Raw genomic sequence first — 57,671 nt, forward strand, 5'->3', positions numbered from 1 at the left:
TGAACTCCGCCGTGTACGCTTGTTTTGGTACCTTGAACATCGTTTCTTTCCTTCCTTTGGGTCGAGTTTACACACGACCTACCGGAAGGCGAAATTTCGGGGGAAGCTCACCCGCAGCATACCAGCCTCCGCTATTGCGACGGAACCAAATCATAGCGGCTAGAACGTCTGCCAATCCGGCTCGGTGGTCGGACTCGAGGCGCCAGTCGTGGAGAGTCGCGGTGCGTCGGAGGCGGGCAGGGCTTTGGGGAATTTCGGCAAGGCTGCCCTCGTCAATGTCGGGCGCGTTATCTCGCCCAATGACGGGTTTGTGAAGTGCCGGCCGTCGAGTTGGAATATCGCTACCGAGTCACGTAGTGCCCGGGCCTGTTCAGCCATCGATTGCGCTGCGGCCGCGGCTTCTTCGACCAGCGCGGCGTTCTGCTGGGTAACCTGGTCCATCTGGCTGACAGCCTGGTTGACCTGTTCGATGCCGGTGCTTTGCTCATGGGATGCTGCGGAGATGTCACTCATGATGGCGGTCACGCGCTTCACCGACAGCACGATCTCCCGGATCGTGTCGCCAGCTTGCTCGACGAGTTGCGAACCGACATTCACACGACCCACCGACTCGCCAATCAGATCCTTGATTTCCCGAGCGGCGGTCGCACTGCGTTGCGCGAGAGTGCGGACTTCGCTCGCCACCACCGCGAAGCCGCGGCCCTGCTCACCGGCCCGGGCCGCTTCAACCGCCGCATTGAGCGCGAGAATGTTGGTCTGAAACGCGATGCTTTCGATCACGCCGATGATCTCGGCAACCTTGGCGGAGCTATCGGAGATCTCCTGCATGGTCTCGACCACACGCCTAACCTCGTCTCCGCCACGCTGCGCGACCTCCGATGCGCTGCTCGCCAGCGTGCTGGCCTGCTGGGCGTTGTCCGCGTTCTGACGGACCGTCGCGGTCAGCTCTTCCATGCTCGAGGCCGTCTCCTCAAGCGACGCGGCCTGCTCCTCCGTGCGCTGCGACAGATCGGTATTGCCCGCCGCCACCTGTTCGGTGGCGGACGAAATCGCGAGGCTTGCCTGCTTGACGCCGCCGACGACGCCAGCCAGGTTGCCAATCGCCCGGTTCACCGACTCGGCCAGGTTGCCGATCTCGTCGTGGCTCTCGACGTGTACCTGGACGCGCAGGTCGCCCTGCGCCAGGGCATTGGCACCGTCGACCACACGCTGCAAAGGACGGACGATTGAACGCGTCACCACCGCGCAAAGTATCAGCGCCACCATCATTGCCAGCACCGCCGCTCCCCACAGGACTGCGCGCGCCATGTTATAGACGTCGTTGCTGTCCTTCACATCGGCGTCCATCATGCTCTGAACCAGACTCTTGAACTCGTCTTGCTGCTGGATAAGTGCGGTTCGCAGCAGCCCCGCCTTCAAGAGCGTTGCGCGTGCCGCATCGTTGTCATGCGCCTCCAATTGCGCGTACGCGGGCTTCAGGGCCTCCTCGTAAGGCACACGCGCTTGCAGCACCCGGTCGAAGAGCGCGCGGCCCCTCGCCGTGGTGATCAGACGAGGGATAGCCTGATAGTCCGACTCATTATTCGTGAAGGCCCGGGCGTGTTCGACTCTGTCCCGCTGTGCTTCGGGCGTTGGTTCCTCGAGCGCGGCATACGTCATCACTGCTTCCCGGAGCGTCGCCGCCTGGATCCTATTTACGAGCCTCAGTTCCTTGGCGCGAAGACCGACGATACTTTGCGTGGTCGCATTCATACGCGCCATCTGCAGATGGGCGGTCAAGCAGATCGCCAACAGGAAAGCCAGGACAACACCAAATGTACCCAGCAGTCGCGCACCAATTTTCAATTTCATTATTCACACCTGTTTTGAACTTGCGGGAGAGTCGGCTTACCTGTGGCGAGCCTCGGCTTAAGATTAGGCGTGCCCCGAGATGAGTGCTGTCCGGGGGGCGAATCTTTGTTGCACGACGCGACGCGCGACACCGTTTTATTGACGGTGTCAGGCAAAAGGTTCGTCACATAAACAGCTTGCTTGCATATCGCTTTTGTGAATCTTTAGTCTCATGTATTGTGTGTTGCTGACCCTGAGGCTGAGCCACCCAGACCGGTTGCCGATAGACCGACGACTTCTTTTTCCGTAAACTTGCTCATGGTGGATAATTTGTTGGTTGCTGGTTTCCGACTTCGACAATCAGATTCTTAGCTGAAACCTCCACCGCCTTCAATCTCGCACCTCAATCCCCGTACACCAGTTCCGACTTTATCTTTTCTGCGCTCCGTTTGGCACATGGTACCTTTCACGCAAGTCAGGACGACGCTGCTGCCTCGCGCAGCGCCATCCAGGTGAATTCCCCCGGCGGGTTGGTCACTACGTTGAAGTCTTTGGTGCCGCAACGAAAATCAGGAGTACGCCGATGACTGATATCACGGCCATTGCCACGAAGCCTCCAACGAATGTCCCGGCGACCGTCTTGGCATAACCAAGGATGATGGGACTGAAGAACCCTCCGAACATACCAATGGTACTGATATAGCCGATACCCGCAGCTTTCGCTGACGTCGACAGATACTGGGTCGGCATGGCCCAGAAAATCGCAAACGCCGTGAAAATGCCAATGGAGGCGAGCGACAGAAGGATGATTGTTCCGTAGATGTTGGCGTAGAACAGACCAATGAGCGCAAAGCCGATTGCCGTCAGAGCGAAAGGAAGCGCGAAGTGCCAGCGCCGTTCGCGCATCTTGTCGGAGTGGCCCGCGATAATAAGCATGCCAATTGCCCCGACGACGTACGGGATGGCTGACAGTATGCCGATATCGAAGACGTCGCGGATTCCCGTGTCCTTAATCAAGGTCGGAGCCCAGACAGCCAGCGTATTGTTGGCGGCGACAACGGCGAAGTAAGCCAGCCCGAACGCATAAATGCGGGGAAGCTTGATGACGTCACGCAGTCCGACAGCATTGTGGTTTGCGCTCGCGTGGTCCTCCTTCAGGTCTTGCGTCAGGATGTCCTTTTCCTCCCTGCTGAGCCACTTTGCGTCCTTGGGATAATCCTGGAGGTAGTAATAGGCGAACACACCGAGCAGGACTGTGGGTACCCCTTCAACCACGAAGAGCCATTGCCAGCTGCTCATCAGGCCCCATGCTTGCGAATACTTCAGAATCAGGCCGGAGATTGGGCCGCCGATGACACCGGAAGTTGTCGCGGCGAGGTAGAACAGCGACGTGATTCGGGCACGGCGGTTCGCGGGGAACCAGTAGGTCAGGTACAGGATGACCCCGGGCATGAATCCCGCCTCAGCCGCACCAAGAAGAAAGCGGACCAGATAAAACTGGGTCGGCGTATGTACGAAAGCAGTCAACCCAGACAGTAAGCCCCAGAGAACCATGATTCGAATGAAAGTCGCGCGCGCACCTACCTTTTGCAGATAGAGGCTGCTCGGGACCTCGAAGATGACGTATCCGATGAAGAACAGCCCTGCACCGAGTGCGAACGAGAAGTCACTTAGCGCCAGGTCTTTCATGAACTGGAGTTTTGCAAAACTGATGTTGAACCGGTTGAGCTGGTTGATCGCGTACGCCACAAAAATAAACGGCGCGAGCCTCAGAGTCAGTTTCCGGTACAGCTTGTTTCTTGCAACATCGGCGGCTTCCGCGGCTGCGGGCAGGTAAGCGCTAGTTTCCATGTCCCCTCGTTATCGGGTTGATTCATTCAGGTTCGGTGTGCCAGCGCAACTGCCTTTCCGGGGTGGCTACGCTGGCGCATAAAAGGCTTATTGCGCCGCTTAACGGACAGCGTCCACGGACGCTGCCGCCTCGCGAATGTGCTCTCGCAATTCGGTCAGGTTCGGTTCGATGCCGATTCCCGGAGCGTTTCCGAGACTCACCCGACCGTTGACGAGCGTGTCGAGCGGACCGTGCAGTAAGGTACGAAGCGGATTCGGATTAGAATCGATTTCGAGCATCCCGTCCCCGCCAGTCGCGGCGAGCAGATGTGCGGAAGCAAGGAGACCGACGCCACCGCCAAGGTAGTGCGGACAGTATGTAAGCGCGGCAACTTGCGTTGACCGGATGACTCGCAGACAGCCAGAAATGCCGCCCCACTTGGCGGCGTCCGGCTGGATGACAGCGAACGCACGCGACGCAATTGCAGCGTCGAATTCATCATGGCCGGCAATGTTTTCACCTCCAGCGAGCGGCACTGGAGAGCTATCTGCCAGCGTTTGCCATTCGCTCAACGGACGGTCGCAGCGCAGGGGTTCTTCCAGCCAGCCAAGATTGAAGGGCGCCAGCAGAGGTACGATTTCGAGTGCCTGGGGCAGAGCCCACGCCTGATTCGCATCGACCATGAGCCGACGATTCGGGCCGATTATTTCCCGAAGTATTTTCAGGTTGTTCACGTCCCGCTCGACGCCAAACCCGACTTTCAGTTTGAACGCCTCGTATCCTCGCTCGAGCTTCTCAGCAACAAGCTCCGCAGACCCGACAGGATTAAGGCCGCTGGCGTAAGCAGGGATGTTGTCGGAGGAACCACCGAGCAGCTTCCAGAGCGGAAGGCCGGCCCTACGGGCACGCAGGTCCCAGAGAGCGAGGTCAACCCCCGCAATTGCCTGCGCAAAAGGGCCGGGCTCGCCGGATTGCAACGCTAGCACCGCCGTGGCTTCGGTCAGGTCACGGAAAATCTCGGTGGGATGTGCGACGCGGCAGCCGGTGAGCATCGGCGCCAATACGGTCGACACGATGGCCGCGCGGTGCTCGGCGCCGCACGCCGGAAAATTCGACCAGATTTCGCCCCATCCGGTGCAGCCATCCGAATCCGTCACTGAAACAAGGACGGCCGGGCGGTCGTGCATCGTGCCGAACGACGTGCGCACTGGGGTTGCAATTGGACAGCGCAGAACGTGAACTTCGACTCGTCCGACCGTCAACGGCCCAACCTGAACTTCGATTTCATCAATTCGCTTCATGTGACGTAGGTCTCTTTATTGGAGGCAAATACAGTTCAGTTCAAAATTGACTTATGCTTAAAGTATCGTTTACCATACTATAAGATATTGAGCCGTTCAACTTCTGCGTCGTGGTCCCAGGGTTTACAACCAGCGTGGATGGAGCGGTCGGGCGGGGAGCCGGCGTCGCAGTTCCTACCTCGGCCCCTCTAACGGCACACTCCACAAGAAAGCCCTGTCGCTACGAAGTATCAAAGAACGAGGAACGCCGGAAATGAACGCATTGCGAAAAAAAGTCGTAGTCAGCGAGTTTATGGATTCACTCGCTGTTGATTCATTGCGAGAGCATTTCAATGTGCTGGAGGACCGCGCTCTCGTAGACGACCCCGAACGTCTTTTCGAGGCCGTGCATGACGCCGATGCAATCATCATCAGGAACCGGACGCAGATAAATCCGGCACTGCTGGAGCGCGCCCAGCGTCTGTCTGTCGTGGGCCGTCTCGGTGTCGGGTTGGACAATATCGACCTGAAAGCCTGCGAGCAGCGGCAGGTCAGCGTCATTCCAGCGACCGGTGCCAACGCCCAGGCAGTCGCTGAATACGTGATTTCGACGGCGATGATGCTTCTGCGCGGCGCCTATATGTCATCCGCCGACGTGGCATCTGGAACATGGCCGCGACCGCAGCTCTCAAATGGCCGCGAGTTCGCTGGTAGCACATTGGCAATAGTCGGTTTCGGTGGCATTGGCCAGCTCGTTGCGCGTCTGGCGACTGGGCTCGGTGTTCGGGTTATCGCATTTGACCCGCGTTTGGCCGAGGACGCTCAGGCATGGCAACTGACGGGCGCGCGACGTGTCACCTTTGAGGAGGCCGTCGCCGGGGCTGACGTATTGACGCTGCATGTGCCGCTTGGCGAAGAGACTCGAAACATGCTGGGGAAGATTCAGCTGGAGAGCATGAAGCGCCATGCCGTTGTGATTAACGCGGCACGCGGAGGAATTCTGGACGAGTCAGCGCTCGCAGTCGCATTGCGTGAAGGGCGTTTGGGCGGAGCCGCACTGGATGTGTTCGAGGAGGAGCCCATGCGCGACGGTTCCATCTTTGCGGGTTTGCCTAACGTGATACTGACGCCACACATTGCAGGGTTGACGCTTCAGTCCAACGAGCGGGTTAGCACGTTGATTGCCGAGGAAGTGACAAAGGCTCTGCGCCAGAACAACAACTGACTCCTTGCGCACGGAAGTACGGTTGACCGCAATCAGACTCGCGTGAGTTCGGGGGGCGATTCGCGCTTCCGGGACCCTTGTTCCGGAAAAAGTTGACCGTTACTGGAGCCGCACTCAGCGTTCGCGGCTTCCCGTTATTCGTTTGACAGACTGTAATCTGGTCTCCCGGAAATGTGATGCGTGGTGGCCGATAGCATGGACCAAGCGTCAATTCGTCGCGGGATGCTGGAGACGCTTTATAGTAGAAGTTCTAAATTCCATAAGTATCGATAATGTCGCGCGTCTCGTTGTCAAGCCCGGTTCCGCTGTATCTGCAGATTGCTGACTCGCTTCGCGACCGGATTGCTCGCGGGGTCTGGCAGCAGGGCGAGGTAATTCCGACTCTCGAGCAGATTGCGGCCGAGTTTGATGTCGCGCGGGTGACAGCCCGTCAAGCCGTGCAATTACTGATGAGCGAGGGGGCACTCACTCCTCAACGGGGAAGGGGAACCTTCGTCTCCGCGACACCGCCAATAATGAAGCCGGTGCAGGTTGTCACGACCCTGCAGGCGCTGGCCGAAATGTATCAGGCGACCAGTCAGCAACCTCTCACGGTGGAGGAGAGCAGAAGGAAACCACCCGTCACCGCAGCTGATGGGGAACTCGCGGAAGAGTACATCTACATGAAACGTGTGCATTCCTCGGATGGTCTGCCCTACTGCGTCATCTCGCTCTATCTGGACGACAAGATTTTCTCGATGTCGCCTGACAGGTTCCGCAACGAACTCGTCATCCCGATTCTGGTGTCCCTCTCTCCGCAGCGCATTGCGAAGGCCAGGCAGACGCTGACTATCGGCAGCGCCGACGCAGAGACTGCGCGTTTGCTTCGTGTACCGACTGATGCGCCCATAGCCCGGGTCCAGCGTGTTTTCAACGACCCTGATAACGTCGTTATCTACTACGCAGATGTCGTCTATAGGGGTGACGCAGTCAAGGTCGAAATGGATTTGGGAAGCGTGTCTTCCTAAGCTGGACGTATCGATACGAGGGCGAAGGAAACCTCCGACTGCTACACAAAAAAATGAACAGGAACCCCTTCGCACCCCGGACCTTCATCTGGAAAATACTGCGACAGCCCGACGGGCACGCGATGCTGCTCTGGGCGGTCGTCGTAGGCGTTGCGGGCGCGTATGCCACTGCTGCCTTCCGCGAAGGTATTGACCTGCTGCAGAAGTGCTTTGGCGGTGAGCCCGGCAATTTTGTCGAGATGGCCCGACACATGCCCTGGCCCGCCCGGGTTGCGTTGCCAACGGTCGGCGGACTGATTGCCGGCATCTGCCTCGTACTGGCGCGCCGCAGTTCTTCAAAGTCTGGTGCCGACTATATGGAGGCCGTCACGATTGGTGACGGCGTTGTGCCGGTCTGGCAAAGCATGTGGCGCAGCATCTCCTCACTTTTCACCATCGCGAGTGGCGGCTCGATTGGCCGTGAAGGCTCGATGGTTCAACTGGCCGCTCTATGCTCGTCCATGATCGGACGCTGGGTGCGCTTCGACCCGGCACGTTTGCGCACGCTCGTCGCATGCGGTGCGGCTGCGGGTATCACCTCGGCATATAACGCACCTATCGCCGGCGCCTTTTTCGTGACGGAAGTGGTGCTCGGTTCCATGGCGATGGAATGGTTTGGCCCGATTCTGGTCTCGTCAGTCGTGGCCAATATCACGATGCGCGAGTTCGCCGGTTACCGGCCGCCGTACCAGATGCCAGTTTTCCCAACCGTCACCGGCATTGAAGTGCTGCCCTTCATTGTGCTGGGGCTACTGTGCGGGGTACTGGCGCCGCGTTTTCTTCGGTTGCTTTCCGCGTCGAAGAAGGGCTTCGGCAAGGTACCGTTACCTCTGCCGCTGAAGCTTGGGCTCGGCGGTCTTATTGTCGGTGTCGTCTCCATCTGGGCGCCAGAGGTCTGGGGTAATGGCTACGAGGTGGTGAACTCGCTGTTGCATCAACCCTGGACGTGGACAGCGCTTCTTATCGTGCTCGCCCTCAAGGTGATCGCGACGCTGGCCACGGCCGGCACCGGAGCAGTGGGTGGCGTCTTCACGCCGACCCTGTTCGTTGGAGCCGTGGTGGGATGCCTCTTCGGGGTAAGCGTTCATGGAATCTGGCCGCACACGACTTCGGAGCCTTTCGCCTACGTAATCGTGGGGATGGGCGCATTTCTCGCTGGAGCCACCAACGCTCCGTTGATGGCCATCCTGATGATTTTCGAGATGACGCTATCCTACCAGGTCGTGCTGCCGCTCATGCTTTCATGCGTCATCGCTTACTTCGCCGCACGCAACGCGGAGCACACTTCGATGTACGAGACCACGGTACGACGCAACCGTGCGCAGAGGGACCGGCTGCGCCTGGCGGCTACACGGATGCGGGAACTCATGAAGCCTGCCGAGACAGTCGTTACGCTTGACGCGAGTGTTGAGGAGCTGACCCGCATGTTCCTCGCCCATCCGGTGAAGTACCTGTATGTGGTGGACGAACAGCAGCGTTTTTGCGGCGTGGTGGCCCTTGAGGACCTCGCATCCGACCACATCGCTTCGCCCCAGAGCCCGCGGCGGACGACCGCGGCCGACTATCTGCTTCCCGACTTCCATGTGCTGACTCCGGACATGACGCTCGGCCAAGGTCTGCAGCTTTTCCTCAATTTCCGTGGCGAACGCCTGCCCGTCATTGATCCGAAATCCAAATCCGCTCCGATTCTCGGAGTTGTTCACAAGACGTCGTTGCTCGACGCCTATGTGCGGATGAACCCCGCAACACTCTGAACCGTGTCTGCCGATATCGGAGAGATTTGAACTTTTGATATTGCCTCCTGTGCATGCCGCTGCGATGTATCAGTGGCGCGTGCCGACGCAGGATGTGTTGAGTGTTCCCACTGGTTTTCTTACTTCCGAGTCGTTGAGACTCAACAAGCTTCTTGCGTTTCTACAGAGGGCGTGCCACGCGAAATGGGCAACGTGCTCAACGCGCTGCCGAAGTCGCAGCGAGGCCGAGCCAAAGCAGATCTGCAGGCGATCTGGATGGCCGCCACGCGCGACGACGCGTATGCCGCGTTCGATCGTTTCGTGACGGTCTACGCGGCGAAATATCCGAAGGCGACAGAAACGTTGAAGAGGGACCGCGAAAGCCTGCTGGCGTTTTACGACTTCCCGGCGGAGCACTGGCAGCATTTGCGGACAACCAACGCGATCGAGTCGACGTTCGCGACCGTGCGTCACCGGACTACACGCACGCGCAACAGGTCATAGTCGGCGCCCGGATCACTGGTTATCGTTCAGCTTTCCTCCATTTTTCAACACCTTCTCGTTAGTGAGAACATTGTCCGCGTATTTCGTTTCAAAACCATTCCCGCCCACCCCGACGTAAGCTTTAAGTCCATTCACGAGAGCAGTATGGTTGGCCATTGGATTGTTAACATCGCCGCCAGCGTCTACGATATGACTTCTGAGTTCGAATGCTCCGCCAATAACGTTGTCTAATGGGTTTTTCATGGGCGCGATCAAATTTGAAGTGCAACACCTTGCTCGTGTGTGCCGATGCAAAAAAGAACTTACCGACAACTGCAGCCTGAAGAACGCATGACGATTGCAAGCATGAAGCAGCAGGGTTCGAGCGTTCAGGCCATCGCTCGAATACTCGGGCGCGCGGCGTCAACCGTGAGCCGCGAGCTGGCCAGAAACACGTGTTCTGCCGTGGGCTATGCGTCTGCACCAGCCCAGGCGCTCAGCACGAGCCGACGCGAGGCTGCGCGCCCGTGTCCCAAGCTGCACCCTCAAAGCGTGTCGTGGCGCGTGGTACTCACCCTGCTGGAATGGAAGTGGTCGCCCCAGCAGATCTCAGGTACCCTCAAGCGCATGTCGCCCAACGATCCGACCCAGCACGTCTCGCACGAGACCATCTACACCGCCATCTATGCACAGCCTCGCGGTGAGCTGCGCCGCCAGCTGATCGCCTGTCTGCGCCACGGCCACAGCACGCGTATGTCACGCAAGGGCGGCACTGACCGGCGCGGCCAGATCCCCGACATGGTGAGCATCCATGTGCGCCCGCCTGAGGTCGACGATCGGGTGATGCCAGGCCATTGGGAACGCGACTTCATCAAGGGCGCCGGCAACCAGTCTTCCGTCGGCGTGCTGGTTGAGCGCACCAGTCGCCTGGTGCTGCTGGCGAAGATGGAAGATGCCACCGCCGCCTCGTTTGCAACGAGACTCGATACAGAGCTACTTCGAAGCGAGTTCTCTCGCCAGGCGAGTGAACTTGATACCAGTTATCAAGCCTCTCAAGCGTATGGAATTTCGTATCGCTCAAAAGCAAATGTTCGGCTCCCGCGTATATAAAAGACGTAATCAATTATTCGATCGGACGCGGCGGAGTGCGCGAGGAGCCAGAGTTTGGGTGGCGAAACTGTGACGTAGCGTATGCATCGATACGCGCTTGTCGATGTGTGGCGCCTCGGCTGCGGCATGGATGGCGCGGTTCAGTTGCCGCGTGCTGAGCGGGTCCACTGGATCGAGGCCCGGAAACAGCCAACCACCCTCCAGCATCCGGCCCTGGGCATGGGCCACGCGCCACCACACGCGCAGGCGTTCGAGCAGCACGGGAGACAGCATGGCGTAGCGGTCCTTGCGGCCCTTGCCCTGCTCGATACGCAGGGTCATACGCTGGCTGTCGATGTCCGTGACCGATGACATCTTGGAAAGAGGCGGCGCCATCCCAACGGCGGCTTGGTGGACACGAGCGGCCATCCGTGCCTACATGCTGGCCGACAGGTGCTCGGCCGATCCCTTCGGTGGCAGGGGTTTCTACGTAGAGCGACCGTCACCGGAGTGACATACCCGCTGTCTACGCTCTGTGCAGCCCCCTGGCCGCCCGCCACATCCTCGATTTCCTCGACAAAGTGTTTGTCGGAAGCATTCCCCCTGTGATTGCGAATCGATCTAAAGGAGTCCGCAAATGAAAACGCTTGAGCCTCTGTGTGTCACGCCGGCCAGGATATTGGCGGCGGTGGTGAGCGCTGGACTGTTGATCTCAACGCCGGCCAGACCAGATGATGGATCTTCCACCAAGACTCCTATCAAACACATTGTGGTGATCTTTCAGGAAAACGTCTCCTTCGATCACTACTTCGGCACCTATCCGCACGCAGAGCCAAACAAGGACGGCTCGCGCCTGTTCAATACTGTGAGGAACGATACCCCCAGGCCCAACACGTTGTTGAGCGCTGGTTTGCTGACCAACAACCCCAACGGGACGAATCCGTTTCGTATTGATCGCAGCGTGCCGGTGACCTGCGATCAGGATCACGGTTATGGGAATGAACAGCTCGCGTTTCACGGCGGACTGATGGATCGTTTCCTCAAGCTCAGTTGCAACGACGCAAACCTCGGGCCGAATAGCACGCTGGGCTACTACGATGGCAACACCGTGACTGCGCTGTGGAACTATGCCCAGCACTATGCAATGAGTGACAACTCGTTCGGAACGAGTTTCGGTCCGTCAACGCCCGGCCTTCTCAACCTCGTCGCCGGCACAACTTTCATGGGGACAATCAAAAACGGCCTTTCGGCCAGCGGCAACATTGCCAATGGCGCCACCAGCGGAGCGGTCATCGGCGATCCGGATCCGTACGGCGACATGTGCTCCGCTCCCAAACGCACCCAGATCACGATGTCAGGTCAGAACATTGGCGACCTGTTGAATGCCCGTGGCATCACCTGGGGCGCATTCATGGGGGGCTTTGACAACTGCGCGGCGGCCCATAAAAACGTGGCCGGCAACAGCGTCGTCGACTACATACCGCACCACGCGTTCTTTCAGTATTGGACGAGCACGCAGAATCCGAAGCACCTGCCGCCAGGGTCCGATGCAGCGATCGGCAAGTCGGACCAGGCAAACCATCAATATGACTTAAACAGGTTTTACACGGCGCTCGCGAATCACAACCTGCCGGCGGTGAGCTTCCTGAAAGCGCCCGCGTTTCAGGATGGCCACGCCGGATATTCCGATCCATTGGACGAGCAGAAGTTTATCGTGGGCGTTATCAACGGCATCATGCGCTCACCGGAGTGGCGTGACACTGCGATCTTCATCGTCTACGACGATTCCGATGGATGGTATGACCATGTGATGGGACCCGTCGTCTACCAGTCAAACACGGCTGACGATCAACTCCTGGCCCCTGGAAGCTGCGGCCAGCCCCAGGCGAGCGACCCGGCAGGCGGCACACAGAACGGGCGCTGCGGCTATGGCCCCCGGCTGCCGTTGCTGGTGATATCGCCGTGGGCGAAACGCAACTACATTGACCATCAGGTGACCGACCAGTCCTCCATCCTTCGCTTTATCGAGGACAACTGGGCCATGTCGTCGCGCATCGGCAATGGCTCCGCCGATGCGGTTGCGGGGTCGCTGGATGGACTCTTCGATTTTGATGGGCATCCGCGCGCAGGCCGTCTGATTCTCGATGGGCGTACGGGCGTCATCGCATCGTCCGATGATTGACCGGGGGGCTTTGTCCGCTGGTCGTCCCGGCTCTGGCATCCGGCTTTCTTCAATCGGCCTCGCGAGCGCTGAGTTCGCGAGGCCATCGCACTGCGCGCCATAGACCACCTCACCGGCTCGCACCCGCAAATTTTTTCGAGGAACAACCATGAAGAATCATTCGCTCGAACGCGTGTTCAAGTTGTGCATCGTCGCATCGGCAGCGCTGCTGGCCCTCCAGGCGCGCGCCGATTCACACGACGAAATGGAATCCACAGAACACAACGGAAGGCTGACGCTGGCGACTGGCCAGCACATCACGCCGGCGTTCCTCAGTGGCGCGGTTCAGCAGCCGCTCAACCCGGGCCTGTCCGCGTACCCGAACTTCGTCGCCGGCGAAGCGGTGCGTTCGCAGCTCAGCCCGGACGGCACGACACTCGCGATCGTCTGCGCCGGCCAGAACTCGCTCTACAAGCCCGACGGCACAGTCGATACGGCCAACTCGACGCAGTACATTTTCCTTTACAACGTGGCGGGCGCCAACATGGCGAGGCCGGTGCTGACCCAGGTGATCCAGCAGACCAACGCCCACGTCGGCCTGGTCTTCTCGCCAGACGGTAGCACCCTCTACGCAGCGGGCGGCGTCGACGATGCCGTGTATGCGTACGGCAAGAACGGCGGGGCCTGGTCGCAGGTGGCAAAAATCGCCCTGGGCCATGCTGGCGTGGGCGTGGGCCTGGGCGTGAAACCCAATGCCGGTGGCCTGGGATTGTCCGCGGACGGCAAGACGCTGGTCGTGGCCAACAATTACAACGATTCGATCAGCGTGATTGACACCACCACCCGCACCGTCCGCTACGAGCATGACCTGCGCCCCTTTCAGGCGAACAATGAAGGCACCAGCGGTGCCGCCGGTGGAACCTTTCCGTTTGCGGTGGTCGTGAAGGGCAACGGCACGGCCTACGTGTCTTCCGATCGTGACCGGGAAGTCGTGGTGGTCGACATCTCCTCGCCCACCGCTGGCCGCCTGATCAAGCGCATAAAGCTCGACGGCAATGCCCTCGGGATGACACTCGATGCCACGCAATCCAGGCTGTACGTGGCACAGGACAACGCCGACCAGGTCGCGGTCATCGACACCGCGAGCAACCTGGTCAGCGCCAAGATCGACGCGCGCGCTCCGGCGGACCTGCTGCGCGGAGCGAAGTACACCGGCGCGGCGACGTTCGCGGTGACGCTCGCGAGGGATGGCAGGACGCTTTACGCCGTCAATTCCGGCGCGAACTCGGTGGCCGTGATCCCGCTGACCGGGCGCAATGCGAACACCGTCACGGGCCTGATCCCCACGGCCTACGAGCCGCACGACATCACGTTCAGCGCCGACGGAAACTGGCTGTATATCGTCAACGGCAAGAGCATCACAGGCGCCAACCCGGAACACCTGTATGGCAATACGGCGCTCGTGACCAGCGTCACCTTCCCAGGCGGCAACACGGCGGCCGCGGCTGCGGCGAGAGCGTCGAACCAGTATCAGTTCCAGCTCGAACGCGCGTCCCTGGTCAGCGCCCCAGTACCCAAAGCGTATGACCTGCCCAAGCTGACGGAGATGGTCGCGCGGAACAACTTCTACTCTGGCGAACCGGACGAGCACGACGATGGGACGATCGAATTCCTGCGCAACCGGATCAAGCACATCATTTACATCGTCAAGGAAAACCGCACCTTCGACCAGATCCTCGGTGACCTGAAAAACGGTGCGAACGCTGATCCGACCTTGGCAATGTTCGGCAGGAACATCACGCCGAACTTCCACAACCTGGCGAGCAACTTCGTCACGCTGGACAACTTCATGGACCCCGGCGACGGCAGCATGGACGGCTGGTCATGGGCGCTGCAGGGCCGTGTGACCAACACCGAGACAATCACCCAGCAGATCAACTATGCCGCAGTGAACCGTGGCCTGTCCTACGAATCGGAAGGTACGAACCGCAACGTGCCGGTCAATCTCGCGACGATCGCCGAACGCGACCACGCGACCAACGACGGATTCAGCAGTGGGTCTGCCGCGCTGCCCGGCGGCACGGCCAACCTTCTGCCGGGCGTTGGCAACCACGCGTCCTCCGACGCGCCGTTTGGAATCCAGAAAGGCTACATCTTCGATGCCGTGCTCGCAGCCGGCGGCACGGTGCGCAACTACGGCTTCCTGGTCAGCAACATCGGCAGCATCGGCACCCAGGGGTCGCCGGTGTCGGATCCGTTCGCCGCAGGTATCGTGCAGGTGGCCCCGCTCGAACCGGCGCTCGCCGCGCTTACCGACGTCTACTTCCGCGGTTACGACCAGAACTACCCCGACCTCTGGAGGTACAACGAGTGGAAGCGCGAATTCGACCAGTTCGTGGCGCAGGGCAATCTGCCCAGCCTGTCGACGGTTCGCTTCAGCCATGACCACACGGGCAGCTTCGCCACCGCGCTCGCCGGCGTCAACACACCGGAAACCCAGCAGGCTGATGACGACCTCGCGGTTGGCCGGCTCGTCGAGGCCGTGGCCCACAGCCCCTATGCGGCAAACACCCTGATCATGGTCACCGAAGACGACTGCCAGGACGGCCCGGACCACGTCGATTCGCATCGCGCCACGACGTATGTCGTCGGCCCGTACGTCAAGCAAGGCGCGGTGGTCAAGACGCGCTACAGCCAGGTCAATGTGCTACGGACGATCGAGGACATTCTCGGCACGCAGCACATCAATCTGAACACCGCATATCAGCGGCCGATGACCGATGTCTTCAACACCCGTTCATCAGGTGCCTGGACCTACAACGCCACCGCCTCGACTGTTCTGAAGACGACGACACTGGCGCTCGGCCGGACGGACGGCAGCGTGCAGTTCGCACTGGGCCCGGACGTCAAGCCAAGGCACGACGCCGCGTACTGGGATAGAGTCACTGCCGGCTTCAATTTCGACGAGGCCGATCAGGTGCCTCCCGCCAGATACAACAAGGTGCTGTGGTCCGGCATCAAGGGCAAGAAACCGTATCCGACGCCGGCTCGCAGTCAGGACGTTGCTCAGACGGACGACTGAGACACGTCCCGAATGCTCCCGGGAGAGGCAACGGCGCCTCGCCCGGGAGCGCCGGCCGCGCAAAGGGCCTGGCCGAGGCCTGCGAACTGTGCCCGACCATCGCCAAGTCGGCGGAAAGAAGGAGTCACCGGCAGAACTGACATCGAAATCGCGATCAACAATCAGCGCTCGCGCCTGATGACGGCTGTGGGTCTTGGGCGTGAGCGATGACGACGTGCAGCGTTACGTCTCGTCAGACGGCGTGACTGGCGCCGGGGCGTCTCAATAATGGGCTGGCGCAGGACATCAGGTCATGCGTCAAGTCCAGCGCGGGTAGCTGAAGGGCTTAGAGAAAATGCTCTTTATCGCACCGTCTGGGACGCGGCTCGCAAGGTCTCGCGTACTCGCTTCGCCGCCAGTAGCGGCACGTAGTCGAGAATTCGCGCGTCCTTTTTGTATGCCTCAAGCGTTTCCGCATACATCTTTGACACCGTCTCCTCCGCAGTGTTGGTCGATGCGGCAATTTCGTGCACAACTTCCACCGGATTTTGCGTCGTCATTTGCTGCTCCTTGTCGAAAACGAACGGCGCTTTAATTACAGGAAAGTCCTTAGCTTCTCGCCAATAGAAACCGGCAATCGGTTACGCCTGTCAGTTGACAGATTGATGTCAACCAGGCAAGTCCCAACGAGCGGTGCGTGTCGTTGCCGGCAGACGACGAAACGGAGATGCCTCGTTGCACGGCAACTGACGCAAGGCTAGATTTGAGTCGTCTCCTCCATATCTCCGCGATATGGCTTGGCCCGTGAACGCAGCGGGCTTTCTTTTTGCAGGAGACGGCTGGAGACAGGCGACGTCAGGATCGCTGCCCGGCTAGCGTGGTTTCCGCCGGAACTTCCGCGTAACGGCTCTCGAAAGTCTCATGCATCCGTTTCAACAGGGAGATATATGACTCTCCCTCCGTAGTGAATACGAGCCGCGCGGCGACCAGGTTCGTCTCATCCCAGAGCAGCTCGAACTTTTCGCGAGCAATCCAGACCGGCAGTCGCGACGCCACCAGGTCGGCAAAGTCCTTTTCGATTTCTTCCAATGGCCGATCGGGTCTCTCCGCAGTCTCAGGCATTTCCACGCTCCCGACATTTGTTTCATGGCAAGGACGCGACCGTTGTATCGCCCGCTTTTGACAGATTTTTTCTTGCCCCGGGGAATCATTTTCACATGAATCATCCCTTCGTTGATCGACGAGACGATGCTGAATGGAGCGCATGGACATTGATTGTCGTCTTGTCCGTCCCAAAGCTGTCGTCGCCAGCTTTGTCTGAACGGTTCGAGTTGGCCAAACCCGAAAATGCGTCAACCGACCGAGCGGGCCGCACCGCCCTTGGCCACGAACTTCGGCTGTCGACCGACGCGGCGCGGCGTGCCAAACCTCATTCCAAGGTCGAAGTTCCGTAATCGCCCCATGGACGGGAGCGAACAGGAATCGTAGGCGGTCTCCAGTCACGTCTGACCCAGCAGCGTGGGCAGAACGTCCGTTCTGGAGCGCGGTGGCACGAACGCCAGATAACCGATCCCGCCAGGGGCGCGATGCACTTGTGGGGCGTTTGACGCATCGATGAACTCGTTGTGACACATCGATGGTGCAAGAAATGCCGGTCGTCGGCACCCCCTGTACAACAGCGCTTACACGGTGGCCCGTTCAACGCGATGCGAGGCCGTTGCTTGAATACCACGTAAGCCCCCGCTCCCAAATTGGGGGTCAGCACTGCAGCGCTTTGCCACCCGCATTGAGCTGGAGTTATTGCAAATTTGTGAACAAGAACAAATCGACATTGTGTCGTCGTGGACAATGCATCGTCCAGGCTCTGCTTTTATACTCGCTGCAGTGTTTTTCCCCCAATCTGGACTACTACACACTGGAGTAGTTAATGAAGCCAATGAAGAAAATCCCCATTGCCGTTGCCGTATCCGCAGCACTTGCCGCATCGGCCGCCCACGCGCAAAGCTCTGTCACCCTGTATGGTCTCATCGACGCAGGCCTGATGTACACCAATAATGTCAGCAAGGGCGGCTCACACGGTGCGCTGATTCAAGCAACGAGCGGCAACATCAACGGCAGCCGGTTCGGCCTGCGCGGTGCCGAGGACCTCGGCGGCGGTCTCAAGGCCATCTTCGTGCTGGAAAACGGTTTTAACGTGCAGAATGGCAACCTCGGCCAGCACAGCCGCCTGTTCGGTCGCCAGGCATTTGTGGGCCTGAGCAGCACCGAGTTCGGCACGGTGACGCTGGGCCGCCAGTATGACTCGCTGGTCGACTTTGTGGCGCCGCTGTCCGCCACGGCCGGCACGTTCGGCGACACCGGCTTCGCGCACCCGTTCGACAACGACAACCTGAACCACTCGGTGCGGATGAGCAACGCGGTCAAGTACACGAGCAACAACTTCTCGGGCCTGAAGTTCGGCGGCATGTACGCGTTCTCGAACAGCACTGACTTCGCAATCAATCGTGCTTACAGCGCCGGCGCAAGCTTCAACTATGGCCCGTTTAACGTGGCCGCCGGCTACCTGCAGATCAACGGCTCGAACAGCGCCACGAACACCGGCGGCGCAGTTGACGTGCTGGAATCCACCGCGAACGGTACGGGCGGCTTCCTGGTCGGGGCGCACGTTCAGCGCGTGGTGGGTGCGGGTCTGAATTATGCCTTCGGCCCGGCGGTGGTGGGCTTCGTGTATACGAACAGCCATTTCCAGGGCACGAACTCGTTCAACCTCAACAACGGTTCGCAGCGCTTCGATAACTATGAACTGAACTTCAAGTACACGTTGACACCGGCCGTGACACTCGGCATCGCTGACACGTACACCGATGGCCGTCTGTCAGGCGCAACTCTTGCGGGCAAGCCAGCGTTCGGCACGGATCCCAAGTTCAACCAGGTCAACGTGCAGGCCGTCTACGCGTTTTCGAAGCGCACGGATGTCTACGCCGAAGGCATGTATCAGCGCGCGATCGGCCAGAACTATGTCGCGTTCATCAATACCGCGGGTGGCGCGTCGACGACGGGCAACCAGGTGGTCGGCACCGTAGGACTGCGCACCCGCTTCTAAGGAAACCTCTGATGCGTGACCGGTTGCGCCCTGCCTCCAGGGCGCAACAGCAATGTGCGTCGGTAAATGAACCTCCCGGCGCCGCCCCTTCTTTGTCGACATGTCCAACGCGTAACTCCGTGGGCGCTGACTGCGTTGCCGATCACGCGCCGGAAAGCAACGCTCCCGCGCCAGGGACGATCGGCTCAAGCTTAAGATGATCCAGCATGCGCCGGACGGTGCATACCGCAGTCGAGACGGTGCGGATTCCCAGCATGTCTTCGATGCGCTGAATCGCCGGCAATGAAGGCATTTGGACGCATGCGGACGCCACTACTACGTCCGCGCCTTCCGTGTTCAGGCGCCGAACGTCGTCGACCAGCTGCATCGGGTCGCGCAGACCGACTTCAAGGTTGTCGGGAATCTCAAAGCAGATGGAATCGATTACCTCAATTCCTTCGTTTTCGATATAAGCGACAACGAGGTCGGTCAAGGGCCGCATGTACGGCGCCATAAGCGAAATCCGACGAGCGCCCAGGATCTTCAGACCTTCTATCAAAGCTCCCGCGGAGGTCATGACTGGCGCGAGGCAATGATTGGCACGAGCAACCTCCAACAGTTCGCGTTCCGTTTCTCGATGATATCCGGGCCCCATCGCCATGATCGCGACCAGGCACGCCGTGCTCATGACATCAACACGAGCGTCGGCGAGTTCGGCCGCGCAGCGCAAGCCTTCCTTGTTCATCGCTACCAATTCCTCCTTCGTGACCTTGTGCATTCTCATCCGACTCGAATGGAAAGTGAACCGCTCGTCGGGGCGGATCGCTTCACGGGCACGTAACATGGCGGGAATTTCGGTTTCCATGGTCGTATTCGAGCTTGGAACGATCTGTCCAATACGAAAATTCTGAGGCATTTTCATCTCCAAAATACAGTTAGGTATCCAAAACGCTAAACAGGATTTTCATGCCATCCTGATCCGCGTGAAAGTTTGCCGGGCAAGACTCAACCCGGCATTGGGTGCGGCAATATCGTCTCGGTTGACTTTAGACTCAATTGCAAGGATCACAGCCTCGCGAAGACCTCCCGCTGCCCTCTTTTCCCCGGCGCTCGGCCCGTCACACCTGGTCTGCGCGTGGCGACGTCAGCCGTTGTGCGTTGCTTGCATACGCTTTCCAGAACTACAACTGGAAGATCGCTGACTCAGTCCGGCATGCCTGCGCCGCGCGTCTCAGGCAAGAACCACGGCAGCACGATACCGAGCAGATACACAGAGCCGAGTGCCAACGCCGCCTGCGACACACCACCGAACGATTTGATCATGCTGCCCGCGATAATTGGGAAGACCCAGGCGATCAGGCGCGCCGCATTGAACACGAAGCTGATAGCAGTGGAACGCAAGCTGCTAGCAAAGAGTTCGCATGGGTAGATCGCCATCCAGACATAGGCACAGCCCAGGGTGAAGAAGCCATTGATCGGCGCCACGACCATCATCGCTTCGACGCTTGTCGTCAGCTTGTAAGTGACGAACGTTGTTATCAGCGCACCAACAAAGGTGAGTGACAGGAAGCCCCGCCGGCCGATTGCATCCACCACGAAGCCCGCGATCATGTAGGCCGCGATCGCTCCAATGGTGTACGCGATCGATATCTTCGAGCCCCACGACAAGGCGTCGGGGATACCTTCGGCTTTAGCGAGCGACACGGTGTAGGTCGGCAGCCAGCTGGAAATGGCCCACCAGCCGACGGTCGTGACGATCGACAGCACTAGCAGAAGCACCGTGCGACGCAGCGCTTCGGGTTCACTGAACAGTTGCGTGAGCGTGAAGGGGCGCTTCCCGGATGCAGGCGCGTCACCCGCAACCGACTGGGTGCTCGTCGCGCTCCAGCGTTTCTCGCGCACCGCTCGTTGCCATTTCTCCGACTCGTTGACTCCGCGGCGGATGTACAGCACAAAGAACGCCGGGACTGCGCCAAGCACGAACATCAGCCGCCAGGTTTCGGCACCGAGTGGATGCGCCGATGAAAGGGCGTACCACACGACCGCCGCGATCAGCGTGCCCCAGCCGAAGCCCGATTGCAGGAAGCCCGCCCCTTTCGCACGAGCCCGCTCCGGCCAGGTTTCCGACAGCAGCGCGACGCCCGTGCTCCATTCGCTGCCCATTGCGAGGCCAGTCAGGAAACGCAGTCCGCACAACACCCAGAAGGTTTGCGAGAACGCAGTCAAACCCGAAAACGCCGCATAGAGGAATACGGACCAGAGCATCATCCGCTTGCGTCCTACATAGTCCGCAAGAATCCCGCCGATCAGACCGCCCGCCCCCCAGCCAAGCAAGGTGATGCCGATGACCAGACCCGCGTACGTCGTGGGAGATGCAGCTTGCGCCGGCGACAGCACCGAATGCAGCATTGGCCCAAGCACAACGACGAGTGCCAGTGCTTCGTAGCCGTCGAAAATCCAGCCGAGAAAGCTGGCTTTCAGTACGCGCCAGTGCATTGCCGTGAGCCCCTCGTACCAGTGAGTTCGCGAGTTCAAGGCAAGTTGTTTGTGTTCCATCTTTCGTCTCCTTCATATTTTCAACAGCGTTTTCAGGCGTTCCGGCCATGCACCGGCTTGTGCTTCTGACAATGCGAATGTTCCGGCGGCCAGGACAACCTCGTCTTCTCGACATAGAATCGCGATGCACGCTGCCCGGCCTCGCGCCTTGGCCGATGGCCCTGCGCGGATCGAACGCTATGGCACACAGGATGCCGGTTGCCGGGCGTATTGAAAACTTCTCAATGTTCAATAGAGGCATCGCCAAACGCGATGGCTGCTAACCGCCCGGATATCCAATCCGAAGGAGTGAGGATGCGTGTTTCAGCAGATCGGCCGTTGCGACTCGACATGGAGTCTCTGCGCATTTTCGTGGCGGTCATCGAGGAGGGCAGCATTGCTGCGGCGGCAGCCCGCACGCACATCGTGGCGTCGGCCGTCAGCAAGCGCGTATCGGATCTCGAAGACGACGCTGGCACGCCGCTGTTATATCGGCACAGCCGCGGTGTGCAGGCGACGCCCGCGGGCGAGGCGCTTTATCATCATGCGAAGCGGCTGAACGAGCACTTGCAGCAAATTTCGGACGAACTGTCTGAATATTCGGCGGGATTGAGAGGGCATACCCGCATTTATGTGAACTTTACCGCCATGGTCCAGTATCTGCCGGGTGTGCTGCGCTCCTTTCTGCGCGCCAATCCGAAAGTGCGGATCGATATGGTCGAGAAATCGAGCGATGAAGTGGTGCAGGCGATCGCAAGCGGCGTCGCCGATCTCGGCATCTGCGCGGCCACCGAGGATTCCCTCGGCGATCTGCAGTGGCGGCCGTACAGCGTCGATAAGCTGGTCGTGATCGTGCCGCCGGATCATCGGCTCGCCGAGCGCGCAAGCGCGAGCTTCGCGGAAGTTCTGGAGGACGACGTCGTCAGCATGCCGTACGGTACGTCCATTTCCAAATTGTGTCGCGCCGCTGCCGAGCATGCCGGCAGGCGGCTTCGCGTGCGCATCGAGGTGACAAGCTTCGAGGGCGTACGCAATATGGTCAGCGCGGGTCTCGGCATTGGTGTGCTTCCCAAGGGAAGCGTGACACCTTATATGCATTCGGTGCCGTTTCGCGTCGTTGAGCTCGATGAACCGTGGTCGCTGCGGCCGTTGTTAATAATCGCGCGCAATTTTGACACGCTGCCGCTTCCTGCGCGCATGCTGGTCGACCACCTCGACAAACAGCGAGGCAACTTGTCATGAAAACTGTTGCAGGTCAATGGCGAGCCGCACAGCGCCGCGAACCGCGGCTGGCCTCCTGGCGAGTTGGGCCATGGCGATTCACACTCCACGAGGCACAGTCAACTGCCGCCCAACTTTTCCTCCAACACTGCGCGCGGTCTGATAGCTCACCTGCCGTGCCATCGCGGTTCGCGATGGTTGGCATCGCTATTGATTGATTTACGTCGTGGGCCGGGTTTCATATATGGTAGTAACCTTTTCAATTCCTGGACCAACATGGACCCCAAATTCCCTATCAAGGTAGCAATCCTCGACGACTATCAGAACGTGGCGCTGAGCGTGGCAGACTGGTCGCCCCTTGAGAACCTGGCAGACGTTACGGTGTTCAACGACCACGTCGCTGATATCGGGAATCTGATTCAACGCCTGCAGCCATTCGACGTCGTATGCGTGATGCGAGAACGCACACCGCTGTCCCGCGTGGTCATCGAAAGCCTGCCGAACCTGAAGCTGATTGCCTCGACCGGCGCAGGGAATGCGTCGATCGATCAGGATGCGGCTGCGGAACGCGGTATCGAAATTCGTCATACGGGCTATTCGTCCACGCCGACGATTGAGCTTACGTGGGCGCTGATTCTCGCGATGGCCCGCAACATTCCCCTCGAGAATCAGTCGCTGCGTCAGGGAGGCTGGCAGCTTTCCCTTGGCGATGAACTCGCCGGCAAGACGCTCGGATTGCTTGGTCTTGGCCACGTCGGCTCGGCTGTCGGTATCATCGGGCGGGCATTCAGAATGAACGTCATCGCGTGGAGTCAGAACCTCACCGCGGAGCGTGCCGCGGAAAAGGGCGTGCAGCTAGTCAGCAAGGATGTACTGTTCTCCACGGCAGATTTCTTGTCAATCCACGTGCGGCTTAGCGGGCGAACCCAAGGTTTGGTCGGCGCGACGGAACTCGCGCAGATGAAACCCACAAGCCGGCTGATCAATACGTCCAGGGGGCCGATCGTCGACCATGTCGCACTGCTTGGGGCGCTCACGACCGGTCAGATTGCCGGCGCCGCACTGGACGTATACGACGTCGAACCGCTCAACAATCCGCACCCTCTGCGCGAATTGCCCAACGTGCTCGCGACGCCTCATATCGGCTATGTGTCCAAGGAGTTGTATCACACCTTCTATAGCGATACTGTGCACAACATCGTTCGGTGGCTTGATGAAACTGGACGTTCTGTGCAAGGCTAGCGGAGGTCGTCATGCAACCTTCGCGCGACCCTGACGATGTTGTGTTGATGCGTTTGTTGACTTCGGGAGCGTCGCGCATTATGAGGCCGCTGAAATCGGCCGTTCTCGACAATTCAGCGGCCGTTACCGGTGTTGGTACGGCCATCGGAAGTGGCATGGTGGATGGCGCTTTGTGGCCGGATCCAGACCTTCACAACCCCCGGGGAATCTCCGCAGGCTCTCGACTCTCGCCGGCGCCGCTCAAGCCACTTTCGGCCACGTCCGCGAAACGTCCATTGCGCGACCGACATTCAGCAATAAGCGTCCGCCGCCATCATACCCGGCGGTCACTTACTGCTTGCCCGAAGCGAGCTGCTGGTTGCGCTCAGCGAGAAACTGGATCAAACCGTCAACGCCGCTCTCCTGGATCTTGTCACTGAACTGCTGTCGATATGTCTGGATTAGCCAGACGCCGAGTACATTCAGGTCATACAGCCGCCAGCCCTGCGGCGTGCGGTACAGCCGGTAATCGATCTCTGCTGGTTCGCCGTTCCTGGTCGCAATCGTGCGCACCACCACGTCCGTATCGGTCGGAGCGATGTGTATCGGCGGGTAGTCGATCCGTTGGTCTGGACGGAGCTGACCGACAGCACCCGAATATGTGTGGATCAGGAGCATCTTGAACTGTTCGACCAGTTGCTGCTGCTGCGCGGGCGTAGTCGTCCGCCAATAACGGCCCATCGCCAGTGCCGTGGTGCGGCGAAAATCGGTGTAGGGAAGAATGTCCCGGTTTACGATATCCATGATGCGGGCAATATCGTCTGGCGCGATCGCTTGGGTGCGCACCTCGTCGAGTATCTGTTGCGTCGCGGTCTTGATCAGAAGCTGAGGCTCCGACTGGTCGACTTGCGCGTACGCCGCGCCGCCGAACGAGAACAACGCGGCGCAAAGAGTCAGTAGAGAAAGTGTCTTCATGGGCAGAATCCTGGCTGGATGCGTTGACTTGCTGCTACGTAAGTATCCTCTATCTACGCCCGAACGCGTCGCGGCAGCACTCATCGCTGTTTCAAGTCCGAATCTGGCCGAGCAAGGACCGAAGTTCGATCGGCGAGATCGTCCGAAGGTCGTTGGTCCGACTGCGGCACAAGTCAACCCGATCGGGCCATGCAATTGGTTTCTGGAACGTCACCACCACGTTCGCGAGATGAACCAACACGCGCCAACACGACCGCGGCCCACGGATGACCCTCTCCGGCAGAGGTCACCTGGCGACCCAACTGGGACGCTGGCGCCTCGCTAAGAAATGGCCTTTGGATGCGTGATCGCGCAGAAATTCGATCATGTCGAACAGATCGTCCTCCGAGTACTCATCCAGCTTTTCCCAAACAGGCCAGAGCCCTGCCGTCCACTAGCTGACCAAAGCCGCACGATAAACGATACGATGTATATTCGATCCGAAGCCGACGTGTCCTCATTCGAATTCGATCCGCCATTCAACTCATCTCATCGAGCACCTTGCCTTGACTATCCAGATCCGCCCCGCCACCGCAGCCGACGCAACCCTGATTCTTCGCTTCATCACCGAACTCGCGGTGTACGAGAAGGCCGAGCACGAAGTCGTCGCCACCGTCAAAGACATCGAAGCGAGCCTGTTCTCCGTCGGCTCCTCGGCCAAGTCGCTCATTTGCGAAATGAACAGCGAGCCGGTCGGCTTTTGCGTCTACTTCTTTTCGTACTCCACGTGGCTCGGCAAACAGGGGCTTTATCTGGAAGACCTGTATGTGTCGCCGGCATCGCGCGGTAGCGGCGCGGGCAAACAGATGCTGCGCCACCTCGCGCAGATTGCGTGCAACACCGGTTGCGGCCGCTTCGAATGGAGCGTGCTCGACTGGAACGAGCCGGCAATCGGTTTCTATGAATCGATCGGCGCGAGCGCGCAAAGCGAATGGGTGCGTTACCGTTTGGCGGGCGATGCGCTGAAGGCGTTTGCCGAGGGCAACGCGTAAGCCGCGTGGACGGCATCGCTAGCTACTCAGCCACTCACACCCACCGTGATACGCCGGCTTCGAGAGGCGAGGCGCCGCCTGTCGCTTATCAATCCGCCGACGTGTTCACCGGCGTCACTTCGAACGCATCGCCGGTAGCGAAGAACGTCCCACCGGCCACGTAATGGCAGGTGCGCAGATCGGGGTCGTCGCCGAAATGCCAGCGGTTGTTCGAATACACGCGGCTGTCCGCATACGCGGCGACCACTTCGCCGATGATCAGATCGTGCCGCCGGCTATCGTCCGGAATCACCTTGCATTCCATCCACGTGATGCAGCCGGCCAGCATCGGCACGTCGATGTTTTGCGCGGGGAACGTGTCGAGGTCGAACGCGGAAAACTTGTCGAGTTCGGCGCCCGCGTTGGTGCCCACCGCCAGCGCCTGCGCGGCGAAGCCGCGGCTCGGCAGTTGCAGTCCGAACACGCCGCTCGCTTCAATCAGTTGCCGCGTGAGCGTACGGCTGTCCACCACGACGACCACCTTCGGCGGGTTGAAGTCGAGCGGCATCGCCCACGACGCCGCCATCACGTTCGAGCGGCCGCCGTGCGCGCTGGTGATGATCGTGACCGGTCCATGATTGAGCAACTGCGTAGCCCGCGACAACGCCACGGGTTCTCGGGTGACTTTCATACGTCCTTGTTTGCGTCGGAAGGGATGAGGGGAATTGTAGCGGGGTCATCGCTTGCGGGTGCAGGTGTGGTCACGGACATGACCATGCGCAATCGCGCGCGGCACGCGCTGATCCAGCCGCAAACCAGGCGCGCCGCCGAAGCGCAAGAACAGAACCAGAGGTAAAGCCAAACCGCTTCAGGACGGCAGCCCGCAAGCCGCCGCCCCACGCCCGTCAATGCGGCGCTTTACCGTTGGGCACGGCGTCCAGCGGTTTGTGCTGTTCTTCGCCGAGTCCGGGGAAGAATGCGTTCCACGCCGCGCGTACGCCCTGGGCCGCCGTGGCCTCGGCGCCGATCGATTCGGCCTCGCCCTCGCCGGCTTTCGATGGGTCCGCGGACAAGCCGCGCCAGTGCGTGAAGACCAGCAACGGTTTCTCGGTCCAGATGCCGTCGCCAAATTTCGCAAACGCCGTGTCCCCGCTCGCCAACTGCACCTCGTACCAGCCTTCACGGACGGGCGTGTGGGCGGCAAGCTCAAACCACGGGGTCGGTTCGATTTCCTTCATGTCGTCTCCGGTCGGATAAATCGTCATAGATAACCACCACAAAGGCATTCTTCATGCCCGGACCTGACAGCGGCCCGCAATGTTGCAGTGCGGTGCGCCGGGCATGAACTGCGAGCGATCCGTCGACGTCGGACACATCGAAATCGCCGCGCATAAACGACACGATAGCGCGACATGGGGCGCGCGGACAAACGCAAAAACTTACACGCGTGGCGTAGCGCTCGACCCGGCCCTCAAGCCGGCTTTCGACCCAGCTTTCGACCCGCGTTTCGGCTTACCCGTCAACCCGCGAGCGAGCGCGGCCAGCGTGTCGATAGCGGACGCCAGCCGCTCGGCGGGCGTATTGCCGTAGCCGATCACCAGCCCGTTCGTCTCCGCGCGCGGCTGCAAAGCGAAACCGGACAACGCGCGCGGATTGAGCCCTTGGTGGAGCGCGTGTTCAGCGAGGATTCGATCGCAAAGCTGCGGCGGCAAATGCAGCGTCAGGTGCATGCCGCAATCGCCGCCCAGAATCTGCGCGGGCGCGAAATGCGCGGTAAGCGCGTCGCGCAGCGCCTGCTGACGCTCCCGGTACAGACGCCGCATGCGCCCCAGATGTCGCCCGAATTCGCCGCTTTCGATGAAATGCGCGAGCGCCAACTGCTCCAGCCGATGCCCGCCGCGCAGCATCGCCTGCAACGCGACGGCGGTATGCGCGGCGATCGCGCGTGGCAGCACGACGAAGCCGACGCGCAGCGCCGGAAACATCGTCTTGCTGAACGAGCCGACGTACAACACTGGCGCGTCGTCGACCAGACCCTGCATGCTGGCGATGGGCTCGCCGGTGTGGCGGAATTCGCCGTCGTAATCGTCCTCGATCAGCCATGCGCCGCAGCGCCGCGCCTGCGCGATCAACTCCAGGCGGCGCGCCACCGACAGCACCGAACCCGTCGGGTACTGATGCGCGGGCGACGTGTAGATCAGCTTCGGCGGCTGCGTGAGCCATGCGTCGGGTGGCGCGGCCATGCCATCGGCGTCGACGGGCATCGGCAGCGTGCTCAGATCGCCGAGACTGAACGCGGCCTTCGCGCCGCGATAACCGGGGCCCTCGACCCACGCGACGTCGCCGGGATTCGTGAAGAGCCGCACGCACAGGTTCAGCGCCTCCTGCGCGCCCTCGGTGGATCTTTTTAACATACCACGTTTGCCGTATCGTTCTCCATCATTGACGATCATCCACGCACGAGGAGAGCAGACATGGAACCCAGACGTAACGCGTTCGAGCAGCCGATCGGCGCGCCCGTGCCCGGCTGGAACGGCGCCCAGGCGCCCGGCCGCGAGCCGCTGGTGGGCCGCTATTGCAGAATCGAACCGGTCGACGTCGAGCGCCACACCGAAGATCTGTACGACGCGTACAGCTCGGCAGCCGACGGCCGCGACTGGACCTATTTCGCGGTCGGCCCGTTCGACAGTCTCGCGGCCTATCGCGAGCACCTGGCACGCGCCGCCGCGTCCACGGATCCGCTGCACTACGCGGTGATCGACCTCGCGACCGGCAAGGCGGTCGGCACGCTGGCGCTGATGCGCATCGATCGTGCGAACGGCGTGATCGAAGTCGGACACGTCACGTATTCGCCGCGCTTGAAGCGCACGCGCATCGCGACCGAAGCGATGTTCCTGCTGATGAGCGAAGTGTTCGACAAGCTGGGCTACCGGCGCTTCGAATGGAAATGCGATTCGTTGAACGAGCCGTCGCGCAGCGCTGCATTGCGCTATGGCTTCACGTTTGAAGGGATCTTCCGCCAGGCGATCGTGTATCGCGAACGCAATCGCGATACCGCGTGGTTTTCGATCATCGATGGCGAATGGCCCGCGCTGCGTTCGAGCTATACGCGTTGGCTCGACGCCGGCAACTTCGATGCGCAGGGTCAGCAGATTGAACGGCTGGCGGATCTGATCGCGCAGCAGAGGGCGGCGGCAGGTAAAGACGCTTGATAGCACGAGCGCGCCAACACGCTTTTGCACGCGGCGTGGCGTCCCGACGTTGCCGGCGACACGCGCTACGCCGCGCGCCTCGCGCCTCGCGCCGACTCAGACCGCCTTTGCCGCACGCCGCTGCACGATGGTCGGCTTGCCTTTGTAAGTGGTGCGAAGCTGCGCGCGATAGCCGCACTTGTGCGCGACGCGCAGCGACGGCAGGTTTTCCGGCGCGGCGATGCAGGCCGTGCGAAGAGACTTCGCCCTACACTGCCCGGATACGATTGCGCGACCACGTCGGCGCGCTAATCGCATCGGCGCTGCCGCTGATCGCATGGACGAGCTAGGACCTGTTGCGCTACCGCCATTTCGACGCGCTCAGTGCAACCCGCTCGCCAGCCCGTAAGCACCGCGCCGCCTTCACGCCAACTCCAGAAAGCGCGCGAGACACGGATTGCGATTCGCCGGCGACCACGCCAGCACCTGCTCGATCAGCGGCGCGTCGACCAGCGGCCGGAACACCACGCCCGCGAGTTGCGCCTTGCGCATCGACGACGGCACCAGCGCGACGCCCACGCCTTCATCGACGAGACTCAGCACGGTCTGCTGCAATTGCACTTCGAAGCGGATGTCCGGTTCGAAGCCGCCCGAGCGGCAATGTTCGAGGATCGTCGCGCGCAGAATCGGCGCGACTTCCTCGGACGCGAGCACGAACGGCTCGCCCGCCAATTGCTCGATCCTCAGACGCCGCGCGCGGGCCCGCGGATGACTGCGCGACAGCGCGACGCACAAAGGCTCGCGGAGAATCGTGCGGGTGGCCAGCCCCTTATCGGGCACGTTCGGGAACATGATGGCCGCGTCGATCTGACCAGCGAGCACCTGCGCGGCCAGATCGTTCGACACGACTTCGCGCAGATGCAGCGCGACCTCGGGATACGCCGCGCCGAAGGCCCGCGCATAGCCGGGCACGACGTTGTACGCGGCACACATCGTGAAGCCGATCGCGAGCTTGCCGGCGTCGCCGTGCGCGGCGGCTTGCGCATTGCTGACCGCCTGTTCCACCGATGCAAGAATCGCCTTCGCATCGGCGTAAAAGCGCTCGCCGGCCGCGGTCAACGTCACGCTGCGCGGACTCCGCTCGATCAACGTGACGCCGAGGCTCGCCTCCAGCGCCGCCAATTGCCGGCTCAACGGCGGCTGCGACAGATTCAGACGCGCCGCCGCGCGGCCGAAATGACGCGTCTCGGCAAGCGTCACGAAGTAGCGCAGCGGTTTGATATCGATCACGATGCACTCCCGTCGAATGACGATGCAAAAAAGGTATCGTCGAAGCCATAAAACAGTATTGGATTGTATCAACGCAAGCCACTACGCTGGCGGGTCGCCAGTCCGCTCACACTTTGCGCACCGATGTTAGCCACCCTCGGGATTCTGCTTCCCGTCTTCGGCCTGATTTTCGCGGGCTTTGCGTGCCGCCGGCGCGGCGTGCTCGGACCGAACTCCGCGTCGGAACTGAATCGATTCGTGGTCTGGCTCGCACTGCCCGCGTTGCTGTTCGACACGATGGCGCACGCCACCTGGCGGCAGTTGTATCAGCCGGCCTTCGTCGCGACGTTTTCGATCGCGTGCGTCAGCGTGTTCATGCTGATCCTCGCGACGCGTTTGCTCAGCGGCCGGCATCTCGCCGACGCCAGCGTCGATGCGATTGCGGCGTCGTATCCGAACACCGGCTACATCGGCTTTCCGCTCGGTATGATCGCGTTCGGCCAGGCCAGCCTGACGCCGACCACGATCGCGACGATCCTCGTCGCGTGCGTGCTGTTCGCGTTTGCGATCGTGCTGATCGAAGTCGGCTTGCAGACCGAGCGCACGCCGCACAAGCTCGGTTTGAAAGTGCTGCGCTCGCTCGCGCGCAATCCGCTGATCGTGTCGCCGCTTGCGGGCGTGCTGTTTGCAAGCCTGCACGTCGCGTTGCCGCCGAGCGCGGAGACATTTCTGAAGCTGCTGGCCGGCGCGGCGAGTCCGTGCGCGCTGGTGAGCCTCGGCCTGTTCCTCGCGGAAAAACGCCCGTCCGAGGCCGGCGCGCGCGGCATCTCGCTGCTGCTGACCGGCGTCAAGCTGCTGGTGCAGCCGGCGCTGACATGGTGGCTCGCGGCGCGCGTGTTCGGGCTCTCGGCGATGCTGGTCGAAATGGCGGTCGTGCTGGCTGCGCTGCCCACCGGCACCGGGCCGTTCATGCTCGCCGAGTTCTACCAGCGTGAAGCGCACATCACGTCGCGGACGATCCTGCTGTCGACGGTAGGTTCGGTGGTCACGCTGTCGTTGCTGCTGCTGTTGATGGGACATCGCACGTGAGCGCACGCCGCTAAGGCACGCAACTCTGCGATGCCCTGCGCGTCGCGCTATGCTTCACACACGGACCGACAGGGTCCGCGATCCTGATACGCGAAGCGCGACCCGCCGTGCCCAAAGCCCGCCCACCCGAACTCCACGACGACGCCGACGCCCGCTCGCTCGCGCGCCACTATCCGCGCGGGCTGCGCATCGACCCGCACTCGCACACGTGGGCTCAGGTGCTGTATGCGGTGTCGGGCGTGATGTGGGTCGAGGTCGGCCGCGAAGCGCTAGTCGTGCCACCGCAGCGCGCGGTCTGGCTGCCGGCCGGCACACTCCACTCGATCCACATGATGAGCGAAGTGGAGATGCGCAATCTCTACCTGCACGAGCGCAATGTCGGTCATCTGAGCAAGCGCAGCGACGTGTTCGAGGTCCACGGCCTGCTGCGCGAACTGATCACGTCGATTGCCGAACATGAACGCACTCGCGCTCGCGATCAAGCCTATCTCGACGCCGCCTACCGTCTCGCGATGCTGGAGCTCGCGCACGCGCCCCGCTCGCCGCTGCGCATCGCGCTGCCCGATGCGTCGGACCGGCGGTTCGAAGCGCTGTGCCGCGCGGTGATCGACAACCCGTCTATCGGAATCAGCTTCGAGCAGCACGCGGCGTCGGTCGGCGCGAGTGTGCGCACGCTCGCGCGGCTCTTCACGCGTGAACTGGGCGTCGGCTTTGCGGAGTGGCGGCGTCAGGTGCAACTGGCGGTGGCCGTGTCAGGTCTCGCCGAGGGACGCCCGGTTAGCAGCATCGCACGCGAGCTCGGGTTCCAGCCGAGCAGCTTCAGCGATATGTTCCGGCGTGAACTGGGCGCGCCGCCGTCTGGCTTCGATCCAGGCGGCACGTTGAGCGAGGCGGCGGTTTCGGATGAATCGCCGCAAGAGGCGCAAAGCCGCCAACGCTAAAAACCCCGACGCCGCGACGCACTCGCCCGCTCGCGCATTGTCCGAAATTCGAAAGCCCTTGTCCTGACGTCTTCATGCCAGTCACCTAGACTACGCTCATTCCCACTGCACGAAGCAGCGCAGAATCCAACCGGAGCGATACATGATGAAAGCGATTCAATTCAAGTCTTTTGGCAGCCCCGAGGTGCTCGACTACGTCGATCTGCCGACTCCGCAAGCCGATGCCGACAGCGCCGTCGTGCGGATCATGGCGGCCTCGGTGAATCCGAGCGACGTCAAGAACGTGTCCGGCCATTTCGACCATACGGTCTTGCCGCGCACGCCGGGGCGCGACTTCAGCGGCGTGGTGGTCGACGCTCCGCAAACGTGGCTCGGCGCCGAAGTGTGGGGCACCGGCGGCGACATCGGCTTCACGCGCGACGGCACGCATGCGGAGTTCATCAAGATTCCAGTCGCCGCACTGGCGCGCAAACCCACCACGCTGAGTCACGCCGAAGCTTCGGCGATCGGCGTGAACTTCGTGGTCGCATGGCTCGGCACGGTCGATTACGCTCAGCTGCTGGCGGGCGAAACCATCGCGGTGATCGGTGCGGGCGGCGGCGTCGGCGGCGCGGTGGTGCAGATCGCGAAAGCACGCGGCGCGCGCGTGATCGCCGTCGACCGTCATCCGCCCGACGCCAACACGCCAGCCGGCCGCCTGCTCGACGACTACGTGCCGTTCGACGAACACGTCACCGAACGCTTGCGCGAGTTGACCGGCGGCGCGGGCGCGGAGGTGGTGTACGACACGGTTGGCGGCGTCGCGTTCGAGACCGCGCTGAGTCTCGTCAAACGCCGCGGCCGGCTGCTGGAAATCAGCGCGACGGGTAAGCGCCGCGTCGAATTCGATCTGATCGACTTCTATCACAACGAGATCCAATTGCTCGGCGTGGATAGCGCAAAGCTCGGCGTCGCGGAATCGGCGCCGTTGATGACGGCGCTGGTCGAAGGCTTCGAAAGCGGCAAACTGACCGGACCGGCCATCGCGCAGGAGTTTCCGCTCGAACGGGCTCGCGAAGCCTATGAGGCAGTGGCCGCCGGCACACGTGGGCGCGTCGTCATCCGCATGTGATTGCTGTCGCGGCCGGCGGGCGTGCGGCCCGCCTTTCCTTGCCTGGAGGACAACGAATATGAAAGCGTATTTGATCTCGCTGGCCGCCGGTGTGGTGGTCGGGCTGCTCTACAGCGTGATGGAAGTGAAATCGCCCGCGCCGCCGACCGTCGCGCTGGTCGGATTGCTCGGCATGCTCGGCGGCGAACATGTGATTCCACTCGTGCGGACGTGGCTCGCGTCGGGCGTTCATTGAATACGCTTGCGCCTCTCCAGACCAACACCTTTTCCATCGTCGCGCGTCACGCGCTAAGATTGAGGCCCCCGGGCCAGAGCGCCGCCCGGTGACGACAGGAAAAGCACTGCCTCGGAGAATCGGATGTCTGAAGAATATGAAGTGCATGGTCCGCACGACCATGCCGTCGAACACGCCGGTCACCACGACGCGGATCCGTTTGCGAGCCGCATGGCCGTGATGACGGCGATCCTCGCGACGATCGGCGCATTGTGCGCGTACCAGAGCGGCAACAGCGAGAATCTGGCGCTGTTCTACAAGAACGAAGCCGCGATCAAAAAGACCGAAGCGGCGAACCAGTGGAGCTACTACCAGGCCAAGGGCGAGAAAGAGAATCTCGCTGAACTCGGCGCGGCGCTGTCGGCCGTCAATACCGACGCTCACGCGAAATTCCTCGCCGACGTCGACAAGTACAAGCAGCAAAAAGAACCGATTCGCGCGAACGCCGAAGCGATCGAAAAAGAAGTGGTGGCAAACGACAGCAGAAGCGAAGCGCTCCTGCACGGCCATCATCGCTGGGCGCAGGCCACGCTGCTGATCCAGGTGGCGATTGCGCTGTGCGCGATCACGTTGCTGACCCGCAAGAAATGGCTGCGCAATCTGTCGTTCGCGGTGGCGGCAGGGGGCGTGCTGACCGCCGGCGCCGCCTTTTTCGGCATTTGAATCCGATGCTGGCATCCGCCGGCGCGCTTTCGCTCACAGCGCTTTCGCTTTGCCGCAGGTCCGCAATATAGAGTGTCGTATGGTTGATGGCTCCGCCGTTCCAGGTGTTTTCTCCGTGTACATCGCCGGCGTGGTGATCCCCGGCGTCCGCCGCGCCAGCGCATGTCAGCGCCGGCACGTTTGCCGCGATGCTCGGCATGGTGTGCGTGGTCGCGAGCAGCTGGTACGGCTTTGTCGCGCTGACGTTGTCGCATGCGCGGATTGCGTCCGCGTATCGACGCAGCAAGGCATGGGTCGATCGCGTGTGCGGCGGCCTGATCGTCGCGTTGGGCGTGCGTCAGTTGATCCGCTAGCTAGCTAGCTCGCGCGCCTGCGCCTCAATGCGCGAGGCTGCGCGCACGCTTGAGCAGCAACTCGCGCTCGCGCGCATTGCGCGTCATCGCCGCGGCGCGTTCGAACTCGGCGCGCGCTTCTTGCGCACGTCCAAGTTTGACCAGCAGATCGCCGCGCACGCTCGGCAACCAGTGATAGTTCGCGAGCGCCGCGTTGGCGGCGAGCGCGTCGACAATCTCCAGACCGGCGGCTGGTCCGAACGCCATCCCCACAGCGACCGCCCGGTTCAACTCGACCACCGGCGACGGCGCCACCTGCGCCAGCGCGTCGTACAACGCGACGATCTGCGCCCAGTCGGTATCTTCGGGGCGGCGGGCGCGCGCGTGACACGCGGCCAGCGCGGCCTGCAACGCATACGGACCGCTCGCGCCGCCCAGCGCGTGCGAGTTGCCGATCGCGGCGAGCCCGCGGCGGATCAGCAACGGGTCCCAGCGGCTGCGATCCTGATCGAGCAGCAGCACCGGACGGCCCTGCGCGTCGGTGCGCGCGTGCGTGCGCGACGCCTGAATCTCCATCAACGCGACAAGCCCGTGCACTTCGCTTTCGTCCGGCACGAGACCACCGAGCACGCGGCCGAGCCGCAACGCTTCCTCGCATAACGCCGGCCGCATCCAGTCGTCGCCGGCTGTGGCCGAATACCCTTCGTTGAAAATCAGATAGATCACCTGCAGCACCGACGCGAGGCGCGGCGCGCGCGCGTCCGCTTGCGGCACCTCGAACGGCACCCTGGCCGCCGACAGCGTGCGCTTGGCCCGCACGATCCGCTGCGCGATGGTCGGCTCGGGCACCAGGAACGCGCGCGCGATTTCATCGGTGGTGAGGCCGCCGAGCAGGCGCAGTGTGAGCGCGACGCGCGCATCCGTCGACAACACCGGGTGACACGCGGTGAACACCAGCCGCAACAGGTCGTCGCCGATATCATCGGCGCGCGCGGCATCGAGGGTATCGACGAAATCGGGCACGATGTGAGCCTCCCGCACGTCGAGATCGTGGCCGAGTTCCTCGCGCTTGCGGGCATGCAGCGCTTCCTGCCGCAAGCGGTCGAGCGCGCGGTTCTTCGCGGTGGCCATCAGCCACGCTCCCGGATTGTCGGGCACGCCCGCGTCGGGCCAATGTTCGAGCGCCGCCACCAGCGCGTCCTGCGCCAGTTCTTCGGCAAGCCCCACGTCGCGGACGATCCGCGCGACGTGTGCGATGACCTTGGCGGATTCGATCCGCCAGACTGCCTCGATGGCACGATGGGTGGCCGGCGTCGTCACGGCCTCAACCCGCTGCCTGGGCGTTCGGGTCCATGTGGATCAACTCCCAGATGTGGCCGTCGATGTCTTCGAAGCCGTGTCCGTACATGAACCCATAGTCCTGCGGCGCGCGCGGCACGCTGCCGCCGGCGGCGAGCGCCCTGGCGACCAGCGCATCCACCTCGTCGCGGCTGTCGCACGACAAACCCACCAGCGCCTCGGTGCTTTCCTTCGGATTGCAAAGCGACTTGCGCGTGAACGACTTGAACAGGTCCTTGACCAGCAGCATCGCGTAGAGGTTCTCGCCGAGGATCAGACAGGCCGCCTGCTCGTTGGTGAATTGCGGCTCGAAGTTGAAACCGATCGTGCTGAAGAATGCTTTCGACCGTTCGAGATTGTCGACGGCGAGATTCACGTAAATCTGCTTGTGCATGATGAGATGAGTCCAATAATCGGTTTGTGGGCCGGGCGCTCAGCTCGCCTCGGCAAGCGTCTTCAGATTGCTCAGGCCGTCTTCGAAATCCTTGCCGACCATCCGGTCCATGCTGACGAACACCTGCATCAGCTTCGACAGAAATGGCACGGGCCCGTGCATCGCCCAAGTCACCTGGGTCGCGTTCGCGTCAGGCTTCAACGTGAATTCGGCCATGTTGTGCGCTTCGAAGGGCGTGATGAAATCGAGGCTCATCGTCACGCTCGACGCCGCCGTCGTATCGACAATCTCCATCTGCCCGACGCCGACCTTGTCGCTTTGCCACGCATAGCGCGCGCCCTTGCCGCTCGGCGTACCGCTATAGATGCCTTGGGTCGCCGGGTCTTTGCGCAGAAACGGATTCCACAGGTTGAATCGATGCAGGTCGTCGATCAGTGCATAGATCCGTTCGGGCGGCGCCTCGATGCGCAGGCTGCGTTCAATCCGAAAGCTGTCGGGCCGGGTCGCCGCGTAGGCCAGCAGCAGGCCCACTGCCGCGACCGCGATAATCAGCAGGGTCTTGAGCATGATGAATCCTTTCGAGAGGGCCGCCCGGTTCGACGCGCGGCCGGCGCGAACGCCGGTTGTCGAATCAGCGCCGCGACGCGTCGAGGTCACGGAGCCGGTCCAGTTCCGGGCCCGGTTCGAAGTCGTCGAATTCAAACAGTTGCCGCATTTCGATTTCGCCGTCGGCCTGTTCGCCGAACGGCGCCGGAAAGCGCCGCGCCCACTCCATCGCTTCTTCACGCGAGCGCACCTGGATCAGCGTGTAGCCGGCGATCAACTCCTTGGTCTCGGTGAACGGGCCGTCGACGACCGTGCGCTTGCCACCGCTGTAGTGAATGCGCCAGCCTTTCGAACTCGGCTGCAAGCCGGTGGCGTCGAGCAGCACGCCGGCTTTGGCCAGCTCTTCGTGATAGGTGCCCATCGCGGCGATCAGGGACGCTTCCGGCATCTCGCCCGCTTCGCTGGCGGCAGTCGCTTTTACCAGGATCATGAATCGCATTGCGGTGGCTCCTTTTTGTTGTGAGGGGGGAGCCGCGCACGTTGGCCGGCTCCTTACTCACACGACGAGCAACGCGCGGCCAGATCGACACTCACGCCGACGCCCCAGGGAAAACCCCCGGCCACAGCACAGCCGCTGCGCGGTATCGCCTACATGAAGCACGGTCCGAGCTTGCGGACTTCGACCGTGCACCACGACGCCGCCGGGCAGGCCTGCGCGATCGCCACGGCTTCTTCGCGGGTTTCACAATTGAGCAGAAAGAAGCCGCCTATCATTTCCTTCGCTTCGGCGAACGGGCCGTCGAGCAGTTTCGGCTGGCCGTCGCGGACCTGCACGCGCACGGCGTCCTTCTGGGAAGTAAGCGATTCGACCGCGACCAGTTGGCCGCGCTCTTTCAGGTCGGCGGCGAAACGCACCATCTGGTCATAGACTTCGCGTCCCGCAGTTTCACCGCGTTCAATGCGCTGATTCGGGGGTTCGACGATGAGCAGCATGTAAGACATGGTGTCTCCAATTGATTGCGCCGCCCACTGGGACGTCCAGCGGGTGCCGGACGGCAACGAACGCGCTTGCGGCGAATAGGCGGGAGCCAGTCTAGCAAGCGTGGCTGACTCCGGCAAACCTGATCCGGCGATCGCACGGCGGCCACGCGTGTTCCTTACGGAGATTCGTAATCGGCGCATGTGTCGCGGATTTACTTTTGAAGCGCGACGTATTAACGCCGCTTTGAAGTATTCTCCGAACTCGCTAAAGCCCGCGGTGCTGAGCGGCGATTGAATGCCGCCGAATACGAAAAACGCCCCACGTGGGGCGTTTTTTATGCTTTTGCCGGCGGCAAGCGTGCGCGACTGTCAGACCGCAGCTTCGGCAATAGCATTCAGCTGCGCCGACCGCATCAAGCCTTCGATCATTCTCGCTTCGGCGCTCGCAATCTCGCTCAACGACGCCACCGACAGTTGCCCGTCGAGAATCGCCAGCGCCGTGCAGAGTCGGGCGTATTCGTGATCCTCGAGGGTCCACCGGCCCTCTTGGTCTTCACGGGCGTCGAGCCGGACCATCGCCGCATGCGCGCTTTCGATGTCGGCGAGCACATCTTCACCGAGGCCAAGGCGCGCCAACTCTTGCGAGACCAGTAGATGCCGGCTCAACGTCGTGTGCAGATTCCGCGAGCCCTGGCCGCGCCGGAATGCGTCAAGGGCGGCATAGCCCTGCAGAAGCATCGCTGCCGTGACCGGCTCATGCGTCGTGCGGCTATAGGTCAAGGCACGCAACAGCGGGGACATGGCCGGCTGGCTGTGCTTGCGGGCTCGCGATTTACTGGACATATCGATTCAACCTCCTTCACTCACTTCCGGCTTCGCCACCGAATTCTCGTGCGCTCCGGCGGCCGACGCCGCCGATGCGCCAGCGGCTCGACAGGCCTCTAATGTGAGTCTGCGCAGCCATCGTGGCAAGCAACCATACCACGCCCGACAATCCAACGTCCTGCTTGTACGCGGCGGCTTGCGGCTCACGGCCGGCTGATTGCCGAGCCGCTCGCGAGATGCAATGCCCGCATATCGGTTCGAACCTGCCAGATACAAGTCGCGCAGTGCGCGTCGACGAAAAAAAACCCTGTTCCCGTGGGGGAACAGGGCCGGACAGGATGGAACAGTCGTACATGCGCGTGGATGCTTGCCGACCTATAGCCACCAAAAACTGGCAACACTGTTGGTACGTGAACTGCTACCTCTATTACAAAAGCCATTATTGCGTGAAGCGCTACTTCAAGGTGCTGCTAGTCCCACTGCTACTTCTGCTTCCATTCAAAAAGCTGCTGCTGTGTGAATCACTACTTCAGTTTGCTGCCACTTCAAACGCTATTTCTTCTACTGCAAATACTGTTGCTACCTGAGCTACTGCTGCATCACAGCCCGGTCCCTCACCTGCAACTACACCTGGCTGCAACCCCCTGCTGATTCGCGCGCATATCGGATGGATTGCGCGCTGTTTGCATTGCTTCTACTTCCTACTGCGTTACTGCCCTGCCGCGTTCGACAACCACGGCAAACTGCCATCAACGGTACGGTTCAAAACAACGCGGGGGAAGACCGCGTCGATGGGCTCGGTGATTTGTCGCTCCATGGAAAACAGTTTATGCGAGCGCATCCGGATGCAATTGCGCGAAGCGAGGGGCATTGGCGGCCTAATTTGGCGAATTGGTGTAACAGGCGATTTCCTCAGAGGTTAGCGGCACGCGCCACACTACATCTTCGGTGCGGTCAAGGAGCTGGCGGATTTGGCGGATTTGCCGGCTTTGGCCGGCGATCTGCCGGCGCGGCTTGCTGCCGGCGAGGATGCGCATCCGCTGAACGCCCGCGAGAAAGTCGTGGCGTGAACGACGGCTGGCCGAAGCGATGGGTCAAACGAAAATGAGGACGGCAGTAACGAGCGACGGCACGATCATCGTCGCTCGCTGTAGATTTAGGCGTGCGAGCGTCGCAGGCATCGCGCGCAAAACATCAGACCGAAGAGTGATCACGCAAAGAACATCAACCGCGGGTGGCGAAATCGCTGATCGTCAGCAGCACTTTCTCGCCGGGATGCGCGAGCAATTTTCTTTCCGCGACCGCGGTAATGCGTTTGCGCCCATCCGCAAACGTTTTCAGCACGCGCGCCTCGCCGGCACCGCGCTGCAACCAGAAGTGCTCTTCCAACGCCTCGCGCGTGACGGCGCACTCGAGATCCCGTCCTCGCGTCGAAAGCTGAAAAATCACCGCGCGTCCGTCTGCCGAGATGCTGGGTTCAAGCTCGACAGTCTCCATAGCTCACCTCGCAAAGTTCATTAAGCCGTTCGCCATATTGAACGAACGTCACTGCAAAAACTGAATCGAAATGCAGACCGTCCACCAGATTGTTTCGACTGAGCAATGCGCGCCATTGCGTCACGACTACGCTCGCATTGAACGACACATGCAGCGGTGCGTAAATCGGCAAATACGCCAGAGCATGAACTAGCGGATAAGCTGTCCTCGCCTGCATCTCACGGCGCACGCCGCGCGCTGCGGACGAAATTGCAAATCATGAATGCGGCGGCCGCAACTCACTGCAAAGCACAGACAACCGGTATCACGATAAAAGACGAACATGACGGCTTCGCCATCGATCCCGCGCGTGACAGTGTGTGGTTTCGCATTCAGCATGTTTCGTTCTTATGCCAGATTGGCGCCATTCTTCGGCGGCCCGACGTCTCGACCGCGAGGTATCGAACCTGCCCACACCAGCAATATGCGGGTCACGAAAAAGCAAAGCGTATGCCAATGAGCACCAGCCGCGTTGTGCTCGACGTGGCGAGTCTGACCAAAACAGCACGCGCGACGAGCCCGGCAAGCCGCAAGCGTCGGCAGCACTGGAAGCGGCGCACATCGCCGCGCCCGCGCGCGGAAACATGACCGACATGTCCGTTCAAGAACCTGCCCTGACCTTGCGTCCAGCGCTCGCCGACGACGAAGCCTTCCTGTTCGAACTCCGCAAGGCCACGATGACGGAGCACCTGGCGCGCGTCGGCGAACCGACGGACGACGCCGAACATCGCGAGCGCCTGCTGCATCGTTACGACACGGCGCGGGTGGTCTACATCGACGGTGCGCCAGCCGGTTTGCTGAAAGCGCATCGCACCGACACCGAATGGGTGGTTGTGCAATTGCAGATCACGCCGGCGTTGCAAGGGCGAGGCATCGGCGAACGCGCGCTGCGTACGGTCTTGCGTGCCGCGCAGGCCGACGCGTTGCCGGTCACGTTGAAGGTGATCAAAGGCAATCCCGCGAAACGCCTGTACGATCGCCTCGGCTTCGAGATCGTCGGCGAAGATGACTCACAGTTTTACATGAGACGCGCACCGCGCGCGTCGGCGGAAACCGAAGCAGAATGAATGTCGGATAAAGACTGATACCGACTGATACGTAATGGACTCTGATATGACCTTTCGCGACACCTCAGCCATCGAAAGTTGGCACGCCCACGTCTATTTCGATTCGAGCAGCCGCGACGCCGCGTGGGCCTTGCGCGAGCAAATCGAAGCGCACTGGAGCGGCCAGTTGCAAATCGGCCGCTTTCACGAGCGCCCAGTCGGCCCACACCCGATGTGGTCGTATCAGCTTGCGTTCACCCACGCACAGTTTGCCGACGTGGTCGGCTGGCTAACGCTGAATCACGGCGCACTCGACGTTTTCCTGCATCCGAATACCGGCGACGCGCTGCGCGATCATCGCGACGCGGCCGTGTGGATCGGCCACTCGCACGAACTGGTGCTGAAAGCGTTGATGTGACCGATGTTGCACCGGCACGCGCGCACATCGCGCACGGGTTGCTCGACTGACGTGAACGCGCCGCCCCTTGCCGATCACATATTCGTATACGAACTGCACCAGCCGCGCGCGGCGACCTGCTTGTCACCGAACAGCGTGCAGCCGCCATAAGCATCGGTGGCCTTCCCCTGGAACAGCGAACAGTTGGCGCACGTTTGTCCCGCCGCGTAGCTGGGAAATTTCGCTTTGTCGACCTTCGACGCGTCTTCTACATAAGCGAGGGCTCGCGCGTTCGGATCGGCTTCGCTGAGCCGATTCGCGGTTTCGGCGCAAGCCGCGCGAGACAGCGCGAGCGACGAGCCGACGCCCACGCTCAACATCAGAAAATGGCGGCGCGATGTTTTCATATTGGTCCGATGGAAAGTGGGGACGTTGGCCGAATGGCATCAACCGCGATCGAAACTTTCCACGGCTGCGTATTGATGCCCGAGGGCGCGCGGCTGGCGGCTTCGAGATTGGCTTCGATATCGGCACCCGGCAGCGGCGTCGGTAGAAAGGCGCGAATCGAACGCCGCGTGATGAGCGCGGCATCGACTTGATCGGCAAGTGTGGTCATCGGCGGATTCCGGCAGAACCAACAAGTTGGCGGTCTGCGCAGATTCTAGCGCGAGCGGATACTTTCCCGCTGACAAGCCGGCAGGCTTGGGTCCGTGGTGTATTTGTCGTAGCCCGTCAGTAAGATCTCGCGCAGAACAAGGCGGTCGCGGCACATGTCGATTGCCAGATCGGCGTCCGACCTGCCCGCAAGCCCCGCGCCGGTCAGCCTCACATCGATCGTGTGCTCGCCGGGAATCCGCCTGGCGTTGCGCGAGCAAGGCGAACTTCCCGACCGGGCGGCGAGCGCGCCGGCCGGTCTGATTCAGTCAGGCGAGGTCCGCTTTCACATCAGGCCTACACATATTGCGGCGGCGATCGATCCCAACACCAGCATCGCGCCGACCGTCTTGCGCTTGTTCAACTCCGTCCAGAGCAAAACGCCGGTAAGCGACAGCAGAATGATGCTGCCCGCGAGCGTGTCGATCAGCAGCACCCAGCCGACGCTCAAACCAACGCCTTTGTGCAGATTCGTCAGCATCGCGAGGAAGGTGTTTTCGCTGCGCTTGACCGTCACATAACCATTGCCGACCCAGTACTCGGCGGACGTGTTTTCACGCGGCGACGCGAAATTCAGTTGCCAGTGCTCAGGCTGCACGATGCTGCGCTCGCCCCACGCGACCGGATGCTCAGACTCTTTCTGCACGCGCCCCGGATTGCCGGCCAGCTGCAGTTCGCGCTTGAGCCATTTGCTCAACTCGCGCGGCGTCTGCGGCGCCGGCTGCGGCAGCGGCACCTGCAACAGCGACACTTGCGGCTCGCCGGTCGAGACTCGCAGCGGGCCGCCGCGATGATTCAGAAAGAACCCCGTGGTGCCGAACAGCAAACCCAGCGCGGCGCCCCACAAGCCGATCCAGCCATGCACTCTACGCAGCCAATTGACGAAGGTCGCGCGGCGCGAGCGCTGCTGCCGCGACTTCAGTTCACCGCTGTCGAACCGTTGCGGCTCACGCGCCACGCGGTCCTCCGCCGTCGGTTGAATGTCGATGGTCTCGGGCACGCTCACGTTTCGCTCCAGGTACGCAGTAGATTGTGATAACAACCAACGAGGCTGCGGCGTGCGGCATCGTCGGCGTGGGTGGCATTCAGACGTTGAATCGCGGTGTCCATATCGAATAGCAGCGCGCGTTGCGTGTCGCTGCGCACGAGGCTTTGCACCCAGAAGAAGCTGGCGATGCGCGCGCCGCGCGTGACCGGCGTGACCTGATGCAGACTGGTGGCCGGATAGACGATCATGTCGCCCGCCGGCAGCTTCACCTGCTGCACGCCGTAGGTGTCTTCGATCACGAGTTCGCCGCCGTCGTATTCGTCGGGTTCGGAAAGAAACAGCGTCACCGAGACGTCGGTACGCAGCTTCACGCCGTTGGGCAGCACGCGCACCGCACCGTCGACGTGACTGCCGAACTGCATGCCGCCCTCGTAGCGATTGAACAGCGGCGGATACACCTGGTTCGGCAACACCGCGCTGATGAACAGAGGGTGACGTTCGATCGACGCGAGAACCACGTCGCCGAGTTCGCGCGCCAACGGCGAGTGCTCGGCGATCTGCTGGTTGCGCTTGACCGGCGCGCCCTGATAACCGGCGGTCGCGCGGCCGTCCACCCAGGCGTCGCCAGCCTGCTCCAGCCGCTCGCGCACGAAGCGCAACTGTTCGGCGTCCAGTACTTTCGGAATCTGCAGCAACATAGTGTTTCCTTTGCGTCGGCTTATTTGCGTCGGCTTATTTGCGTCGGCTTACCGCGATCAAAACCGGTAAGCCTAACGAATCCGCCCTGCGTGTATCAGAAGCGATAGTCGAACGTCGCCAGCAGCGCACGTCCGATACCCGGCACTGAACGACCGCCGTCCGACGGAATCAGCGCGTCGAAGTACTCCTTGTTGGTCAGGTTCAGCAGGTTCAGGCGCACGTCGTATTTCTTCGCGTGATACGCGGCGGTCGCGTCCCAGCGCGTGTAGCCCGGCACCCGCACAAAGTTCGTGTTCGACGCGTAGCGCGGCGACATGTAGATCGGGCCGCCGCCGATTTCCCAATGCGGCGTGATCGCGTAGGTGGTCCACAGCGTCAGCGTGTTGCGCGGCGTGTTGGCCGGCGTGTGCCCTTGCGTGCCGTCGAGCGCCTTGCGGATGACCGCGTCCATGTACGTATAGCCGCCGAACACCTGCCACCTGTCGGTAATGTGGCCGGTCACGCCCGCCTGGAAGCCGTCCACGCGAATGTCGCCGGAGAGTTCGTATTCGGTCGGCGAGACCCGCGTGCGCGCGTTGTCCATTTCCTGGCGGAAGAACGCGGAGTTTACTGAGATATTGCCGCCGAGCAGATCCCACTTGCCGCCGATTTCATACGACTTGGTCGATTCCGGCGCGAGGTTCTGCGTCAGGTTCGTCACCGTCAACGATTCGAGCGACGGGTTGAACGACGTGCCGTATGACACGTAGTACGACTGCCAGTCGGTGGGCTGATAAATCACGCCCGCGCGCACACTGGTGAAGAAGTTGGTCTGGCTCGCGTAAAGCGGCGCGGTGATCGTGTTGTGGATCTGCGCCTGGAAGCGATCCCACCGCAAACCGCCAATCACCTTCCAGTGCTGGTTGAGCGACACGGTATCGTTGACGTAGGCGGCGAGTTCATTCGCACCGGAATCGGCGTAGTTGCCGACCGTGGTAGTCACGCCCGGCGGCGTACCCATGATCGGCGGGTTCAGCATCGGCACAATCGGCAAATTGTTGCGCGTGTACGCCTGATTCGAATAGCTGTCGTGACCCACTTCGAAGCCGGCGATCAGGTCGTGCTTGAGCGGGCCGGTGTCGAACTTGTATTCGAGCATCGTGTCGTTGTAGATCGCGTGGTTCTCGATCACGCGGTCATGGCTCTGCAACTTGATGAACAGTTGCGACGGCGACAGCGTCGTGAAATTGCCATTGGTCAACGCAGTGCTCGACGACAGCGGCCCGGTCAGCACCGCCTGTGGCGCGGTTTCGCGCGCGTCGGTCGTCGAATGCGAGAACTGCGTCTGGCTGGTGAAGGTGAGCGCGTCCGAGAACTTGTGCTTGATCGCCGCGGTAAAGGTCTGAATGTCCTGGATCGTGCGGTCGCTGGTCAGGCCGTAGAAGGTGTTCCTCGGCACCGGCGACGGAGCGCCGTTCAGCGCCTGGATGCCGTAGTCGGGCATGTCGTGGTTGTGCTGGATCAGGGCGGACAGCGTCACCTCGGTCGGCGTGCCGATCCCGAAGCGAACTTCCGGCGCGACGCCGAAGTCCTTGTTCTTCATCACGTCGCGCGTCGAACCGAGGCTCTGGCCGAATGCGTTCAGGCGAATCGCAGAGGTATCCGTCAGCTGGTGGTTCACGTCGACGCTGGTGCGGTAGCGGTCGTCGGTGCCGACCATCGCCGAGACTTCCGCGAAGTCCTTCAACTGCGCCTTCTTGCTGACCTGATTGATCACGCCGCCCGTCGAGCCGCGGCCGAACAGCATCGACGACGGGCCGTACAGCACTTCGAGTTGTTCCAGGTCGAAGGTGTCGCGATAGTACTGGTTGCGGTCGCGGAAGCCATCCAGATAGATATCGTTCTGCGCGGTGAAGCCGCGCAAGTTGATGTTGTTGCCGATCTGGCCGCCTTCGGCCGCGCCGATCGTCACGCCAGGCGCATTGCGCAGCGCGTCCTGGAACGACGTGGCGCCTTGCGACGCCAGCAAGTTCCGGTTGATCACGGTGACGGTCTGCGGAATGTCGCGCAATGCGGTCGGCGTCTTCGCGCCGACACTCGATCGCTCCGCCTGGAAGTCAGGTTGTTCAGCCTGCGCCGCGACGCCGATGGTCGGCAGCGTGCCGCTGTCTGCCACTGCGTTTGCCGGTGCGTTTGCCGGTGTGCTATCGGCCGCTGGTTGCGACGCGGCTTGAGGAGCGGTCTGCGCGACAGCGGGTGTCGCAAATGGAATGGCAAAAGCTAGCGCTAACGCAGTCGCAAGCGGCGTGTGCTTAAACATGGAAATCCCGTCAGGTGTGCGCTTGCCAAATTCGCATGTCCGACATGGGATAAATGACGAAGCTGCAATTGGCTGGCTTCCGGTCGCCTTGACTGACGCAGGGATGACGGGATGGCTGGCTGGTTGTTAAATGAGAATCGCTATCATTCCATATGCGACAAAACGCATCAATCGCGCCGCGTATTACCCCGCGTAATGAAATTATTTCAGTATTTTACTAACGTATGGATTTAGTAATTTTTATTCCGCAGACCATACTATTTTATTACTATTTTGTAATGCAACGAGCGCTGACATCGAATACTGGTAAGCCAGCACTCCAATTGTGCGGCGATTTAAAACTTTCAATTTAATAACAACACAGCGCGTGCGCAGCCAGCATCAAATCGCGACACCGTTTATCCTTTTTGCAACACTGCATACCGCACTGTTCCGTCCATCTTCGGAGTTGACCATGCAATACCGCAAATTCGGCCGCACCGGCCTGACTGTTTCGCGTCTGTGTCTCGGCACGATGACCTTCGGCCTGCAGACCGAAGAAGATGCCTCGCATCGCATTCTCGATACAGCGGCAGACGCCGGCGTGAACTTCATCGATACGGCCAATGTTTATCCGCTCGGCGGCGGCGAGAATATTGCCGGTCGCACGGAGGAAATTGTCGGACGCTGGCTGAAGGGCAAACGCGAGCACTTCATACTGGCGACCAAGGCAGTCGGCAAGATGGGACCCGCGCCGTGGGACGAGGGCGCGTCGCGCAAGCATCTGCTGGATGCCATCGACGCGTCGCTGCGCCGGCTCGGCACCGACTATGTGGACCTTTATCAGCTCCACTCCGACGATGCGAACACGCCGCTCGACGAAACGCTCGAAGCACTCGATGCGATCGTGCGCTCGGGGAAAGCGCGCTATATCGGCGTCTCGAACTTCCTCGCGTATCGGCTCGCGCGCGCGTTGGGACGCGCCGATGTGTTGCGCGTCGCGCGGTTCGTGTCGGTGCAGCCTCGCTATAACCTGTTGTTCCGTCAGATCGAGCGGGAGTTGCTGCCGTTGGCCGCCGAGGAGCAGTTGGCGGTGATGCCTTATAACCCGCTTGCGGGCGGCCTGCTGACAGGCAAGCACCAGTTGGATGCGACGCCGGCAACCGGTCGTTTCACCGAGACTGTCGGCAAGGCCGGCGCGATGTACCAGCAGCGGTACTGGCACAAGCGCGAGTTCGAAACGATCGAACAATTGAAAACGATCGCGGCATCGACAGGCGAGTCGTTGACGCGGATTTCTCTCGCGTGGGTGTTGGCCAATCCGCTCGTCACGTCAGCGATTATCGGCGCGAGCCGCGCGGACCAGTTGAGCGATACGCTCGCCGCGTCCGAACTGGTGCTCGACGCGCAGATCAAGACTCAACTCGACGAGGCCAGCGTGCAGTATCGGTGGGGCGACGCGGCCAGATAAGCCGTACTCGTCTTTCGCGGCGGCTGCCAGGCCTGGCCAGGCAGCGTGGCTAGCAGCGCGCCACCGCGAAGGCAGACGCGTCACCGCCCATACCGCAGCACCGTGCTCGTCGCGGCAATCACGTGATCCTTGATCGCCGCGTGCAGCGCATCCCGGGTCAAGCCGGCCGGCAATGCATCGGGCGGCAGATCCAGCGCATAGACCTGCGCGACGTAGTGATGCGGAACGTCTCCAACCGGTGGACACGGCCCGTAGTAACCGGTGCCGCCAGTCCGATTCGTGCCGGCGATGCTGCCGGGCGGCGCCGCGCCGCCCGCCACGAGTCCCGTCGTCGACGGCGCGATGCCGTACTGCACCCAATGCACGATTCCCAGTCCCTTCGCGCCGTCGGGATCGAAAAGCGTGACCGCCAAGCTCTTCGTGCCGGCGGGCGCATTGCGCCATTGAAGCGCCGGCGACAGGTTGCCGCCACCGCAATTGTTGGCGCTCGCCGCGTGGCTCGAATCCAGCGTGCCGCCGTCGGCCAAGCCCGGCGACGACACCGCGAACGCCTCCAACGCGTACACTTGCGCGCTCGCCAAAGCGAACGCCGCGCATACGCCGACAAATAGCAGGCGTCGTGCGACGCCAAAGCCGCTTCGAGTCATCGTGAAGCACCCCTTGTCATGGACTCGCGAGTCCAACGATTATTTGAATCGCCCCGTGCGCTGATTCGCTTCCGGCAACTGCCGCGTCTCACGCAAGGACCGCGGATGCCATAGGCGCGCGCCGCCTTCAATACCGGCATCGTTCGATACGGTCGCCACGTTCGGCGGCAAATCGATCTTCAGGCGCGCCGCGTTGCCGCCGCCGATCCACAACTTGTCGTAGTTCACCAGCGCATCCAGAATCCCGATCACCTTCTGAACGCGCTGGTTCCAGCGTTTATTCCCCGCCTTCTCACGCGCGGCTTCGCCGATGTATTCGTCGTACGCGACGCCTTTCTTGCTAACCGGGTGATGGGCGAGTTCGAGATGTGGCATCAACTCGCCGTCGCGGAACATCGCGGTGCCGGCACCCGTGCCTAGCGTCAGCACGAATTCGAGGCCATGTCCTTCGATCGCGGCGAAGCCCTGCATCTCGGCATCGTTGATCATGCGCACCGGCACACCGCCGAGGCGCTGCGCCAACGAGTCGGCGAGCGGGATGTCGTGCCAGCCCTCAACGCCGAAGTGCGGCGCGGTCAGAATGCGGTTGTTGCGCACCACGCCCGGAAAACCGATCGACATCAGCGTGGGCGGCGCCTGTTCGACGAGCGGCGCCACCAGCTTCGCCAACGCATCCACCAACTGCTCCGGCGCGCACGGATGCGGCGTCGCCACCCGCACGCGCTCGGTTTTCATCTGACCGTCCGCATCGATGATCGCGGCTTTCAAGCCAGTGCCGCCGACGTCGATTGCCAGAATCCGCTCGGTGCTGCCCATTACTTTCGTGTTATGTGTTGTCTTGCGTGTCGCCACGGTATCCCCCGATCATGTTGATGTCGATGCGCGCGTATTGACGTTACTTCTTCTCGACTGCGTGCTGTTTCAACGGCCGCCACGCATGACCGTTGCGCGCGAGCAGCGCGTCCGCCTCGGCGGGGCCCTCGCTGCCGGCCGCATAACCGTGCACCGGCAGCGCGCCGCCGGTTTTCGGATGCAGCACGTCGTCCACCGCGCACCAGCTCGTTTCGATGCTATCGGCCCGTTGGAACAGCGTCTCGTCGCCGAGCATGCAGTCGTACAGCAGCGTCTCATAGCCGACGTTCGCGCGCTCCGTGAAGAAGTCGGCGTAGTCGAACGACGACTGCACCGCGCCGACCTGCATCACCGGGCCCGGCGTTTTCACATTGAAATCGAAGCTCGTGCCATGCGCGGGATCGATACGCAAGGTCAGCACATTCGGCGTGAGCGCATCGACCGGCGTATCGCGGAACAGGCGGAACGGCACCGGCTTCAATTGCACCGAGATTTCCGTGCGGCGCGCGGCCAGCCGCTTGCCGGTGCGCAGATAGAAGGGCACCCCGGCCCAGCGCCAATTCTCGACGAACACGCGGGCCGCGGCGTAGGTCTCGGTTGTGCTGCCTGGCGCAACGTTGGGTTCTTCGCGATAGCCGACGCCCGCCGGGCCCTTTTCGTATTGACCGAACACGACGTCGTCCGGCGCCAGCGGCTGGATCGCGTCGAAGACTTCGGCCTTCTTGTCGCGCACGGCTTCGGCGTCGAATGAATTGGGCGGTTCCATCGCGACCATGCCCAGCAACTGGAACAGGTGGTTCGGCAGCATGTCGCGGAACGCGCCCGTCTGCTCGTAGAACTTGCCGCGCCCTTCCACGCCGATCGTTTCCGCCGCCGAAATCTGCACGCTGTCGATATATTCGCGCCGCCACACCGGTTCGAACAGCGCGTTCGCGAAACGCACCGCGAGAATGCTCTGCACGGTGTCCTTGCCGAGAAAGTGATCGATGCGATACACCTGCGATTCTTGCGCATATGACAGGATGTGCGCGTTCAGATCGCGTGCCGACGCGAAATCGGTGCCGAACGGTTTCTCGATCACGAGGCGCCGGAAGCCGCTGCTCCCGCCACCGCCCTCCTTCAGCAAACCCGCTTTGCCGAGATGCTCGACGATCGGTTTGAAAAAGCGCGAGCCGACCGCGAGGTAGAAGATCACGTTGCCGCCCGGCGATTGATCGAGCTTCTGCTTGAGCTTCGTAAAGGTATCGTCGGTTTCGAATTCGCCGGCCATGTATTCGAGGCGTTGCGCGACCCAGTCCCACGCCTGATCGTCGAGCTTGCCGGCGTGGAAGGTGCTGGCTTTGTCGGCGGCGAATTGCTGCAACGACTTGTGCAGATCTTCGCGCCACTCGCTGGTCTCGCGCTCGCCATGATTGACGCCGATGATTCTCATGCCGCCGTCGAGCAGGCCGTCCACCGCGAGGTTGTACAACGCGGGCATCAACAGCCGCTTCGTGAGGTCGCCGCCGGCGCCGAAGATCACCAGCGTGCAAGGTGGCGCGGGCCGCTTGCCGGGCGGCGACGCCGGCGCGTCGTGCGGACTCGCGCTGAGCTTGCAGCTCGGTGCCTGAGTGGCGGCGGGGTGGTCGGAAGCCTGGGTGTTCGGTGTAGTCGACATGGGATTCACTTGAGGAAGCCAATGGAACGGACGTGGCGGTACATCAAAGACCACGCTTGAACCCACACAGTTCAAAAACGATCACGCGGCCTGCACGGCACGCGAAGTTGTAGGGCCGCTGTAACCTCGTCGCGCGCGCGTTGGCCGTGGCGTGCTACTTCGTTGCTGTGGTTGCGAGCACGGACTCGGGCGCAAAGGCCGGTGCGGTAGCTTGCGCCGCAGCCGCGGCCGGCGCAGATGCGGGAATCGGCGCCCGCTCCGCTTCGCCCGCCAGCGGCACATTGCCCGACGCCGCCATCACACGCGGTTGCAGCAGCAACGCAACCAGCCCGCTCCAGCCGGTCTGATGCGAAGCGCCGACCCCGCGCCCGTTGTCGCCATGAAAATACTCATGGAACAGGATCAGATCAACCGACCTCGGGTCGGCCTGCAACAGCGGATAAGCGCCCATCACCGGCCGCTCGCCGTCCTTGTTCTTGAGGAACAGCGTGGTCGCGCGGCGCGCCAGTTCGTCGGCGATTTCACTGAGCGAGAACTTCTGCCCCGAGCCGGTCGGATATTCGACACGGAACTCGTCGCCGTAATAGCGGTGGAATTCGTATAGCGATTCGATCAACAGATAGTTCATCGGCATCCACACCGGACCGCGCCAGTTCGAATTGCCGCCGAACACGCGCGTGTCGGATTCCGCCGGCAGATACTTGACGCAGAAACTCTTGCCGTTGTGATTGAACACGAACGGATGATCGCGATGGCAGCGCGACAACGCCCGCACGCCGTGATCGGAAAGGAATTCGCTTTCGTCGAGCGCGCGGCGCAGCAATGCTTTCATCCGATGACCGCGCAGCACCGACAGCAGCAGCGCGTTGCCCTTGCCGGGCTCGTTCCAGCGCGAGACCAGCTTCGCCAGATCCGGGCGATGTTCGAGGAACCACACGAGCCGCTCGCGCAGACACGGCAAGCTGCCATGCAGCCGCTCTTCGAGCACGTGCACGGCGAACAGCGGAATCAGGCCGACGATCGAGCGTACCCGCATCGGCAAGTTGCTGCCGTCGGGCAGGCGCAGCTTGTCGTAGAAGAATTCGTCTTCGCTGTCCCACAGGCCCGTATCGCAGCCGTCGTCGCAGCTCACCGCTTCGGCGATGTACAGGAAGTGCTCGAAAAACTTCACGCCGATATCGACGAATACGTGGTTCGCGTACGCGAGTTCGAGCGCGATGCGCATCAGGTCGAGCGCGTATGCGGCCATCCAGGCGGTGCCGTCGGCCTGATCGATGTGGCCGCCGGTCGGCAGCGGCGACGAGCGGTCGAAGATACCGACGTTGTCCAGCCCGAGAAAACCGCCCTGGAAAATATTGTGGCCGTCGGCGTCCTTGCGGTTCACCCACCACGAGAAATTCAGCAACAGCTTATGGAACACGAGTTCGAGGAAATCGCGATCCGCCTTGCCGGTGAGCGCGCGGTCGATCTCATACACGCGCCACGCGGCCCACGCATGCACGGGCGGGTTGGCGTCGCCGAGCGCCCATTCGTACGCGGGTATCTGGCCGTTCGGGTGCTGATAGCGGTCCTTCACCAGCAGCAGCAACTGACGCTTGGCGAACGCCGGATCGATCAGCGCGAACGCGGCTGCATGAAACGCGAGGTCCCACGACGCGTACCACGGGTACTCCCATTTGTCGGGCATCGACACGATGTCCGCATTGCACAGGTGCCGCCAGTCCGCATTACGGCCGTGCTTGCGGCTGGCGGGCGGTGCGGGTTGCAGCGGATCGCCGTCGAACCAGCGTTGCACGTCGTACTGGTAGTACTGCTTGGACCACAGCATGCCGGCGAGCGCCTGACGCTGCACGAGACGCGCGTCGGGATCGGTGATCTCGTGTTGCAGCGCGCCATAGAATTCGTCGGCCTCCGCGATACGGTGCGCGAAAACCGCATCGGCATCGAACTGCGCGTCGTCGGGAGCCGACTGCGGACGCCAGCGCAAGTACACCACCGCGCGCCCATGCGGACCCAGTTGCAGCGCTGCATGCGCGCCGGCCTTGGTGCCGGCGTCGTGGCGTATCGCCTGCTGGTCGCCGTGTACCAGATAGTCATTGAAGCCGTCTTTGAACGGACCCTTGCCGTCCATGTTGAACAGGCGTTTGACGTTGGTGTCGTTCTCGCAGAAGAGCCACGCAAGCTGCGGCGCGTCCTTCGACCATGCCGTCACGACGATCGGCTCGTGACCATGCTGACGCCCGACCACATGGGCCTCGCCGTCGTGGTCCGTGCCGGCGACCAGCGACGGCTTGTCCCTGTTTTCCTTCCACGACCACGAGTTGCGCGCCCAGATTTGCGGCAGCACGTCCAGCGACGCGGTCTCGTCCGCGCGATTCTCGATCGTCACGCGCATCACGATGTCGTCGGGCGCGTGCTTCGCGTATTCGACCTGCACGTCGAAATAGCGCCGATCGTCGAACACGCCGGTATCGAGAATTTCGTACTCCGGCATGTCGGCGCCACGGCGGGCGTTTTCCTGTACGAGGTCGTCGTACGGAAAGGCCGCGTGCGGGTACTTGTAAAGCATGCGCATGTACGAATGCGTCGGCGTGCCGTCGACGTAGAAGTACAGCTCCTTCACGTCCTCGCCGTGATTGCCTTGCGCGTTGGTGAGGCCGAACAGGCGCTCCTTGAGGATCGGGTCCCTGCGGTTCCATAGCGCGAGCGACACGCACCAGCTCAGCTTGTCGTCGCCGAAACCGGCGATGCCGTCTTCGCCCCAGCGATACGCGCGGCTGCGCGCATGGTCGTGCGGGAAGGAGTCCCAGGCGGTGCCGTCCGCGCTGTAATCCTCGCGCACCGTGCCCCATTGACGCTCGCTCAGATACGGCCCCCAACGCTGCCAGTGGTCGCACGCGGCCGAATGCAGGCGTGCGCCTTCAATGGTGTCGAGCAGATTGGCAGCGCGCAGCGGTGGCATGACTCCGTCCTTGCGTGACGCTTGGCGGTGGGAGACACATCGTAGCGCGGTTTACGCGCTCATGGGCTCCAACCGGGCAAACAGGTTTTCGACCCGCAACAACTCCCCTAGCGACCACGCCTGAAACGGCGTACCGGCGGGCGTATGGGGGGCGTCGCCGGCGGCGATTTCGGACAGGTGGTCGAGACCCGCGTGGTCGAGATGCGCGTAAAGCGGGTCGAGAAAACGCGCTTTGGCTTGCGCGCGGGTATCTGGCGTGGCGCCGTGAACCCGCAGCCATGCTTCGACGAACGGGCCAAGCAGCCACACCCAGGCCGTTCCTTGATGATAGGCGCCATCGCGTGCAAGCGGCGACCCGCCGTAGTGTCCGCGATACGCAGGGTCGGACGGCGCGAGCGTGCGCAAGCCGAGCGGCGTGAGCAGTTGCGCTTCGACCTGGTCGACCACCGAGCGCGCCGCCGCGCCGTCGAGTAACGGGAACGGCAGACCGCCCACCGCGAAAATCTGGTTCGGCCGGATCGAGCGATCTATCGCGCCTTTGACGTGATCGACGTCGACGTTATCGACAAGCGTTTGCGTGGACGGGTCGACGAAGCGTTCACGAAACGCTTGTAACGCTCGCTCGGCAGACTGCTGCCATTGCGGATTCCAGCTTGCTGCAATGCGCAATGCGTTGATCCACAGCGCCTGCACTTCGACCGGCTTGCCGATGCGCGGCGTGACCACCCAGCCGCCGACTTTCGCGTCCATCCAGGTGAGTTGCACGCCGGGGATGCCGGCGCTCAGGAGGCCGTCGTCCGCGCAGACCCGGATGTTGAAGCGCGTGCCCTTCGTATAGCCGGTGAGGATCGCTTCGGCGGCTTGTTGCAGACGCGCGCGGGTCGCGGCGCTTGCGTGCGCCGTGGCCAGATAGTCGTGAACGGCGACGATGAACCACAACGACGCATCGACGGAGTTGTATTCCGGTGTGTCGCCGTAGTCGGGAAAGCGGTTCGGCAGCATGCCTTCGGACAGCGTGCCCGACCATTCGAGCAGGATCGCTTCGGCTTCGTCGAGGCGGTTCGATGCGATCAGCAAGCCGCGCATCGCGATGAAGGTATCGCGGCCCCAGTCGGTGAACCACGGGAAGCCCGCGAGGATCGTGCGGCCTTCGTTGCGCGAGACCACATAGACATCGGCGGAGCGTTGCAGGCGTGAACCCAGCGCGTTGCGGCGTTGTTGCTCGTTACGTGCAAGGTCGCTTGCGTGGGCGGCGGCGGCTTTCGCGTTCGCGCATTCCGTTGCGGATGTCAACGTGAATGCGGATGTCGCCGCGGCCGTTGCACTCGACGCGCTGAGAACCATCACCGCGTCACCATCGGTCAGATCGAAGCTGAACACCCCGGGCGTCGCGAGATCCTCATTGAAGTCGAGGCCGCGCTCCTGTTCGCGGACGTAGCAGAAGTTGCGATACCAATCGGGCGCGTGGGTGTACGCACCATTCGTCGCGGCATGAATGACCGGCAGGTCGCCATACGGTTGCCAACTCACGCATGCGTGGTCGTCACTCGTCTGCGCGCCGAAGTTGAACGCGGCATTTTCATGATGCAGTGCGTGATAATCGCGGCCCGATAGCAAAGGCCTGACCTTCAGGACCGGCGCGCTCGGTTCGGCAGCCACTGTCCCGCTCTCCAGCCGCCAGCGCAAAACCGTTTCACACGTCGCCTTGCTGACGAAGACTTCAGCCTTCAGCACCGTATGCGCATCGAGTTGGATGCGCCACGTCGGCCACGGCTCGGTGTCGAAGCCGACGAGACTCGCTCTCAAATCCGGATAGAGCACATCCGGCACATACCGCTGCATGCAGCACGGATAACGCTGACCTCCAGCTTCCACCCAGGCCTCCACGCCGTTGACCAGCACCGCGCGCCCACCCGGCGCGCGCGTAGCGCTCAGCAGCAACGCGTGATAACGGCGCGTGCGCAACGTGCCCACGGTGCCCGACGCGAAGCCGCCGAAGCCATCCGCTTCCAGCCATTCATCTTCAAGCCGCGTGATGTCGAAGGGTCGTTCGATGCGTGTCATGGACTAGCCGGTTATGCAAAGCCGTTAATCATTCGGTATGAGCGCACCATCAATCAGATGGCGTTACGGTGACTATTGTCCTTCTTATCACTTTCCATTCCCTTTCCAAATACCAACGAATTCTCGAAAGTTATGCCACTCGCAACATGGCAGCATCCGCGCGCGCTGAGCGTGCGTTGCACATCGAGCTATCAGCCAGCCGGCGACGCTCACACTGCAATCAGTCCACTGTTTCGAGCGCGATCAATTCGCCGATGGTTTGCCGGCGCCGGATAAGCCGCGGCTTGCCCTGCTCCAGCAACAGCTCGGGCGCAAGCGGCCGGCTGTTGTAGTTCGATGACATCGACGCGCCATACGCGCCCGCGTCATGAAACACGATGAAGTCTCCCACTTCGGGCGTGTGCATCGACCGGCTCGTGACAACACCGCCCTCGGTCTGCGTGAACACATCGCCGGCCTCGCACAATGGGCCCGCCACCGCGAATGAACCGATCGGCGTATTGCTCGGCACGCCGCTTCGTTTCACCACGCTCATCCGATGATGGCTGCCGTAAAACGACGGCCGCACGAGGTCGTTGAATCCCGCATCGACCAGCGCAAATTGCCGCGCGGGCCGCCGGTTCAACGCATGGACCTCGGCGACTAGCACACCCGCCTCCGCGACCAGAAAGCGGCCCGGTTCGATTTCCAGCCGCACGCGATGCCCGACGTGCGCCTCGATCCGCCGGCGCGCCGCATCCCAAAGCCGGAAGTAGTGATCGACGTCGATGCGCGGCCCGTCTTCGCGATACGGCACCGACAAACCACCGCCGGCGGAAATCGCTTCGATGTCATGGCCGAGGCCCGTCACTGCATCGACCATCGCATCACAGACGCGCGACAGATGCGCATAGTCGACGCCCGAGCCGATGTGCATGTGCAGCCCGACAAGCGTCAGCCGGTAACGGCGAACGAGGTCCAGCGCCCGCGGCAAATCATCGAGCCAGATACCGTGCTTGCTGTGCTCGCCGCCGGTATTGGTCTTGTTGCTGTGCCCGTGACCGAAACCCGGATTGATCCGCAGCCACACGCGATGACCGTCGGGCGCATGGCGTCCTATCCGTTCGAGCATATCGAGCGAGCCGGCGTTGACCGTGATGCGATGTTCGAGCACGGCGGCGAGCGTCGCGTGATCGAGCAGATCCGCCGTGAACACCACCCCTTCTGGATCGCCATCGGGTGTGAAGCCCGCCGCGAGACTGCGCGCGATTTCGCCCAGAGAGACCGCGTCGACCATGACGCCTTCGTCGCGCATCAGCTTCAGAATATGCACGTTCGAACATGCCTTCTGCGCATAGCGAATCACGTCGAAACTGCGTAGTTCAGCGATACGTTGGCGAATCACATCGGCGTCGTAGATCCACAGCGGCGTGCCATGCTGCTGGGCGAGTTCGACGACTTGTTGCGGATTGAATGGCGTCACGGTTCTCTCTCGATGTCGAAGCGTTGCAGCAACCGGCATGATGCAGAGAACCATCCATTCAGTAAAATACCTATTCTTCGGTCATCCATTCATTACGGATATACCCATCATGGCGCTCACGCACCGGCACATCGAGGTCTTCCGCGCGCTGATGACGGCGGGCAGCGTCACCAAAGCGGCCGAGATGCTGTTCACGTCGCAGCCCACCGTCAGCCGCGAGC

Annotated in this window: 50 protein-coding genes and 6 pseudogenes (1 of these 56 running past the window's edge); 24 read left to right on the forward strand and 32 right to left on the reverse strand. The window is 61.8% G+C overall.

Annotated elements, in window-relative coordinates:
• Positions 1–159: 159 nt before the first annotated feature.
• From HV744_RS22380 to HV744_RS22390, 3 genes are all read right to left on the reverse strand, one after another.
• Positions 160–1,851 (reverse strand): methyl-accepting chemotaxis protein, encoded by a 1,692-nt coding sequence (locus HV744_RS22380; RefSeq protein WP_175151589.1) that lies wholly within the window; start codon positions 1,849–1,851, stop codon positions 160–162.
• Positions 1,852–2,367: 516 nt separating this feature from the next.
• Positions 2,368–3,681, reverse strand: a complete 1,314-nt coding sequence (locus HV744_RS22385) for an MFS transporter (protein WP_175151590.1) — start codon at positions 3,679–3,681, stop codon at positions 2,368–2,370.
• 99 nt (positions 3,682–3,780) lie between these two features.
• Entirely contained in the window at positions 3,781–4,962 is a 1,182-nt protein-coding gene (locus HV744_RS22390) for a mandelate racemase/muconate lactonizing enzyme family protein (protein WP_175151591.1), read from the reverse strand.
• Positions 4,963–5,215: 253 nt separating this feature from the next.
• Between HV744_RS22390 and HV744_RS22395 the strand changes: the two genes are divergently transcribed.
• From HV744_RS22395 to HV744_RS22410, 4 genes and pseudogenes are all read left to right on the forward strand, one after another.
• Positions 5,216–6,166 (forward strand): hydroxyacid dehydrogenase, encoded by a 951-nt coding sequence (locus tag HV744_RS22395; RefSeq protein WP_175151592.1) that lies wholly within the window; start codon positions 5,216–5,218, stop codon positions 6,164–6,166.
• A gap of 272 nt (positions 6,167–6,438) precedes the next feature.
• Positions 6,439–7,173, forward strand: coding sequence for a GntR family transcriptional regulator (locus tag HV744_RS22400; RefSeq protein ID WP_175151593.1), 735 nt, complete (start codon positions 6,439–6,441; stop codon positions 7,171–7,173).
• A 53-nt stretch (positions 7,174–7,226) separates the two neighbouring features.
• On the forward strand, positions 7,227–8,966 hold the full coding sequence (locus HV744_RS22405; RefSeq protein ID WP_175151594.1) for a ClcB-like voltage-gated chloride channel protein: 1,740 nt from the start codon (positions 7,227–7,229) through the stop codon (positions 8,964–8,966).
• 189 nt (positions 8,967–9,155) lie between these two features.
• A pseudogene (locus tag HV744_RS22410) lies at positions 9,156–9,440 on the forward strand (transposase); the annotation flags it as partial.
• A gap of 21 nt (positions 9,441–9,461) precedes the next feature.
• Here HV744_RS22410 and HV744_RS22415 read toward each other — a convergent pair.
• Positions 9,462–9,692 (reverse strand): hypothetical protein, encoded by a 231-nt coding sequence (locus HV744_RS22415; RefSeq protein ID WP_175151595.1) that lies wholly within the window; start codon positions 9,690–9,692, stop codon positions 9,462–9,464.
• A 45-nt stretch (positions 9,693–9,737) separates the two neighbouring features.
• Between HV744_RS22415 and HV744_RS22420 the strand changes: the two are divergent.
• Positions 9,738–10,418, forward strand: a pseudogene (locus HV744_RS22420) (IS30 family transposase); the annotation flags it as partial.
• A gap of 129 nt (positions 10,419–10,547) precedes the next feature.
• Here HV744_RS22420 and HV744_RS22425 read toward each other — a convergent pair.
• Positions 10,548–10,883: pseudogene (locus tag HV744_RS22425) on the reverse strand (tyrosine-type recombinase/integrase); the annotation flags it as partial.
• Positions 10,884–11,154: 271 nt separating this feature from the next.
• On the opposite strand from HV744_RS22425, the gene HV744_RS22430 reads away from it, so the two are divergent.
• Complete coding sequence (locus tag HV744_RS22430) at positions 11,155–12,699, forward strand: phospholipase C (protein WP_175151596.1); 1,545 nt, start codon at positions 11,155–11,157, stop codon at positions 12,697–12,699.
• 172 nt (positions 12,700–12,871) lie between these two features.
• Complete coding sequence (locus HV744_RS22435) at positions 12,872–15,760, forward strand: bifunctional YncE family protein/alkaline phosphatase family protein (protein ID WP_246279151.1); 2,889 nt, start codon at positions 12,872–12,874, stop codon at positions 15,758–15,760.
• Between the two features lie 341 nt (positions 15,761–16,101).
• Here the strand turns inward: HV744_RS22435 and HV744_RS22440 are convergent, their stop codons facing one another.
• Complete coding sequence (locus HV744_RS22440; RefSeq protein ID WP_175151598.1) at positions 16,102–16,299, reverse strand: DUF3562 domain-containing protein; 198 nt, start codon at positions 16,297–16,299, stop codon at positions 16,102–16,104.
• Positions 16,300–16,594: 295 nt separating this feature from the next.
• The gene (locus HV744_RS22445) at positions 16,595–16,828 is read right to left on the reverse strand and encodes a hypothetical protein (protein ID WP_246279148.1); all 234 of its coding nucleotides are present in this window, start codon (positions 16,826–16,828) and stop codon (positions 16,595–16,597) included.
• 128 nt (positions 16,829–16,956) lie between these two features.
• Between HV744_RS22445 and HV744_RS22450 the strand changes: the two genes are divergently transcribed.
• A complete protein-coding gene (locus HV744_RS22450; protein WP_175151600.1) occupies positions 16,957–17,193 on the forward strand; it encodes a hypothetical protein in 237 nt (78 codons plus the stop codon).
• A gap of 482 nt (positions 17,194–17,675) precedes the next feature.
• On the forward strand, positions 17,676–18,842 hold the full coding sequence (locus tag HV744_RS22455; RefSeq protein WP_175151693.1) for a porin: 1,167 nt from the start codon (positions 17,676–17,678) through the stop codon (positions 18,840–18,842).
• A gap of 142 nt (positions 18,843–18,984) precedes the next feature.
• Here the strand turns inward: HV744_RS22455 and HV744_RS22460 are convergent, their stop codons facing one another.
• Positions 18,985–19,743, reverse strand: a complete 759-nt coding sequence (locus HV744_RS22460; RefSeq protein WP_425497808.1) for a maleate cis-trans isomerase family protein — start codon at positions 19,741–19,743, stop codon at positions 18,985–18,987.
• A gap of 281 nt (positions 19,744–20,024) precedes the next feature.
• Positions 20,025–21,377 (reverse strand): MFS transporter, encoded by a 1,353-nt coding sequence (locus HV744_RS22465; RefSeq protein ID WP_175151602.1) that lies wholly within the window; start codon positions 21,375–21,377, stop codon positions 20,025–20,027.
• Positions 21,378–21,629: 252 nt separating this feature from the next.
• Between HV744_RS22465 and HV744_RS22470 the strand changes: the two genes are divergently transcribed.
• Both HV744_RS22470 and HV744_RS22475 read left to right on the forward strand, forming a co-directional pair.
• Positions 21,630–22,598 carry a LysR family transcriptional regulator gene (locus tag HV744_RS22470; protein ID WP_246279149.1) on the forward strand — a complete coding sequence of 323 codons (969 nt, stop codon included), beginning with the start codon at positions 21,630–21,632 and terminating at the stop codon, positions 22,596–22,598.
• A gap of 255 nt (positions 22,599–22,853) precedes the next feature.
• Positions 22,854–23,819, forward strand: a complete 966-nt coding sequence (locus HV744_RS22475; protein WP_175151603.1) for a D-2-hydroxyacid dehydrogenase family protein — start codon at positions 22,854–22,856, stop codon at positions 23,817–23,819.
• 330 nt (positions 23,820–24,149) lie between these two features.
• Here HV744_RS22475 and HV744_RS22480 read toward each other — a convergent pair whose 3' ends face one another.
• Positions 24,150–24,773 carry an MlaC/ttg2D family ABC transporter substrate-binding protein gene (locus tag HV744_RS22480; RefSeq protein WP_175151604.1) on the reverse strand — a complete coding sequence of 208 codons (624 nt, stop codon included), beginning with the start codon at positions 24,771–24,773 and terminating at the stop codon, positions 24,150–24,152.
• 545 nt (positions 24,774–25,318) lie between these two features.
• Between HV744_RS22480 and HV744_RS22485 the strand changes: the two genes are divergently transcribed.
• Positions 25,319–25,804 carry a GNAT family N-acetyltransferase gene (locus tag HV744_RS22485; protein WP_175151605.1) on the forward strand — a complete coding sequence of 162 codons (486 nt, stop codon included), beginning with the start codon at positions 25,319–25,321 and terminating at the stop codon, positions 25,802–25,804.
• 88 nt (positions 25,805–25,892) lie between these two features.
• Here HV744_RS22485 and HV744_RS22490 read toward each other — a convergent pair whose 3' ends face one another.
• The 3 genes and pseudogenes from HV744_RS22490 to HV744_RS22500 form a co-directional block, all read right to left on the reverse strand.
• Entirely contained in the window at positions 25,893–26,474 is a 582-nt protein-coding gene (locus HV744_RS22490) for a flavin reductase family protein (RefSeq protein WP_175151606.1), read from the reverse strand.
• Between the two features lie 214 nt (positions 26,475–26,688).
• Complete coding sequence (locus HV744_RS22495; RefSeq protein WP_175151607.1) at positions 26,689–27,021, reverse strand: hypothetical protein; 333 nt, start codon at positions 27,019–27,021, stop codon at positions 26,689–26,691.
• A gap of 201 nt (positions 27,022–27,222) precedes the next feature.
• A pseudogene (locus HV744_RS22500) lies at positions 27,223–28,182 on the reverse strand (aminotransferase-like domain-containing protein); the annotation flags it as partial.
• A gap of 75 nt (positions 28,183–28,257) precedes the next feature.
• On the opposite strand from HV744_RS22500, the gene HV744_RS22505 reads away from it, so the two are divergent.
• Positions 28,258–28,995: a GNAT family N-acetyltransferase gene (locus HV744_RS22505; RefSeq protein WP_175151608.1), complete on the forward strand. Its 738-nt coding sequence runs from the start codon at positions 28,258–28,260 to the stop codon at positions 28,993–28,995.
• Between the two features lie 402 nt (positions 28,996–29,397).
• Here the strand turns inward: HV744_RS22505 and HV744_RS22510 are convergent, their stop codons facing one another.
• The gene (locus tag HV744_RS22510) at positions 29,398–30,264 is read right to left on the reverse strand and encodes a LysR family transcriptional regulator (RefSeq protein ID WP_175151609.1); all 867 of its coding nucleotides are present in this window, start codon (positions 30,262–30,264) and stop codon (positions 29,398–29,400) included.
• Between the two features lie 123 nt (positions 30,265–30,387).
• Here HV744_RS22510 and HV744_RS22515 point away from each other — a divergent pair, with 123 nt between their 5' ends.
• The 6 genes and pseudogenes from HV744_RS22515 to HV744_RS22540 form a co-directional block, all read left to right on the forward strand.
• On the forward strand, positions 30,388–31,332 hold the full coding sequence (locus HV744_RS22515) for an AEC family transporter (RefSeq protein WP_175151610.1): 945 nt from the start codon (positions 30,388–30,390) through the stop codon (positions 31,330–31,332).
• A 107-nt stretch (positions 31,333–31,439) separates the two neighbouring features.
• A complete protein-coding gene (locus tag HV744_RS22520) occupies positions 31,440–32,273 on the forward strand; it encodes an AraC family transcriptional regulator (RefSeq protein ID WP_175151611.1) in 834 nt (277 codons plus the stop codon).
• Between the two features lie 145 nt (positions 32,274–32,418).
• A complete protein-coding gene (locus HV744_RS22525) occupies positions 32,419–33,384 on the forward strand; it encodes a quinone oxidoreductase family protein (protein ID WP_175151695.1) in 966 nt (321 codons plus the stop codon).
• A gap of 58 nt (positions 33,385–33,442) precedes the next feature.
• Positions 33,443–33,619, forward strand: a complete 177-nt coding sequence (locus HV744_RS22530; RefSeq protein ID WP_175151612.1) for a DUF1427 family protein — start codon at positions 33,443–33,445, stop codon at positions 33,617–33,619.
• A gap of 123 nt (positions 33,620–33,742) precedes the next feature.
• Positions 33,743–34,321 carry a DUF4337 domain-containing protein gene (locus HV744_RS22535; protein ID WP_175151613.1) on the forward strand — a complete coding sequence of 193 codons (579 nt, stop codon included), beginning with the start codon at positions 33,743–33,745 and terminating at the stop codon, positions 34,319–34,321.
• A gap of 143 nt (positions 34,322–34,464) precedes the next feature.
• Positions 34,465–34,674, forward strand: a pseudogene (locus tag HV744_RS22540) (LysE family translocator); the annotation flags it as partial.
• Between the two features lie 24 nt (positions 34,675–34,698).
• Here HV744_RS22540 and HV744_RS22545 read toward each other — a convergent pair.
• The 7 genes from HV744_RS22545 to HV744_RS22575 all read right to left on the reverse strand — a co-directional run bounded on the left by HV744_RS22545 (position 34,699) and on the right by HV744_RS22575 (position 40,234).
• On the reverse strand, positions 34,699–35,973 hold the full coding sequence (locus HV744_RS22545) for an RNA polymerase sigma factor (RefSeq protein ID WP_175151614.1): 1,275 nt from the start codon (positions 35,971–35,973) through the stop codon (positions 34,699–34,701).
• Between the two features lie 4 nt (positions 35,974–35,977).
• A complete protein-coding gene (locus HV744_RS22550) occupies positions 35,978–36,385 on the reverse strand; it encodes a VOC family protein (RefSeq protein WP_175151615.1) in 408 nt (135 codons plus the stop codon).
• Positions 36,386–36,424: 39 nt separating this feature from the next.
• On the reverse strand, positions 36,425–36,952 hold the full coding sequence (locus HV744_RS22555) for an SRPBCC family protein (RefSeq protein WP_175151616.1): 528 nt from the start codon (positions 36,950–36,952) through the stop codon (positions 36,425–36,427).
• 64 nt (positions 36,953–37,016) lie between these two features.
• On the reverse strand, positions 37,017–37,430 hold the full coding sequence (locus HV744_RS22560; protein WP_175151617.1) for a YciI family protein: 414 nt from the start codon (positions 37,428–37,430) through the stop codon (positions 37,017–37,019).
• A 149-nt stretch (positions 37,431–37,579) separates the two neighbouring features.
• Entirely contained in the window at positions 37,580–37,933 is a 354-nt protein-coding gene (locus HV744_RS22565; protein ID WP_175151618.1) for a YciI family protein, read from the reverse strand.
• Positions 37,934–38,281: 348 nt separating this feature from the next.
• The gene (locus HV744_RS22570; RefSeq protein ID WP_175151619.1) at positions 38,282–38,755 is read right to left on the reverse strand and encodes a hypothetical protein; all 474 of its coding nucleotides are present in this window, start codon (positions 38,753–38,755) and stop codon (positions 38,282–38,284) included.
• Between the two features lie 1,206 nt (positions 38,756–39,961).
• On the reverse strand, positions 39,962–40,234 hold the full coding sequence (locus HV744_RS22575) for a DUF1488 family protein (RefSeq protein ID WP_175151620.1): 273 nt from the start codon (positions 40,232–40,234) through the stop codon (positions 39,962–39,964).
• A gap of 156 nt (positions 40,235–40,390) precedes the next feature.
• Between HV744_RS22575 and HV744_RS22580 the strand changes: the two genes are divergently transcribed.
• From HV744_RS22580 to HV744_RS22590, 3 genes are read left to right on the forward strand one after another with little or no spacing between them, the layout of a single operon-like run.
• On the forward strand, positions 40,391–40,861 hold the full coding sequence (locus tag HV744_RS22580) for a hypothetical protein (protein WP_175151621.1): 471 nt from the start codon (positions 40,391–40,393) through the stop codon (positions 40,859–40,861).
• A 5-nt stretch (positions 40,862–40,866) separates the two neighbouring features.
• The gene (locus tag HV744_RS22585) at positions 40,867–41,340 is read left to right on the forward strand and encodes a GNAT family N-acetyltransferase (protein ID WP_175151622.1); all 474 of its coding nucleotides are present in this window, start codon (positions 40,867–40,869) and stop codon (positions 41,338–41,340) included.
• Positions 41,341–41,386: 46 nt separating this feature from the next.
• Positions 41,387–41,737 carry a DOPA 4,5-dioxygenase family protein gene (locus HV744_RS22590; RefSeq protein WP_175151623.1) on the forward strand — a complete coding sequence of 117 codons (351 nt, stop codon included), beginning with the start codon at positions 41,387–41,389 and terminating at the stop codon, positions 41,735–41,737.
• A gap of 74 nt (positions 41,738–41,811) precedes the next feature.
• Here HV744_RS22590 and HV744_RS22595 read toward each other — a convergent pair whose 3' ends face one another.
• The 5 genes and pseudogenes from HV744_RS22595 to HV744_RS22615 form a co-directional block, all read right to left on the reverse strand.
• On the reverse strand, positions 41,812–42,123 hold the full coding sequence (locus HV744_RS22595) for a high-potential iron-sulfur protein (protein WP_175151624.1): 312 nt from the start codon (positions 42,121–42,123) through the stop codon (positions 41,812–41,814).
• Between the two features lie 29 nt (positions 42,124–42,152).
• Positions 42,153–42,332, reverse strand: a pseudogene (locus tag HV744_RS22600) (nitroreductase family protein); the annotation flags it as partial.
• 324 nt (positions 42,333–42,656) lie between these two features.
• Positions 42,657–43,376, reverse strand: coding sequence for a PepSY-associated TM helix domain-containing protein (locus tag HV744_RS22605; protein ID WP_175151625.1), 720 nt, complete (start codon positions 43,374–43,376; stop codon positions 42,657–42,659).
• Complete coding sequence (locus HV744_RS22610; protein WP_175151626.1) at positions 43,373–44,056, reverse strand: Fe2+-dependent dioxygenase; 684 nt, start codon at positions 44,054–44,056, stop codon at positions 43,373–43,375. The genes HV744_RS22605 and HV744_RS22610 overlap by 4 nt, the downstream gene beginning before the upstream one ends.
• Before the next feature lie 95 nt (positions 44,057–44,151).
• Entirely contained in the window at positions 44,152–46,356 is a 2,205-nt protein-coding gene (locus tag HV744_RS22615; protein WP_175151627.1) for a TonB-dependent receptor, read from the reverse strand.
• 454 nt (positions 46,357–46,810) lie between these two features.
• On the opposite strand from HV744_RS22615, the gene HV744_RS22620 reads away from it, so the two are divergent.
• Positions 46,811–47,806 (forward strand): aldo/keto reductase, encoded by a 996-nt coding sequence (locus HV744_RS22620; RefSeq protein ID WP_175151628.1) that lies wholly within the window; start codon positions 46,811–46,813, stop codon positions 47,804–47,806.
• Positions 47,807–47,886: 80 nt separating this feature from the next.
• On the opposite strand, the gene HV744_RS22625 is transcribed toward HV744_RS22620, so the two are convergent.
• From HV744_RS22625 to lysA, 6 genes are all read right to left on the reverse strand, one after another.
• The gene (locus HV744_RS22625) at positions 47,887–48,453 is read right to left on the reverse strand and encodes a YbhB/YbcL family Raf kinase inhibitor-like protein (protein ID WP_175151629.1); all 567 of its coding nucleotides are present in this window, start codon (positions 48,451–48,453) and stop codon (positions 47,887–47,889) included.
• A 39-nt stretch (positions 48,454–48,492) separates the two neighbouring features.
• Entirely contained in the window at positions 48,493–49,269 is a 777-nt protein-coding gene (locus HV744_RS22630; protein WP_175151630.1) for an ROK family protein, read from the reverse strand.
• 79 nt (positions 49,270–49,348) lie between these two features.
• On the reverse strand, positions 49,349–50,962 hold the full coding sequence (gene zwf / locus HV744_RS22635) for a glucose-6-phosphate dehydrogenase (RefSeq protein WP_175151631.1): 1,614 nt from the start codon (positions 50,960–50,962) through the stop codon (positions 49,349–49,351).
• Between the two features lie 154 nt (positions 50,963–51,116).
• Positions 51,117–53,924 (reverse strand): MGH1-like glycoside hydrolase domain-containing protein, encoded by a 2,808-nt coding sequence (locus tag HV744_RS22640; RefSeq protein WP_175151632.1) that lies wholly within the window; start codon positions 53,922–53,924, stop codon positions 51,117–51,119.
• 51 nt (positions 53,925–53,975) lie between these two features.
• Positions 53,976–55,988 carry an amylo-alpha-1,6-glucosidase gene (locus HV744_RS22645; protein ID WP_175151633.1) on the reverse strand — a complete coding sequence of 671 codons (2,013 nt, stop codon included), beginning with the start codon at positions 55,986–55,988 and terminating at the stop codon, positions 53,976–53,978.
• Positions 55,989–56,208: 220 nt separating this feature from the next.
• Positions 56,209–57,450 (reverse strand): diaminopimelate decarboxylase, encoded by a 1,242-nt coding sequence (gene lysA / locus HV744_RS22650; protein WP_246279150.1) that lies wholly within the window; start codon positions 57,448–57,450, stop codon positions 56,209–56,211.
• Between the two features lie 109 nt (positions 57,451–57,559).
• On the opposite strand from lysA, the gene HV744_RS22655 reads away from it, so the two are divergent.
• On the forward strand, positions 57,560–57,671 hold the 5' end (the start) of the coding sequence (locus HV744_RS22655) for a LysR family transcriptional regulator (RefSeq protein ID WP_175151635.1). Its footprint extends 830 nt past the window's final position; only the first 112 of its 942 coding nucleotides appear in the window; its start codon is at positions 57,560–57,562; its stop codon lies off the right edge, out of view.

This window comes from Paraburkholderia ultramafica (genome assembly GCF_902859915.1).
In the GTDB taxonomy this organism is placed as follows: Bacteria; Pseudomonadota; Gammaproteobacteria; order Burkholderiales; family Burkholderiaceae; genus Paraburkholderia; species Paraburkholderia ultramafica.

Excerpts from the sequence above, each read along its gene's own strand:
- HV744_RS22380 (WP_175151589.1), bottom strand. The coding sequence starts at position 1,851 with ATGAAATTGAAAATTGGTGCGCGACTGCTGGGTACATTTGGTGTTGTC.
- HV744_RS22385 (WP_175151590.1), bottom strand. The coding sequence starts at position 3,681 with ATGGAAACTAGCGCTTACCTGCCCGCAGCCGCGGAAGCCGCCGATGTT.
- HV744_RS22390 (WP_175151591.1), bottom strand. The coding sequence starts at position 4,962 with ATGAAGCGAATTGATGAAATCGAAGTTCAGGTTGGGCCGTTGACGGTC.
- HV744_RS22395 (WP_175151592.1), top strand. The coding sequence starts at position 5,216 with ATGAACGCATTGCGAAAAAAAGTCGTAGTCAGCGAGTTTATGGATTCA.
- HV744_RS22400 (WP_175151593.1), top strand. The coding sequence starts at position 6,439 with ATGTCGCGCGTCTCGTTGTCAAGCCCGGTTCCGCTGTATCTGCAGATT.
- HV744_RS22405 (WP_175151594.1), top strand. The coding sequence starts at position 7,227 with ATGAACAGGAACCCCTTCGCACCCCGGACCTTCATCTGGAAAATACTG.
- HV744_RS22415 (WP_175151595.1), bottom strand. The coding sequence starts at position 9,692 with ATGAAAAACCCATTAGACAACGTTATTGGCGGAGCATTCGAACTCAGA.
- HV744_RS22430 (WP_175151596.1), top strand. The coding sequence starts at position 11,155 with ATGAAAACGCTTGAGCCTCTGTGTGTCACGCCGGCCAGGATATTGGCG.
- HV744_RS22440 (WP_175151598.1), bottom strand. The coding sequence starts at position 16,299 with ATGACGACGCAAAATCCGGTGGAAGTTGTGCACGAAATTGCCGCATCG.
- HV744_RS22450 (WP_175151600.1), top strand. The coding sequence starts at position 16,957 with ATGAATCATCCCTTCGTTGATCGACGAGACGATGCTGAATGGAGCGCA.
- HV744_RS22455 (WP_175151693.1), top strand. The coding sequence starts at position 17,676 with ATGAAGAAAATCCCCATTGCCGTTGCCGTATCCGCAGCACTTGCCGCA.
- HV744_RS22460 (WP_425497808.1), bottom strand. The coding sequence starts at position 19,743 with ATGAAAATGCCTCAGAATTTTCGTATTGGACAGATCGTTCCAAGCTCG.
- HV744_RS22465 (WP_175151602.1), bottom strand. The coding sequence starts at position 21,377 with ATGGAACACAAACAACTTGCCTTGAACTCGCGAACTCACTGGTACGAG.
- HV744_RS22470 (WP_246279149.1), top strand. The coding sequence starts at position 21,630 with ATGGCTGCTAACCGCCCGGATATCCAATCCGAAGGAGTGAGGATGCGT.
- HV744_RS22475 (WP_175151603.1), top strand. The coding sequence starts at position 22,854 with ATGGACCCCAAATTCCCTATCAAGGTAGCAATCCTCGACGACTATCAG.
- HV744_RS22480 (WP_175151604.1), bottom strand. The coding sequence starts at position 24,773 with ATGAAGACACTTTCTCTACTGACTCTTTGCGCCGCGTTGTTCTCGTTC.
- HV744_RS22490 (WP_175151606.1), bottom strand. The coding sequence starts at position 26,474 with ATGAAAGTCACCCGAGAACCCGTGGCGTTGTCGCGGGCTACGCAGTTG.
- HV744_RS22495 (WP_175151607.1), bottom strand. The coding sequence starts at position 27,021 with ATGAAGGAAATCGAACCGACCCCGTGGTTTGAGCTTGCCGCCCACACG.
- HV744_RS22505 (WP_175151608.1), top strand. The coding sequence starts at position 28,258 with ATGGAACCCAGACGTAACGCGTTCGAGCAGCCGATCGGCGCGCCCGTG.
- HV744_RS22515 (WP_175151610.1), top strand. The coding sequence starts at position 30,388 with ATGTTAGCCACCCTCGGGATTCTGCTTCCCGTCTTCGGCCTGATTTTC.
- HV744_RS22525 (WP_175151695.1), top strand. The coding sequence starts at position 32,419 with ATGAAAGCGATTCAATTCAAGTCTTTTGGCAGCCCCGAGGTGCTCGAC.
- HV744_RS22530 (WP_175151612.1), top strand. The coding sequence starts at position 33,443 with ATGAAAGCGTATTTGATCTCGCTGGCCGCCGGTGTGGTGGTCGGGCTG.
- HV744_RS22535 (WP_175151613.1), top strand. The coding sequence starts at position 33,743 with ATGTCTGAAGAATATGAAGTGCATGGTCCGCACGACCATGCCGTCGAA.
- HV744_RS22550 (WP_175151615.1), bottom strand. The coding sequence starts at position 36,385 with ATGCACAAGCAGATTTACGTGAATCTCGCCGTCGACAATCTCGAACGG.
- HV744_RS22555 (WP_175151616.1), bottom strand. The coding sequence starts at position 36,952 with ATGCTCAAGACCCTGCTGATTATCGCGGTCGCGGCAGTGGGCCTGCTG.
- HV744_RS22560 (WP_175151617.1), bottom strand. The coding sequence starts at position 37,430 with ATGCGATTCATGATCCTGGTAAAAGCGACTGCCGCCAGCGAAGCGGGC.
- HV744_RS22565 (WP_175151618.1), bottom strand. The coding sequence starts at position 37,933 with ATGTCTTACATGCTGCTCATCGTCGAACCCCCGAATCAGCGCATTGAA.
- HV744_RS22570 (WP_175151619.1), bottom strand. The coding sequence starts at position 38,755 with ATGTCCAGTAAATCGCGAGCCCGCAAGCACAGCCAGCCGGCCATGTCC.
- HV744_RS22575 (WP_175151620.1), bottom strand. The coding sequence starts at position 40,234 with ATGGAGACTGTCGAGCTTGAACCCAGCATCTCGGCAGACGGACGCGCG.
- HV744_RS22585 (WP_175151622.1), top strand. The coding sequence starts at position 40,867 with ATGTCCGTTCAAGAACCTGCCCTGACCTTGCGTCCAGCGCTCGCCGAC.
- HV744_RS22590 (WP_175151623.1), top strand. The coding sequence starts at position 41,387 with ATGACCTTTCGCGACACCTCAGCCATCGAAAGTTGGCACGCCCACGTC.
- HV744_RS22595 (WP_175151624.1), bottom strand. The coding sequence starts at position 42,123 with ATGAAAACATCGCGCCGCCATTTTCTGATGTTGAGCGTGGGCGTCGGC.
- HV744_RS22610 (WP_175151626.1), bottom strand. The coding sequence starts at position 44,056 with ATGTTGCTGCAGATTCCGAAAGTACTGGACGCCGAACAGTTGCGCTTC.
- HV744_RS22615 (WP_175151627.1), bottom strand. The coding sequence starts at position 46,356 with ATGTTTAAGCACACGCCGCTTGCGACTGCGTTAGCGCTAGCTTTTGCC.
- HV744_RS22620 (WP_175151628.1), top strand. The coding sequence starts at position 46,811 with ATGCAATACCGCAAATTCGGCCGCACCGGCCTGACTGTTTCGCGTCTG.
- HV744_RS22625 (WP_175151629.1), bottom strand. The coding sequence starts at position 48,453 with ATGACTCGAAGCGGCTTTGGCGTCGCACGACGCCTGCTATTTGTCGGC.
- HV744_RS22630 (WP_175151630.1), bottom strand. The coding sequence starts at position 49,269 with ATGGGCAGCACCGAGCGGATTCTGGCAATCGACGTCGGCGGCACTGGC.
- zwf (WP_175151631.1), bottom strand. The coding sequence starts at position 50,962 with ATGTCGACTACACCGAACACCCAGGCTTCCGACCACCCCGCCGCCACT.
- HV744_RS22640 (WP_175151632.1), bottom strand. The coding sequence starts at position 53,924 with ATGCCACCGCTGCGCGCTGCCAATCTGCTCGACACCATTGAAGGCGCA.
- HV744_RS22645 (WP_175151633.1), bottom strand. The coding sequence starts at position 55,988 with ATGACACGCATCGAACGACCCTTCGACATCACGCGGCTTGAAGATGAA.